Origin of the sequence: Neisseria sp. S1, assembly GCF_048060015.1 — a bacterium.
Classification (GTDB): domain Bacteria; phylum Pseudomonadota; class Gammaproteobacteria; order Burkholderiales; family Neisseriaceae; genus Neisseria; species Neisseria arctica.
Genome location: NZ_JBLUPI010000006.1, coordinates 115,344 through 171,946, shown reverse-complemented (window position 1 = coordinate 171,946; position 56,603 = coordinate 115,344). Strand labels below are relative to the sequence as shown.

The following is a 56,603-nucleotide window of genomic DNA, read 5'->3' as shown; positions in this document are numbered from 1 at the left end:
TAAAATAGATGCGAATAAACATTTTGAAATCCTTTCGGTTATTTATCCAAGATTCCGTCTTGGTGTCGGTGGTCGCTGTTTTGCGTCCATGTGTTTATAATACCAATCTGCCTAAATTTAGGCAAGCATTAAATCTGTTAAATTATGTAATAATGCCATCAATAACCGAATCTATTTTAACCTGCTTTTCTTTTAGCAAGGTTAAAATGTCTACAACAATCCCGGGCGGAATTTTTCTTGTTCCTGCTACCATTTCCCTGATTCTGCGGCTGTTTATGTTTAGCGCATCGGCTAAGTCTGTTTGCCATCTTTCTCCATATAAAACTTTTCCGATTGCTATTAGATTTTCGGCTGTGAACTCTTTGTCGGCAGCATAAAGGTAATCGTAATAGCCTTTCCAGAATGGGCCTTGATTATGGAGCTTTACTCCGCGCAAGGCTTCTGATTCTGCCGGTATTTTATCTATAATTCTGGCGATCTCTTCTTGATCTGCCATCTTCACAAGCCCCGGCTTTTTAGCCATCATGCCTATCCCTGTTACTGGGTGAGTAAGTAACTGTGCTTGAACATCTGCCGGAATTTCCCGGCCATAAACGCGTGCTGCCAACAGACCTACCGCATTCATGATTTTGTTGATATCTTCCATTTTTTTATCCTTTTAAATAGGCGGCAATAAACCGCCTGCAGGTTAGCTAATAACCAATTGCTCGGCTGCTTGCCAGCTAATGTTATTAATAATAGCCTGTTTCTTTTTCTCGATTTGCTCGGTGCGTCGGATAATAATGTTTAGCAGCCGACGATATGTTTCCCGCTCTTCTTGGGATAGTGGATCGAAGTCTATAGAATCTAAAAATCCGGCTTCAGGGTTTTCCGCTTGATATTTAGCATTCCCGGCTGTTTCTTTGACTTCAAGCGGCCTTGCTTTTTCCTCGGCCCACTTAATAATCCAGTCGTTTGCCAGTTGGTTGTTGAGTTCTTCGATTTGGTTCAGTTTATCCATTTTGAGGGCTCCTTTAGTTTATAGCCTGCGTGGTCGGCACCATTGCCTTACCGTTGATATAATCATAGCAAATTGCCTAAATTTAGGCAATAGTTATTTTATTATTTTTTTGTAAAGATTAAGGCCGTCTGAATTTCAGACGGCCTTATTTTATCCTGCAACTGTACGCTTCTAAATTATCTACAATCCAACTTGATAAAAAATCAATAGCCTTACTGTTTTTTACAACTGCTGCAAATGCTTAATGATTGTATCCTCAATGTATCTCAAATCTTCAGGCGCGAATCCTATCATCTCGCGTGATGGCAAGTTTTTTGACGGATTGCCGTAATGATGTTCGGCGGCGATTTCCGCCATCAAACCACCCATAAACCCGATTGCAGCTTCGGCGGCAGTTGTTTTACTTTTTAGCCAACGACGCCCAGGCAATCTTTTAAACATCAACCCACTTTTTCTCGGCTGGTGGATATAAATATATTTTTTTAAAAATCCGCCGGCTTTATAACCCGGGTTGCCCTCGGTTATCTCTTCACCGACAAACCTATCTCCTTTATCTATCAAGTATTTCATTTGGAGATTATGGCTTTTAAAGTATCCGAACTTCTGCCCCGGCTTCAGACTTTCTCCGGCTCTCAAACGGCGTGCTTTCCAGGCCTCACCTTGCCTCGCCGGATAAGCCATACCGCCCGGCGTTACGTTTGCCTTAATTCGTGCGGCTGTGCGGCTTCTCATTTCGTTCCCGATTTGTCTTGCCAGCTCCCGGGTTTGCTGCGGGCTTAATTTTGATATCAAGCCGTCCAAATTTGTTAAATATGTATCTAAGCTATTCATTGCGCTCCCGCTACCTCATCCGGCAATCCCGACCAGGTTAAATCATTTTTAAGCTGTGGCTCCCTGCGGTGTGTAATGTTGATTTTTCCGTCATCATCAATCAAAGCCAACACTGACTCAGTAAGCCTTAAAACAATGGCTATATCTGCCGTTTTGTCGTCCAAGATATCAGCCTCAAAAACATAACTATCCGCCGGCACACTACCCGGCCCGAGGATATCGGGCTGATTGACCTGCAGCCAAGCGATAACGGCAACATTTAACTTATCCAATCCATCCGCGTAATCGGTGATATTAATATTTAATCGATAGCTGATTTTATGACCTAAAGTATGTTTGTTCGCAATTGTTTTACCATCCACAACATACATCGCCAGCTTATCCGGATTATTTCTTAATTCCGGCAAGGCGGCAGCCAGGGCGTCCCTAAGCGAAGCGGGTTTTTCCATACTTATCTATTTCCTCTTGGCACTCCACACAGCAACGGCAACCCGGCACCGCAAGACGGCGCGCCTCGGGTATTAGCTCACCACATTCTTCGCATTCATAAGCTGACACTGCCGCTGCGCCAACGGTTTTTTCTGCCTGTCTGCGGATTGCGGCTTCGCGGTGTAACTGCTCGACTTCTGCGGCGCGATCGTAGATATCAGTCATTATTTTTCGCCTCTTGATTATTAATACACGTTTGTAATGTATCGCGGGCGACTTTACAGATATCCAATGCCACGCGCGTATCGATTAACGCGGCAGCCAAATCCGCATTGGTGCGGACTTCTGATACCGGTTGTCGGCATTCTGGTACCGGCGGGCATTTTAACGGCTGATATTCCGGCTGCTGCCTTAAAGCGCAAGCAGACAACAGAATTGCGGTAATCGCCATCAACAACGGTTTATATTTTGTCATCATGGTTTAACCGCCTTTTTAATTTCTTCGGGCAGCTCCTGATTTGCCCATTGCTGATTACTCTTTATGGCACCCGCCAAATCTTCTCTGTCTGCCGCTGCTTTAGCATTTACGGCGGCTATTCCTTCGGCAAGCTGTTCGGTTGCAGCCCGGTATCCGGCAAATCGTGATGCCTCGGCCGCATATGCCGCACGGGCAGCTTGTGCAACAAGCTCTTGCTCTGATAGCTTATTTTTCAGGCCGCCGATTGTTTTTGACATGGCGTAGATTGTGCCAAGCATGGCGATAAAAATTACTATCGCGACAATTCCGGCCGCAGCTTTTAGTTTTTCTTTAATCATTTTTTCTTTCTTTGGCTTTTCGGCCGTCTGATTTTCAGACGGCCTGATTTTCTTTTTTCTTCTGTTACGCGGCCCGCACCTGGCCGCCGAAATAGACATAGGCATTTGCCAGCTTGGTATCGTAGGCATTTGCCCGATAATCCGGGCCATTGTAGCGGCGGGCGAAATCCGCCCAATCGCGATTTTTTAATGCTTGATGCAGGTTTTTATCGGCTTTAATAAACTCGGCAAATGCTATTAAGTGGGCGTTTTCACTTGTTTTCATCGTATCGACAAACTCGCCAACGGTTTTAAATCCGGCGGCTCGGTGATTAAATCCCATAATTTGATAAGCCCCCCAACTACAAGACATCATCGCGATTTCGCCGTCAATGTAAAACGCGCGCGAAAAACGCGGATATTCAGCGGCACCACCTTTATATCCGCCGCGCGCCTTGTTACAAACGTGCGGGCTGGTAGCTGCTATTTTGTCGGCATAGGCTACGCCGTGTTTTTCTTTCAACAATTTGTAAAAAATATGCCGCTCAAAAAGTATTTTCACACGCCCGTCATTTAAAAAACCGCGACCTCGTGCTTCTACCTGGTTAACTGCCATGATTGCGGCGACATCTACATCCAGCATCGCAGCGGCGGACTCTATCGCCGTTTGGTCTAACATATTCTCTTGGCGCTGGCCTCGTAGCGCCGCCATTGTTTGCATTCCGGCCCTACCATCTACCACTAACGGCGGCAATTGCGACGCCTGAAACGCACGGACAGCCTGTTCTGTTTTTCGGCCAAACCATCCGTCTACCTCTACCTTGTGTCCGGCGGCATTAAGCAATCCTTGCAAGGCGGCTACTTCGCTGCCAACGCTACCAACTTTCAAAATTGTTGACATTTGTAATCCCTTTTACGGTTTTAAATTTTCATTTTTGCGGCATGGCCGCCTTGCCCGATTTGACCTCTTCCGCATCATCCGGCGGGCTTTTTAGGTGAGTTGCTAACTTATTGATATTGCCGCGCGCGATTAAAATCGCGCCAACATTGGCTGCAAATATAAATATTAACAACCAAATAACGAGCGACTCACGCCGCATCATAGCGGCCCCAACTAATGCCGCGATCAAAACGAACATCAACCATGCGACCAATGCGGCAACCCAACGATGTCGCTTGCCGCGCCCGTCGAACAACAAAATACTGATCCCGGCAGCAATGCCTAGTGTGCTGATTATGGTGTATTGCAAAATATCCATTTTTAAAGCTCCGGCAGTTTCGGTGCACGCAGGCTGTCTATCAGCCAAAACACTTTTTCAACGGTGATAACAATAAATGCGGCAGCTAGGGCAGACGCCATAAATTCGTTGACTTGCAATGCGCCCGCATCGGCTGGCAAGATGCGGAAAAGCCAGCGCAACACCCAATCTAAAAATTGCACCATGCTCTCACCGGCGAAAATGCCAGTAAAAAACGACACTGCAAACAACCACGCTTTATGAATCGGTTTGTAATTGTTCGGGCGTAGCACAAATAGGCTTGCGCCAACGAGCGCTCCAAAGGCAACTGACGCCGGCAGGCTGTAACCGCCCATGATAATCACCGCAGCATTTACGGCGGTTGTTTGATTGTTTTGCATTTTTAATCCCACAAATTGACGGTTGCGATTTTTTCAGCGGCCAGCTCCGGCACAGCCGGCATGGTAATCACGGTGCCAACCGGCAAAACAGCAGGCAATCTGCATAATCCCGGATTAGCCGCAAGTATTTGCTCAACCATCCCCGCCGATCGACCATAAAAACGATAAGCAATCGCGCTGATCGTGTCGCCTTGCCGACTGATTACGGTGTTTGCAGCCATTTCAAATCAACTCGCTATCTACACGGCGCCGGCCTTTTATATCGGCGATAGCGGCATGGGCTTCGCGGCGGTAATCATCGGCCGCCTCTTGTTTTGCTTCTGCCCGTTCGGCGGTTTTGCCGGTTGCGTCGTAATCAGCATATGTTTCCAGCAGTTCGGACTTGGTGTAGCTATAAACTGCGCGCAGATAATGATGCTCGACCACAGCAATCCCGTTTATTTGACCTCCGCCAATCCCTGACAGGCTGCTTATTCCCGCCGCCTCTTTTTCGGCGGCAAACTCGGCGAGTTGTGCGTTCACATAGGCGACTGCGGCGGTTGCCGCATAATACAGACGAGATGCGGTAACGGTATCCGTGATGCGCGCTTCTTGCCGCATTTTCGACAAATCAACAATCGGCCAAAAGCTACCGCTATAAATCATGTTTTTGGCCGTACCGGCGGACTTTCTTCCGGTATTCTCTGCAAAAACAACATGTTTCATTTCAATCAACCTTGTAGATAGCGCGGCTCTGTTGCTTGATATTTTTTAGGTTAATTCCTAAAAATTCCGAGCCGCAGGCCGCGCTATGGGGGGGGGGAGGTAGTTAAGCAGCAGACTCAAGCTCTTTAATCAATTGCTTGACGCCCACCTTGTCGTAATATGACAAAGCTACTTTATATAATTCGAGTGCACGGGTTTTTTCTCCTGCTTCTTGCAGCACACTTCCCGCCGCTTTCAAAAACTTCGCGCGCACCTGATCGGGCATATCTACTTTGTGGGTACCGCTTTCCGTTTTTGCTGTTGATAGCTTAATTAGACTATCTAAGTTTTCGACGTGGATCTCGCCGCCCAATTGGATTTGTTCGGCGATTTGCTCTACCAATAAAGTTGGCAAGCTACGCTGGTATTGGTCGCCGGCCTGAAAACCTTTTTCAATTGCAAATTCAACCAGCGGCGTCGCTTCATCAAGCGCGCCTGTATCAATCATCCAAACAAGGCAGGTTGTAAACACTTCGTCGTCGAGCGCCGGCTGCTCGGCTTTTAAAACACCTTGCATCCATTCTGCGTATTGCGGCAACAATTGCGCTTTTGCCAACGCTTTGTCTTTAATCGACTCAATCAGCCGCACGGCGGCCTTGTCTTTTTCTAAATTTACGCGGAGCTTTTGATACATCGGCAGACTTTCCAAATCCGCATCAGCGGCCGCCTGATTCTGTAATCGCGCCGATTCGCGCAAAAAATGTTGTTTAGCAGGTGTCATCTACATTACCTTTCCATTTTTCAGACGGCCTAAATAAAGGCCGTCTGAAATCCGATTACGCCGGCGTGTATTCGATATTTTCAATCAACGCGGCAGCGCCTAACTCTTCGATCACAAAATCGATGTTTTCGCTTTCGTAGTTTGCAACGCGGTCAAATTCCGGCTCGTCTTTAACCGATCGGCGATGTCCGGTGGCGTGAAAATAAATAGACAGGTTAGCCAGCGGGGTGATAAACAATGTATTAGCCGGGAAATATGGCACCGCAATTGCATCAATGCCGCCGATTCGGCGTTTCGACGCCAACACATCGGCTGCGTTGAGTTCGGTTGCTTTGTCTTCTGCCCCGTTAACAACGGCAAAGTATTTATCATCCAGCATTGAGCGATTGCATATCACAACCAAATCTTGGCGACTGTTAAACTCTTCGGCCAGCAGATTAGATACAGCATCCATGACTACCGCATCTAAATTTTTATATGTTTCCGCGCCCGGTCCATATTTAACTGCTTGTTTGGTTGTGCCAATCTGCCCAGACTGCCAACCCATTGTGCGAGCCTGGTTAGTTTCGCGCATTTGCTGCAACCAACCTTTACCGCAATCCTGCAACAGCGGGTTAGATTCAGGATTGCTGGTTACAGCCCATTCTTTTCCGTTAAAGCCAATCGAGATCAGGCTTTCCGCTTTTGATTTAACAATGCCTTGCTGCACCAACTGCAGATAGTTCGGTTCTGCCGCCCACTCGTCCAATTGCTCGTAAGTAAACGCGGTATCAAAATTTACTTTACGCAATCGATACTCGCGCTTATCTGCCGTACCTTGAGTTTTAGGTTGACGGCGCCCATCTGCATCGGTATAGCCTGTCGCGGATTTACCTTTGCGGCTAGCGGTCAAACCGGTAGTGATACCAATAATTTCGCCGGCGTTGTTTTGTTTTGTAACGATATTTACCAAACTCAAAAATGCACTTGATTTACGCATCGCCGCACGCATTACGCGCGATTTTTGAGGCTCTACGGCAAATGTTTTTGCAGGATTATCAACACCGTTTGCCTTTGCGGTTGCGGCAATAAATTTTTTAGCTGCTGGCATTTTTTAACCTTTTTCAAATATTTTCAGATCGATTGCTTACCAATTAATGCTCTCATTACCGCTGCCACTATGCGGCTTACGCTCACCGGACACCGGTGCGCTTTCCACTTCTGCTTTAAATTTTTCAAACTTATCTTGTAAGTCTTTAAATTTTTCAACCATTTCGGCTCCAAATTTGGCGGCCGCTTCCAATTCAGCCTTAACCTCTTCAAGATCGGACTTCTCGGCATATTCTTTTTTATCACCGACATCAGGATTTGCCACTTGGCTCGGCGCATCCTTATTTTCAGCGTCTGTATCTTTAGTTTCAGTTTCACTCGTTGCATTTAGGCTTGCGAACAATGCGGCAAACAAGCCTTGTTTTTTGGTTTTTTCTGACATTTCTGTGTACTCACTTAATTTGACTGATTTTTCCGCTTCTGAAACCGCGCTGACCGAAAAGTGGCGCGATGTGTTTAGACTCGCTGGCGTATCGGTAACAGCTAAACCCACAAGATATGCTTTACCGGTATCGGCAAACTGCTCGACGTATTCGATACTTGAATAGATTTTTTGGTCGCTATCCCACATTTTTTGCAACGCTGGATTAACCGCCAATTTTGCATATAGGGCCACTTTGTCGCCCTGTTTTTCCGCTTTCAGGGCAACTACGTCGCCTAAGCCTGCAAATTCAGGGTTTGGCAGCAAAAAATGTAGATGCTCTAAATTGATACGAGCGCCGAGTGTTTCGGGGTTGTACGACTCCGCCATCTCGCGGATGTGTTCGGCGGGAATGGTGCGGCCGTCGGCTGTTTTGCCGGACAGCGCAACCAAACGCCACTCGGTTATTTTTTTATCTGATTTGCCTTTGGACATAGCCAAGCCTTTAAATTGGTTACGCTTGGCAGTTTGGCAGCGGCTTTTAGGTTTTGCTATTGATTGGACGATTAAGGGGATTTTTTACAATTTTGAGCGGATGCGGCGGCGGTGGTTTGGGCTGATAGTGTCGCTATCGTTGATTTTTTAAATCCTTATGTCAAAGCTAAAATTTACCAAACCAACCACGCCGGAAAATAATGCCAACCTTGACCCGCGTTTGCTTGCTCGCGCGCTGTATTGGCAAGGCTGGCGGATTTCGGCAATCGGCAATCATTTGGGGATCAAACCGGCGACGGTCCACTCATGGAAACAGCGCGACAACTGGGATGGCGGCAACCCGGCGCAACGGGTAGCTGCGAGCGCCGAAGCTCGTTTAATCCAATTAATTAACTTACCTACGAAATCCGACGGCCATTACAAAGAGATAAAACAGCTTTCCGCCTTGGTGGCGGATTTTTCAGGCGGCAGCCGAACGGCAACAAGTGCGCCCGCTGCCAATGTCGGCACAGCGATGCCCGATCCGCCGACTATTGACAATCCACCCCAAGAAAAGCAAGAAAAACGGGCAAAACAAGAAAAAAAACCTCAAAACTGGTTTGAGCCTGAACAGCTCAAACGAGTCCAAGAGATTTTCTACGAACAACAGTTTGCTTATCAAAGATACTGGGGCGAAATTGGTAAAAAGGTTAGATTCCGCAATATTTTAAAAAGTCGCCAAATCGGCGCCACTTTTTATTTCGCACGCGAAGCGTTCATTGATGCGCTGATTTCCGGCCGTAATCAGATTTTTTTATCGGCCAGCCGCGCACAGGCTTTCCAGTTCAAAATTTATATCTCGGACCTCGCAGCAATGGTTGATGTTGAGTTAAAGGGCGACGTTATCACGCTACCCAACAGCGGCGCGAAGCTCTATTTTCTTGGCACCAACTCACGGACAGCCCAGGGCCGCACTGGCAATTTATATCTTGACGAGTATTTTTGGGCGCCTGATTTTAACCGATTAAGCACTTTAGCCAAACCAATGGCTGCCCAAAAGCGATTTAGGATTACCTATTTTAGTACGCCATCGAGCGAGGCGCACGAAGCGTATCCTATTTGGTCGGGCGCTAAGTTTAACGACGGGCGACCAGCATCCGAGCATATCAGCTTGGATATTTCGCACACCGCACTATCCGGCGGCCGGCTTGACCCTGACGGGCAATGGCGGCAAATCGTAACCCTTGATGATGCCGAGGCCGGCGGTTGTACCTTATTTGATAAATCGCAACTTCAGCGCGAGTATTCGCCGCTTGAGTTTAGCCAGCTTTTTAATTGCGAGTTTATGGCCGATGGCGACGCAGTATTTGAGTTTTCACAGCTCAAGCAAGCCGGCGTTGATAGTTGGGATTTATGGGCGGATTTTTATAAACCGTTTGCTCCACGGCCCGCCGGTAATTTACCAGTATGGATCGGCTACGACCCTGCCGATAGTGGCGACAAAGCGGGCTTGGTTGCGGCCATCGCACCAAGAAAAACCGGTGATAAATTTAGGGTGATCGAACACAAGCTATTATCCGGTAATGATTTTGCCGCTCAGGCAAAAATCATTAAAGAGATGCTGTCTGTTTACAACGTTCAGGAAATCGTTATCGATACTACTGGCATCGGCGAGGCAGTCTACCAACTTGTTAAAAATTTCTTTCCGCGCGCAATAGGTATTAAATATACAGCAGAAATTAAAGCCATGATGGTTAATAAAGCGCTTGATTTATTCCGCCGCCGCCGGATTGAATGGGATGCCATGCGTAGCAAAGATATGGTTGTTTCATTTACCGGTATCCGGCGGCAGATGACTGCTAGTGGCCGGGCGGTTACTTACGTTGCCGACCGAAGCGCAGCGGCCAGCCATTGCGATTTAGCGTGGGCAGCGATGATGATTTTTTACATTGAGCCGCTAGACGGTGGTACCGGCGGCAAGATTGATATGGATTGGGACTAAAATGGATGATAAAAAAGTTAACACTATCAGCACTGACGCAGATTTTTTCAGCGCGGCCGAACTTGTCGGACACTCGGCCTTAATGGATGCGATTCAATGTCATGACAACGGTAAATATTTTGAGCCGCCCGTTAATCAGCATGATTTGGTGCGGCTGCTTGGTGTTGGCGTACATCATCAGTCGGCATTGTCGGCAAAGCTAAATATTCTAACTTCAACTTTTAAACCGACCGCTTTTTTATCGAGATCGGAATTCAAAAAGTTTGCTTTTAACTACTTAGTTTTGGGCAACGGCTATCTTGAGGCACAAGTTAATCGGCTTGGCAAAGTGCTGGCCGTTAAAAACAGGCTTGCTCTTTATATGCGGCGCGCATCCAATCTGCGCGATTATGTTTATATCCGCGATAACGGTCATCTTGACGAGATAAGCGGGGTTAATATTGCCCATCTAATGCAGCCTGATTTAAGGCAAGAGGTTTATGGTCTGCCCCATTATTTATCCGCTTTAAATTCGATCGAGTTAAATAACGGAGCCACGATGTTTCGCCGCCGCTACTACGAAAACGGCAGCCATGCCGGCTTTATTTTCTATACCACAGAAGCCCAAATGAATGAATCCGATTGGGAAAACCTCAAACAACAGATGCGATCTGCCAAGGGAGCAGGCAACTTTAAAAATCTATACCTACGTTCACCCAACGGAAACCCTGACGGAATAAAACTTATTCCAATCGCAGACGTCGCCGCGAAAGACGAGTTTTTGAATATAAAATCAATCAGCGCAGATGACATGCTGGCTATTCATAGGGTCCCGCCCAAACTAATGGGGATTGTTCCTAAAAATGCCGGCAGCCTTGGCGACGGTATAACTGACGCCCGCGTGTTTGCGGCCAACGAAATCGCGCCGATACAGCGCGACATGGAATCTGTTAATGACATGTTCGGCTTGCAGGTCATATCGTTTGATGATTACACAATTGAGCGCGGAGATTCTGCCTGATACGTTTGTTCCTCGATGCTTTGAAAAATTACCGCCTGAAATTAGGCGGTAATTTTTTTATATCCCGCTTACCCCCCCAGTCGGCGCACTCCCCCTCCCGCCGGCGCATCCCGAAAAACAGGGCTTTTTTTATGCACTCACACTGACCCGCCTAGCCCTTATATTCCGCGTATCTTCCGGCCATTTCTCGTCGTAATTTTTTATGCACTTTCATGCAAAATAATGCGTCTTCATGCAGCATTACGCAGGCATAAAATAGCGCGTTTTTCTGTTCTACAACCTATTATTTTTTTCTTTAAAAACAAGCATATTTTTATTGACTTTTTCGCATATATGTAGATTTAAAATCATGTTATGTGCATGATTTTTATCAATATCGCTGCGGACTCATAATCCCTTGGTCGTGGGTTCGAACCCCACCGGACCCACCAAACAAAAACCGCATGAAACTTAGCTTTCAGGCGGTTTGTTTTTTATTTTAGTTTTATTTTTGTTCTAAAACTTTAACTGCGGCCTATAATTTCAAATTCTTTAAAATACTTATCTAAAACTCTTTCCTTCAACTCCCCACTCATATCTTAAACATTCCGGCTATTTTATTTATCACGATATATCCCTCTCTTTTAAAGCGGTCGTCTGAAAACATTCAAGCATCAAACAACAAGCGCCATTAAATAACAAATTTACATAAAAAGCTTACATTTATTTAATCAGTTTGTTACAATTTCAAACTTTTATGCCAATAGAAATAACCAAAATAAATATAAAGCCCCTCAGTTGCTTTAAAAAATTCAGGAAAAGCAAAAGCATATAGAATAAAGCAAAACTATTCTATCAAACTACTATGCTCCTCTGACAATTGAGTCTGCTTTATAAAATAACCATACTAATAACAACTTTGAATTTACCCTTTTAATTTAATTATGATGAAATCTGTTTCGTGGTCCTCAAAAATCGGCTTTATATTATCTGCGGCCGGCTCAGCAATCGGCCTAGGTGCCATTTGGAAATTCCCTTATACCGCAGGCACTAACGGTGGTGCGGTATTCTTATTATTATTCTTAATTTTTACCATCTTAATTGGTTTGCCCGTACTATTGGCCGAATTCTATATTGGACGAAAAAGTGGAAAAAATGCAATTGATGCATTCAAAATGCTTGCTCCAAACAGTATGTGGCCTTGGGTAGGAAGAATAGGAGTAACCGCTTGCTTTATCCTACTCTCTTTTTATAGCGTAGTGGGCGGTTGGGTATTAGCCTATTCTATTCATGCCTTAAGCGGCAATATTGGTGCCAATACCGATTTTGGTCAATTATTCGAACACACTATTACCCACCCAATCGCAGCTCCTGCTTATCAGGCTTTATTTATGCTCATTACCGTATGGGTGGTGCAAAACGGTATTTCAAACGGTATTGAAAAAGCCAACCGCTATCTGATACCGGCTTTATTTCTTTTGTTTCTCTTGCTGGCAGTACGCTCACTCACCCTACCCGGAGCAATGGAAGGGGTATATTTCCTATTTACCCCGGATTGGCAATACCTTAATCCGCAAACGATGCTGATTGCTCTGGGGCAAGCCTTCTTTGCATTAAGTATAGGCGTATCGGCCATGATTACCTATGCCGCTTATTTGAATGATAAACAAGATACCTTCCGTTCTGCACATAGCATTATGTGGTTGAACCTTTTGGTATCTGTTCTTGCCGGTTTGGTTATTTTTCCTGCCGTATTCGCTTTCGGCTTTAAACCTGATCAAGGTCCCGGTTTGATTTTTATTGTTTTACCTGCCGTATTTCAAAAAATTCCATTCGGAAATATAGCATTTGCCATTTTTATCCTCTTGGTGCTTTTTGCTACCCTCACATCTGCTTTTGCCATGCTAGAAACCGTTATTGCCGCTATCACCCGTAATGATGAAAGCAAAAGACGCAATACCACCCGCTGGATAGGGGCGGCAATTTACCTCATTGGGATCCCCTCGGCATTGTCGTTCGGCCTGATGAAAGATTGGCAACTTTTCGGTAAAACCATTTTTGATTTATGGGACTACCTGATTACAGCCTTGATTATGCCTTTGGGTGCGCTGCTTATTGCGGTTTTTGTCGGCTGGTTCCAACCCAAATCCGGTGTACTGGCACACATGAAACGCGGCACAACAACCCCCTCTTGGTTAGCTGATCTCTGGCTGGCAATCGTCCGTTTTTTGGCTCCGTTGGCTATTTTATTGGTCTTTGTACATACACTTGGTTGGTTGTAATCTACCAAAAATGAAAAAACAGCAAATCAATTACAAAAGCTTCATGCAAAATGCAAAAAAATTATCATTCATTTCAATAAAATATGAAATATAAAAAAATGCGTTTACAATTGATAGCTATTTGCAATTTTTAGTTATTATTTGTTTAAAAATAATTATTAGAGTAATTGAAATTGTATTGATAATATACCGCTAATCTAAAAAAAATACCGCTAATCAGAATTACTTTAGCAGAATACAATCTTCAAGAGGGACAATCTCATCATGACTATAGTTGCCATTGACATCCAACCACAATGTCGGTTTGCTTGCCAAGCAGCAAACGATATGCCAGCTATTTCACACCCGGAACAAATCGTACCCGAGCTCAACCGCCAAGCGAAATTGGCAGATAAGCGCATTTTGGTAGAAAACCGCTCAAAGTTTCCGGGCACAACTTTATGCGATACCTTGTTAGAGAACCATCGCCGCTCCCATCCCTGCCATAACAGCAAAAGCAGTTTCTTTCAGCGCATTTACGAATGCCGCGGTCAAAATTTGTTTCCTGGAATTCCGTGCTCTGCGGATTACGATCAAGTTATTGAAACTCACACTTCGACTACCCGTAGTGCCTGTTTTTATGATGCATTAAAACATCACAATACCGATCTTTTCCTATACCTTATCCGTAGTCGTGCACACACGGTCATCATTGGCGGCCTAGCTACTGAATTCGCCGTACGCAATACCGCATTGGATTTGGCAAAATCAGATCGCTGGCAAGTAATCGTTAACTTATCGGCCTGCAGAGGCTATGCTCCCGATGCAGTTATAGAAACCATTGCCACTTTACGCCGCCATGGTGTAAAAGTAGTTACAGATACCAATGAGCTGACGCGGCTTTTAGAAAAAAACCAAACTATGCAACAATGTGCTAAAGCTTCTTAAGTTTCCTTCGCAACTAACCTTACCGTTTAGTGTGTGACAAGCCGTTTGTTTCAAACGGCTTTTTTTTATCTTTTTATGATTAGTACCCAGTCACAAAACGTTTTTACCAATTGCCTCCAACTATCAATAAGGTTATGAGGCCATCTGTAAAACAGCAGGAAACTTTTACCTGATAAATAACTGTTTTACCACAGTATCATTTTTGTGCGTACTTACCCGATAGAAAACATATTGATACAATTAATTCAACTTCAAAAAGTAATAAATACTGTATAAGAGTGTTTTCATCTCAAATACACAAAATTTAAAAACATGAACTTAAAAAGCCGCCCGAAGTTTCAGACGGCATCTAAAAGAAAGGCTTGAATCATGCGTAATATCCGTTCTATATACAATGCACCTCAAACCCATTGGGTAGGCAACGGCTTTCATGTATCCCCTTTGTTTTCACATATGGGCGAAGACAAACAAACCAGTCCTTTTTTAATGTTCGACTACGCCATGCCTATGGAATTTTCGCCGAATGCCGCCTCTCCCCGCGGTGTGGGCGCTCACCCCCATAAAGGGTTTGAAACCGTTACCATTGCTTATCATGGCGAAGTGGCGCATCGGGACAGTACCGGCGGAGGCGGCGTCATAGCCCAAGGAGACGTACAATGGATGACAGCCGGCTCGGGCATCATCCATGAAGAATTTCACTCAGAGGCATTTAGCCGCCAAGGAGGCGTATTTGAAATGGCCCAACTTTGGGTGAATCTGCCCAAAGCCCATAAAAATACGCCGCCACGCTACCAACACATTCCTGCCGACTCTATCCCGGTAGTAGAACTCGATAACGGTAGCGGCCATATCCGTATCATCGCCGGTGAATATGCCGGCCGGCGGGGTCCGGCAGATACTTTCACCGAAATGAACGTATGGGATATATCACTAAATGCCAATCACGAAATCACCCTTACCCTGCCCGCACATCATAACCTGATGATTGCCGTACGGCGTGGTACAGTGGAATTTAACGACCGGTATCGCGCTGTCGACACCCAATTAGCCAGCTTTGAAACCGAATCCGGTGATATTAATATCAAGCCCCTGCAAAACAACGCCGAACTTCTGCTACTCAGCGGAGAACCTATTAATGAGCCAATTGCCGCTTACGGTCCTTTCGTGATGAATACCCGTGATGAATTGGTACAAGCAGTCGAAGATTTCAACAATGGAAAATTCGGTGAATTGAAATAAAATACTTGGGGCAAACTCAACAATAGTTTGCCCCAAATATTTTTGATTACTATTAAAACCTACCGATTTTTTCAGACGGCCTCGTTTCCATTACTATCCGTTATCTTCAGAAGCTGTCCGCTCTATCTCCACTCCTACTTCGCGCACATCGGCTAGAATTCCCGGCTTTATCACACGCACACGCACGCTCAACGCGCCAAAATCTTGTAAAACCAACTCGGCAATGTGCTCCGCCAAAGCTTCCAGCAATAAAAAACGTTGCTCTCTTAAACTCTTGCGGACAGCATTACATACATCTCCATAATGAACCGTATCATCAATATGGTCTGAATGCGCCGTTTTTTCCGGCACGCCGATTTCCAAATCAATCGATAATGTTTGCAGCTGCTCGCGTTCCCAATCGTAAACACCGATAAGGGTATCTGCCTTCATACCGTATAAGAAAATTTTATCCATTTTGTTTTTAACCGTTTCACGTTAAAATCTCCGCTTCATTCTAAAACAAAAGTCTTCACTATGCTGCTAAATTTATTTGTAATTCTGACCGCCTACCTCATCGGTTCACTCTCTTTCGCGGTAATCGTTTCCAAATTCTACGGCATGGACGACCCTCGCACCTATGGCTCCGGCAATCCCGGAGCTACCAACGTCTTGCGCAGCGGTAAGAAAAAAGCAGCCGCACTCACTTTACTGGGAGACGCACTCAAAGGCCTACTCGCCGTATTAGCTGCCCGTTGGCTGCAAGATTCGCTGGGATTAAGCGATACCACTATTGCTGCCGTTGCCGTTGCCGCATTGATCGGACATATGTGGCCGATATTTTTTGGTTTTAAAGGTGGCAAAGGTGTTGCTACCGCCTTAGGCGTTTTGCTTGCCCTTTCATGGCCGACCGCTCTGGTTTGCGCACTTATTTGGCTGGTAATGGCTTTTGGCTTTAAAGTATCCTCACTCGCAGCCTTGGTGGCCACTGTTGCAAGTCCTATTGCCGCCTACTTTCTGATGCCGGCCGGTTCGTGGGTTATCGCTACAGTTATCATTGCCTTGTTAGTGTTGTACCGCCATAAAAGCAATATCCAAAATCTGTTACAAGGCAAAGAAAGTAAAATTGGCGACAAAGCCAAAAAGGAATAAATCATCTCCCGTAAATCAATGATTTTAATAAAACTATATTCGCTAAAATCTCATCCCTATACGGAATTCTGATATAAAAAATAAATGCCGTCTGAAATTTCAGACGGCATTTATTTTAACAACACAAATAATTAACGACGCATGCGGGGCTGACGCATGCCCTTTTGCATCTCACGCATCTGCTGCATTTGTTCTTGTTTTGTCGGGCGTTTTTTAAACATTGCATGAGCCTCCGCAACCGAACATTCCCGAGAAAGACAGATAATGGTAACAGCATCTTTTTGAGCCTGCCCACCGCTATGATACATACGGCGCAGATTTGCTTCGTTCACACGACCGTTTTCAGGATCGATATCAAATTTTTTCAACCGCTCGATAAATTGGCGTTGCTGGCGTTTTGAGTACCAAAAGAAACCGGCAGTAGCCGCCCCCATTACCACAATCGCAATCGCAATCGCAATCGGCCATGAATTGGTAAACAATACCAAAATCAAACTTAATACCGCCGTAGCCAAAATAATCAATCCCGCCAAACGGATTTTGGTTTTTTGATCCATATTTTTATTTCCTTCGTTTTACTTAAAATAGGCCGTCTGAAACCTTGTCAAACAGCCAGAATTTTTGCACACAATATCAAGTGTATATTTTGCTTTAAGCTGCCAATCCACTAACCAGATTTTTAAATTCAGCCCAGGCATTTCCCTCTTCCGCACCTTTAATGATTCTGTCTATTTTGGCACAATCCTGTAATGCGGCCAGCAACCTACCGATATTGATACGCTTTACTGCCATAGGTGCCAGGGTTTGTTTGTCTCCCCACAGACGTAAGCTATTGCGTACCGACTGTACGCTTTGGCCTTGCTTGAGTGCAGCTGTCAGGCGGATAAGGGTACGGATATCTTCGGCTACAGCCCACAAAAGCAAAACCGGCTCTTCACCATCTGCTTCCAAACCCTCTAACAGGCGCGAAACCCGCGCGGTGTCACCACTCATCCATGCGCCGGCCAATTGAAATACATCAAAGCGCGCCACATTGGCCACCGCAGCTTCGGCATCTGCCATGTTGACCAAATGCCCGGAAGGGTGCAATAAAGCCAGTTTGTCTATTTCCTGCTTCGCGGCCAGCAAATTACCCTCTACCCGCTCTGCAAACAAGGCCAAAGCATCCGCTTCTATTTCTAAATTCTGCTGCTGTAAACGCCCGCGAATCCAAGGTGCCAGCGCAGCTCCGTTGACGGCTTTAGCCTCTAAAACCACTCCGTGTTGTGCTAAAGCCCCAAACCATTTGGCTTGTGTTTGTACACGCTCTAATCTTGGCAGAACCACAATCACTGTTGTATCTTCAGGAAGATTTTCGGCTAATGTCTGTAAAGCATCACCGCCGTTTTTTCCCGGCTTGCCATTGGGAATATGGATTTCCAATAATTTCAAATCGGCAAACAATCCGACACTACCTGCCGATTGAAGTAATTCGTTCCAATCAAAATTTGCAGAATCAGCAGTATATACCTCACGGTTTAAATAGCCTTGCTGCTTAGCCGCCAAGCGTAAGGTATCCAAAGCCTCTATACGCAGTAAATCCTCTTCACCGTGTATCACATACAAAGGCCTAAGCGGTAAAGAGGAATTAAGTTGGCCGATATCCATCACCGACATCAGTTAGCTTTCAAAAAAGTCAATCGGCGTATAATTTGCTCGGCGGCATCAGTACGCATCTCAGCCCAGATAGTCGCCTCTTCTTCTTGTTTACCGAGTACTTCACTATCGGCATATTCCATAGGGCGTTGGATAACCACTTCGATCGGTTCTCCCAATTTCTCACCGTTACGGCTTACTTCTGCCACAACCCGTAGAGCTAGCAAATATTCATTGATTGCAGCCGCTTGTGTGATTGTATAGATATCCTTACGCATATCTACATTCACAATTCTAATCTCTGCTTGTGCATCAGGAGCTGCAACAGGTTTGCCGTCTGCGCGATGCAACGCCGTTTCCAAAGCTTGCTGTAATGCACCGCCGTCTACATACCAAGTTTGGTAAGGTAAAGTCGAAGGCATACCAATATGGCCTTTTAGATGAAATCCGCAGGCAGAAAGCATAAAGGCTACAGCAAGCATCAGAATTTTATTCATAACCGTATCTTCAAAGATAAATTGCGCCAATTATAACGCAGCTGATAGCGGATTGTCAGTCAAAGGGTACAGGCCGTCTGAAAATTTCAGACGGCCTGTACGACTACCGTATTAAGTTTGCAGACATCTCTTTCATTACGGCATGCTTTTGTATGATTATGCCAATTTAGCTTTCATTAGCTCCTGCACTTGTGCCGGATTGGCCTTGCCTTTACTGGCTTTCATCACCTGACCTACCAACGCATTCAAAGCTTTCTCATTACCGCTCTTAAACTGCTCTACGGCTTTTTCGTTATTAGCCAACACTTCATCTATCATGGCTTCAATGGCACCGGTATCGGTAATTTGTTTCAGGCCTTTTGCTTCAATCACCTGTTCGGCACTCACCGCAGTATCCGCCCACATAGCTTCAAATACCTGCTTGGCCAATTTATTGCTCAACGTACCATCGGCGATTTTTTCAACCAACCCCGCCAAACGCTCGGCCTGAATCGGGCTATCGGCCAATTCGATACCTTCTTTATTTAAGGTAGCGGCCATCTCGCCGTTCATCCAGTTTGCCACTAACTTGCCTTGCTTACTTTTGAGCGCCGCCGTTTCGAAAAAAGCGGCCTGTTGACGGCTTGCCGTCAGCAAACGGGCATCATAATCACTTACACCGTATTCAGCCACAAAACGCGCTGCCATTTCTTTAGGCAACTCAGGCATTTCTGCTTTTGCTTGGTTTAACTGACCATCTGAAATAATTACGGGAAGCAAATCAGGATCGGGGAAATAGCGGTAATCGTGTGCATCTTCTTTCAAACGCATCACACGGGTTTCACCCTTATCAGGGTCGAACAACATGGTAGCCTGCTGCACCTTACCGCCGTCTTCGATAATTTCAATTTGGCTTTCCACCTCATAATTAATTGCCTGCTCCAAGAAGCGGAACGAATTGAGGTTTTTGATTTCACGACGCGTACCGAACTCAGCTTGGCCTTTCGGGCGCACAGACACGTTCGCATCAATACGGAACGAGCCTTCAGCCATATTACCGTCGCAAATATCCAACCAAGTCACCAAACCGTGCAAGGCTTTGGCATAAGCTACCGCTTCCGCCGCAGAACGCATTTCCGGCTCTGAAACCACTTCAAGCAAAGGCGTACCGGCACGGTTTAAATCAATACCGGTTGCACCGTTTAAACCTTCATGCACCGATTTACCCGCATCTTCCTCCATATGCGCGCGGGTAACATTGATGGTTTTCACTTCGTCGCCTACCACGATTTCCAGCTTACCGTGCTCTACAATCGGCAAGTCCAACTGGCTGATTTGATAGCCTTTAGGCAAATCGGGGTAAAAATAATTTTTGCGGTCGAACACGTTTTTTTGATTAATTTTGGCATCCAAGGCCAAGCCTAATTTAATGGCTTTCTCAACCACCTCGCGATTCATCACCGGCAATACACCCGGTAACGCGCATTCCACCACGCTGGCATGTGCATTCGGCTCCGCTCCGAAAGCGGTTGACGCACCGCTGAAAATTTTGGATTTGGTGTTTAATTGGACGTGGATTTCCAGTCCGATTACGGTTTCCCAAGTCATAAGGGTCTTTCTTCTGAACAATTAATCTAAAAATTATCTCTTAAATTGATACTTATTGTATGTAGAAACTACCTTCTAAACAATCAAAATATCCACTATGAAAACAAATGACTTAAAACTGTTTGGCACTCATGTTAAAAATCTTCGGTTAAGTAAAAACTTAAGTCAAGAAGAATTGGCAGAACGTGCTGGTATGCATAGAACTTATATTGGAATGGTTGAGCGAGGAGAAAGAAATCCTGCATTACTCAACCTTATCCGTTTATCAAAGGCTTTATGTATTCCTTTATCTCAACTGGTTAGTTTTTTAGAAAAGAAAAATCATGAATCTAATTGATGCATATCCATTTCTACAAGAAAATAAAGGTCGCCTACTGATTGATTTAAAAAAAGAATACCAATGCCGCTTTCCTAAATACCTACCCTTTGATATGAAAATTAACAAAGGCGGCGTAGGTCAATTTCTTGAAAAACTGATTGGACTAAAAAACACTTCTTCTCTAACTGATTTTTCAGATGGCGAGTTGAAAACTAATAAATCAGATACTACAGGTAAGCCTTTAGAAACAATGTTTATCTCTCAAATTTCAAACTCATTTGATGATTTAATCAATGGCAATTTAACCTTTGAAAATAGCTGGATCTATCAAAAAATTCACAATATGCTGTATGTACCCATTTGTAAGAATGGTGATAATCCTGATAATTGGTATATACACTCCGCATACCATATTTGCCTAGATGAAAATCCTATTCTTTATGAAGAACTTAAAAGCGATTTTCTAGCAATTCGTGACCAGTTAAATCAACATATACAAGAATCAAATGATGGTTTTATACATACATCTAATGGAAAATTCATCCAAATTCGCTCAAAAGATTCCAAACGCTCAAATGGCACTTACAATCCAATTTTTTCAACTACTTATAATCGCTATATTTCCAATAAAAATCATGCCTTTTATTTCAAAAAGGAATTTATGAAATCTATTCAATCAGGTACTTGGGTAGTTAATAAAATCATTTAACAAGATTAACGGCAGATTACTCCGCCGTTAATCTTTTCTTTGCCAGCTCAAAATAATCTGTTTCCCATTCACACCCACAAAAATTCCTCCCGTTTCTTAATGCTGCGAGCCCAGTTGTTCCACTACCCATAAATGGATCAAAAATTAAATCACCAACATTAGAAGCAGCCTGAATACAGCGCTCTACTAAAGCTAATGGCTTTTGCGTCGGATGCTTACCAAACTGCTTTTCTGATTTACTTGGTGGAGTGATTTTCCAAACACTTTTCATTTGTTTACCTCCATTTTGTGCTTTCATGATTTCATAATGAAATGTATGTTTAGCTTTCTTATCTTTCTTTGCCCACAATATCGTTTCAGTCGAGTGAGTAAAGAGCCGACAGGAGAGATTCGGTGGTGGATTAGGTTTCTCCCATATAATATTGTTCAAAAGGTGATAGCCGATGATATACATCAAATAGCCTGTTAAGTAAATATTATGCTGTGTACCGCATACCCAAATCGTACCGTTTGGTTTCAAAAGTGCATAACACAAACGCAACCATTCCTCATAAAACTCTAAATCTGCTGCCAAGCCTTTAGATTTATCCCATTCACCTTTGTTTACAGAAACCATTTGCCCGTTTTGACAGGTAAATCCGTCATTAGAAAGTAAATAAGGAGGGTCAGCAAATATCATATCAAAGCAACCGTTTGGATGCTTATCTAAAATACGACGCATCACGGTTAAAACATTTTCATTGTAAATTACAAGACCCTCTGAAACATATTTTTTCAGACAGGCATGATACCGTGAGGCCTCCTCCCTAAAAGTATTAAATTCATTCACCATAAATTGCCAATAATTCACCTACTTTTTGTCTACTACTCCCTCTTGCAGCAATATTCCTTTGTACATCAATAGTTTCTATCCGTGCACCTTGATATATTTTTCGAGTAAACTCAGTATCATGATTGGAAATTAACACCCCCTCCGCTAACTCTGAAGCTTGTCGCGCTATAGAGGCCAAACGGTTTTGATCATCAATACCGAAGCCTCCTTTTGCATAAGCGGTAAATGAAGTGGTTGTACTTAACGGAGCATAAGGCGGATCACAATACACAACATCACCATCACCCGCCATCTTTAATGCCGCCTTAAAATCACCGCACATCAATTCAATACGATCGGATTTGTAGATAAATCCCTGCATTTCCTCTTCAGGGAAATAAGGCGAGCTATAGCGTCCAAATGGTACATTAAACTCTCCTTTGCTGTTATATCGGCAAAGCCCATTAAACGCATGGCGATTCAAATAAACAAATAAGGCTGAACGCTCAACCAAATCTTGGCTGTTATTGAATTGTTCACGCAATGCATAAAAACAGTTTTCTCGATTGTTTTCTAAACTAAAAAAAGAACGAGCAAAATCAATAAAACCGTGTTTTTCCTGCTTCAATATCCAATAAAGATTAATTAAATCAGCATTTATATCATTTAACAGATAGGAGTCAAAGTCTAAAGCCATTGACAATGCTGCCGAGCCTGCAAATGGCTCAATCAATCGTCTAATAGGAGCTCTGTCAGGCATATTGGTTTTGATAAATGGTACAAGCTTGGATTTCCCGCCAGCCCATTTCAGAAAAGGTTTCACTTTCATTTTAGTTAACTGCATTTAAAACCTTCTTGGTAGCCTAAATTATACGCTGCTTGAGCGGGTTTATGCCGCTCCGTACCTGCTTAGTAGTATGGTAAATCTAGGCTATCAACACATTGCTTTGGAAATATAGCTCACGCATTTTATTTAAATCCTTTCAAGCTGGTGTTTTTGTATGCCAATCACTATTGAGCTGAATCTGATGCGCTACACCCAGCAATTTGGCCTCTGTAAAATAGTTACCGATCAGCTGCACGCCGACGGGCAGGCCGTCCGAAGAAAATCCGGCAGGCAGACTCATTCCCGGCAAACCGGCAAGGTTGAGCGCAATCGTATAGACATCGCTCAAATACATTTGCACGGGATCATTGATATCGCTACCCAATTTCGGAGCGGCAGTTGGCGCAACAGGGCCTAAGATAATGTCGCATTGTTGCAAGGCCGTCTGAAAATCGTTGGCGACCAAACGACGCAATTTTTGGGCTTTCAGGTAATAAGCATCGTAATAACCGTGTGAAAGTACATAAGTACCCATCATAATCCGGCGCTTCACTTCGCTTCCGAAACCTTCGGCACGGGTGTTGCTATACATTTCTTCCAAATCGCCGAACTGGGCGGCACGGTGTCCATAGCGTACGCCGTCGTAACGCGACAGATTGGTACTGGCTTCTGCCGATGCCAAAACGTAATAAGCAGGAATGGATAGCTCGGTTTGCGGCAGGCTAACCTCTACCATTTCCGCACCTTGGGCTTGAAGCAAATCGATAATGTTTTGCAAGGCCGTCTGCACGTCGGCACTGTTGTTGGCTCCGAAATACTCTTTGGGCAAACCGACTTTTAAGCCTTTCAATGGCTTGTTCAAATCACGGGCATAATCTTCTTTTTCACGCTCCAAGCTAGTGGAGTCGCGCTCGTCAAAACTGGCCATTGCGTTCAATAGCAACGCACAATCTTCGGCCGTTTGCGCCATAGGGCCGGCTTGATCGAAACTGGAAGCGTAAGCCACCATACCGAAACGGGAAACCACGCCATAGGTAGGCTTCAAACCGGTAATACCGCAATGGGACGCAGGTTGGCGGATAGAACCGCCGGTGTCGCTACCCAAAGCGGCAGGAGCCAATCGGGCCGCCACCACAGCGGCCGAACCGCCTGAAGAACCACCCGGAACATGCTCGAGATTCCAAGGATTTTTAGTAATGCCGTGAAATGATGTTTCCGTGGTCGAACCCATGGCAAATTCATCCATATTTACCCGGCCAAGCGTTACCATGCCTGCATCCAGTAGATTTTGAACTACGGTTGCAGTATAAGGGGAGACGAAGTTATCCAGCATCTTGGAAGAGCAGGCACTACGCCACCCTTGCTGACAAAAAATATCTTTATATGCAACCGGCACACCCGTCAGCACAGTGGCATCACCTGCTGCAATGCGTGCATCGGCGGCCTTGGCTTCGGCCAATGTCATCTCCGGATTCAAAGCAGTATAACCGTTAATAACGGGATTACGTGCTTCAATAGCAGTTAGATATTCCTGAGCCAATTCGGTAGCGGAAATTTTCTTGGCCGCCAGCATATCAGCGGCCTGTTTCAAAGTGTATGATGTCATAATGTTTTCCGTTGCGTTCAGACGGTATTCATTCAAATCAGATTAAATCTTTTTCAGACGGCATACTGATTATTTATTAAGAAGGCCGTCTGAAATCATGTTTCTAATTTATTCTTCAATTACTTGCGGCACGATATATAATCGGTTCCGCACCTCAGGAGCTACCTCCTGATATGCGGCTGCACAATCGGTTTCAATAACGGCATCATTACGCAGACGCAAAGCTACTTCATGCGGATGAGCCATAGGTTCAACGCCTTCTGTGTCAACGCTCTGCATTTTCTCAACCAATGCGAAAACGTCGTTTAACTCTTTCAAACTTTGTTGTTTTTCTTCGTCTGTCAAACTCAAACGCGACAGTTTGGCAATTTTTTCCACGTCGGATAAGGTCAAAGCCATAAAAAATCCTTAAATTTGATTAGCAAAACCCTCAATCTAGGGTATCATTGCACGTTACTTCCAATAAATTTGGAAGATTATAACTGAAAACCAATACCGCGGCATGGCGATTTCAGCGCTTTATCATACCGATAGCCGCCTGAAACGCCGTGCCCATATCCTTTTTTCTATTTTTATTGATTATTTTCTCATTAGGTAGGATTTTTTCATGTTTCGCTTCTTAACCCGCTATTTTTCCAACGACCTCGCCATCGACTTGGGCACAGCCAATACCCTTATTTATATCAAAGGCAAAGGTATTGTTTTGGACGAACCTTCGGTGGTGGCCATGCAAAACGATGTCGCACATGGTAAAAGCGTGATTTTGGCAGTAGGAACGGAAGCTAAAAAAATGCTGGGCAGAACGCCGGGCAGCATTCAGGCTATCCGCCCTATGAAAGACGGAGTGATTGCCGATTTCAACGTAACTGAAAAAATGCTCAAACAATTTATCAAAAAAGTAAATAACAGCCGCTTTGCCGCAACGCCCCGTATCGTTATTTGCGTACCGTGCGGTTCTACCCAAGTAGAACGTAAAGCCATTCGCGACTCTGCTTTGGCAGCCGGCGCGTCTACCGTCAACCTGATTGAAGAACCTATGGCAGCTGCAATCGGCGCGGGTTTGCCGATTGAAGAAGCTACCGGATCTATGGTGGTAGATATCGGTGGCGGCACTACCGAAGTAGGTGTAATTTCATTGTCAGGTGTGGTTTACTCCCACTCGATCCGCGTGGGCGGCGATGCATTTGACGACAGCATCATCAATTATGTACGCCGTAATTACGGCATGTTGATTGGCGAAGCAACCGCCGAAGAAATCAAAAAAACCATCGGCTCCGCCTTCCCAGGCATGGAAGTACGCGAAATCGAAGTCAAAGGCCGCAACTTGGCCGAAGGTATTCCGCGTTCCTTCACTATCAGTTCCAATGAAGTATTGGAAGCACTTACCGAGCCGCTCAACCAAATCGTACAATCTGTTAAAAACGCATTGGAACAAACCCCGCCCGAACTGGGTGCCGATATTGCCGAGCGGGGCTTGGTACTTACCGGTGGCGGTGCCTTGCTCAAAGGCTTAGACCGTCTGCTGGCCGAAGAAACAGGTCTGCCGGTAATGATTGCAGAAGATCCGCTTACCTGTGTGGCACGCGGTTCGGGTAAAGCTCTTGATATGATCGGCAAACTAAATTCCGTATTCGTTGTTAACCCGTAACCTGCTTTGCGCGTATCATGGCCGAACAGTCTTTAGATTTTGCCCGCAAAGGCATACGCCCCGCCAGCAAATTGATTCTTCTGTCGATAACCAGCATCGTTCTTATGATGCTGGATACCCGTTATGCGGCAGTTCAACAAATCAAAGGCTATGCAGCTACCCTGCTCTATCCTTTGCAATGGCTGGCTAACCAGCCTGTTCGGCTATACGACTACACCAGCAGCTTTGTTAATACGCAAACCTCACTGATTTCCGAACAGAAAAAACTGCAAGAAGAAAACAGCCGTCTGAAACTGATTGCCCATCAGACCGAAACCTTACGTTTGGAGCTCAATGAATTAAAAAAACTGGCCGCACTACAAGCCAACGGCATCCAAACCGTTACGGCTGCCGAAGTTATTTCCAACGGCAAGGATCCGCTTTCAGACAAGCTCATCATTAATAAAGGCACCCGGGCCGGCCTGCATAACGGCGATGCTGTCATTGATCAAAACGGCTTGATCGGGCAAATCACCCAAGCACAAGCGCTCAGTGCTGAGCTGACCTTGATTACCAACAGCCAAACCGTGATCCCTGTAATGGTTTCCCGTACCGGTGTGCGCAGCTTGGTATACGGTACAGGTGGCGCTATCAGTTTGCGTTATTTTCCAGTTGATGCGGATCTCCGCCCGGGCGATATTCTACTCACCTCCGGGTTAGACTCCGTCTATCCACCGGGAATCCCAGTGGCCAAAGTAGAAGACCTGACACGAGCATCCGGCACCCCCTATTACCGTGTTACCTTAGCACCGATGGCCGCCTTCCGCAGCAGTAAATATGTATTGACCCTACCGCAAAAAACCGACCGCCTGATGCCCGAAGCGCAAACAGGCACGCCCCCTTCTCAGCCTGCAGTACAATGACAAACTTCGACGATTTCCACAACCGCGTTTCTAAGCGCCTGATTTCTGCAAGCTTCGCTATTGTAATGCTGCTGGATTTCATGCCCTTTCACGCAGATACCTTTTTTTGGCTGCCAGAATTCAGCGCCATGATGCTGCTCTATTGGGTGATTAACCGCCCACAATCAGTCGGTATAGGCATAGCTTTTATCATCGGTTTACTAGTGGACATAGGCACCGCCGCACCATTAGGGCAACATGCATTGTCATATATGCTGATTACATTTTTAATCCAGCAGCAGCAAAGACAGATCATATTATATAGTTCCGGCTTTCAAGCACTCGCGGTATTGGTTGCGCTCTTAGGCAACCAGATTATTCTTATGCTGGTAAGGCTTATGTACGATCACCGCTATAACGACTGGTTGAGCTTTATTGCTCCTTTCGTCGGTGCTCTGTTATGGCCCCTGTTGAGTAAGATAATGCTCACTATTTTGAATTCGCGACGTTTACGCTAATGAAAACGCCACGCCAATATCCGCTTTCCAATCAGGATCAAAATATCAGCAAGCGTGATTACATTCTACGCTTGCTGGTAGCACTTGGCCTGATTATCGTATGTTTCGCTATCCTTACCGCACGCTTTGTTTATCTGCAAATCATCAAGCATGATGAATTTGCAGCCCGAGCTACCACTAACCGAATTTCATTAATCCCGACCCCACCTATACGCGGCGAAGTCGTTGATATCAACGGTGTGGTTTTAGCCCATAACTACCCGGCTTATTCGCTTGAGTTGGTTCCCAGCAATTTGGAAGGCAAAATCGACGATACTATCGAAGCCTTGCGCAGCTATGTAGATATTAGCGAAGCAGACTTACGCCGCTTTCGGAAATTTCGTGCGGAATTCCGCTCCTACGAAAAAATCCCTCTCAAACTTAAACTCACTCCTGATGAAGCCGGGCGTTTGGCGGCACAGCTTTATCGCTTTAAAGGGGTAGAAATCAACGCCCGAACTTTTCGTGAATATCCTTACGGCCAGCTAACGGCGCATTTTCTCGGTTATATCGGCCGCATCAGTGATAGAGATCAAAAAAAGCTGGATGAGGAGTCTCTTACCGCTTTATATCGCGGTAGCACCCACATTGGCAAATCAGGGTTGGAAAGCTATTACGAACGCCAACTGCATGGATTTCCCGGCTACCAAGAAGTAGAAAAAGATGCTTACGGTAATGTAGTGCGTATCTTAAAAACCGTGCCGGCAAAAACAGGACAGACACTGCGTTTGGCTATGGATATCCGTCTCCAACAAGAAGCGGATCGTTTAATGAATGGCCGCCGCGGTGCGATGGTGGCGATTGATCCGCAAACCGGCGGGGTACTGGCTTTTATATCCAAACCCTCGTTCGACCCCAATCTGTTTATTGACGGCATTGATACGGAAACATGGAAAAGTCTGAATGAAGATTGGCAGCGCCCTTTAATTAATCGGGTAACACAAGGCCTTTATCCTCCGGGCTCAACCTTCAAACCGTTTATGGGTATGGCTTTGCTTGAAAGTGGAAAAATTACCCAAAATACAGTTATTCCGGCTCCCGGCGCATGGAGCATACCCGGCTCACGCCACCTATTCCGTGATTCGGTACGCAGCGGACACGGCTCGGCAAATCTCAGCAAAGCCATTCAGGTATCTTCGGATACTTTTTTCTACCGCTTAGGCTATGAAATGGGGATTGATAAAACCGCCCCCTACCTGGCTGAATTTGGCCTCGGTGAACAAACCGGTATCGATTTGCCCAATGAATACCGCGGTGTCCTACCTACTCGAGAGTGGAAAGCACAACGCTTTGCCAAATCGAAAAACCCCGCAGCCCGTGAATGGAAAGCCTCCGAAATGGTGTCTATCAGTATCGGCCAAGGTTATAACACTTACACTCCTCTGCAAATGGCCCATGCGACAGCCTCCTTAGCCAATAACGGTGTGGTTTACCGCCCGCACATGGTCAAAGAGCTGCTGGATCACGAACGCCGCCAAATTACGCTGATAGACCCCAAGCCTACGCGCTCTATTCCTTTTAGCCGAAGCAATTTCGAGTATGTCAAACAAAGTATGGTCAAGGTATTACGTCCCGGCGGTACTGCATGGAGCATCGGCAGCGGACTGCAATACAGCATGGGCGGAAAAACCGGTACGGCTCAAGTCGTACAAATCAAGCAAGGGCAAACCTATAATGCCGCTGCTTTGGCCGAACAACACCGCGACCATGCTTGGTTCATTTCTTTCGCTCCGGTAGAAAACCCTAAAATCGCCGTGGCTGTTATTTTGGAAAACGGCGGTTGGGGTGCAAGTGCCGCCCCTCTTGCACGGCAGCTTTCCGACTTTTATCTGTTGAAACTAAAAGGCGGCAAAGATAACAATCTGCCCCCTGCTACGAGTGGCAAACAAACTGTCGAAAACCCTTTATTAACAGTCGATGAGCCGCCGAAAAAAAATATTTCATCGCCTTTTCAAAAGGCATTTGAAGCCGCACACGAAAATATTTCGGGAGTTTCTCAGTGACCAGTGAAACCCTTTTTCAAAAAATCAAGCACATGATCTGGCAACCGATGGATGCTTGGCTGTTTTACGCCATGTTGATCATCTACATCATGAGCTTGTTTTTATTGTATTCTGCAGACGGCCAAGAAATCGGCCAACTGGAAAATAAAACCTTGCATACCGTACTCGGTTTTGCTTTGCTCTGGACCATCGCCCGTATTCGTCCTCAGATTTTGGCAAACTTCGCTCCTCCGGCTTATATTGCAGGCGTTATCTTACTCTTGGGCGTGCACTTTTTCGGCATCACGGTAAACGGTTCCACCCGTTGGCTCAATATAGGTATTGGTCGAATCCAGCCGTCTGAAATCATGAAAATCGCCCTGCCGATGATGGTAGCTTGGTATTTGCAAAAATATGAATTATCACTGCGCTGGTATCATTATATCGGTGCGATTGCCATCGTTATCATTCCCGGGGCACTGATTTTGAAACAGCCAGACTTGGGAACGGCAACCTTGATTATGGCTTCCGGACTGTTTGTTATCTTCTTTGCCGGTTTACCTTGGAAGGTAATTTTTGCTGCCATTATCAGCTTTGCCGCAGCACTGCCTCTGATTTGGAATTATGGAATGCACCCTTATCAGAAAACCCGTGTGATGACACTCCTAGACCCGACCAAAGACCCACTCGGAGCCGGTTATCACATTATTCAATCTATGATCGCCATCGGTTCGGGGGGAATCTGGGGCAAAGGCTGGCTAAATGGCACGCAAACACATTTGGACTATATCCCGGAATCTACTACCGACTTTATTTTTGCCGTTTATGGCGAAGAGTTCGGCTTTATCGGCAATATTTTGCTGCTAATCATTTATTTGGTAATCCTCGGGCGCGGCTTATACATTGCCGGACAAGCGCCGACACTCTATAGCCGCACTCTGGCAGGCGCACTCACAATGACTTTCTTCTGCTACGCATTTGTCAATATGGGTATGGTGAGCGGCATTTTACCGGTGGTAGGTGTACCGTTGCCGTTGGTCAGCTACGGAGGCACCGCCACCTTGTCGATTATGGTGATTTTGGCTTTATTAATGGGTATATCCAACCAGCGCCGTTAAACCACAACCACACATTGTCTTTTCGAAAATCTACAAATATTCTGTATCCGACTAATACTTAAGGAGCCGCCCTAATGGGCATGGAAATTTCCAAAATCATTTTGGCATTCATGGTATTGATTAATCCTTTCGGAGCTTTATCAATTTTCCTAGACCTCACCCGTTACCACAGTACCCGCGAGCGGCGTAAAGTCGCCCAAATCGCCACTTTCAGCGTATTCGTTGTAATTTGCCTGTTTACGCTAAGCGGCAATATGTTACTGAAACTGCTTGGTATCAGCGTTGGTTCGTTCCAAGTAGGCGGAGGTATTTTGGTTTTTTTGATTGCCATTTCCATGATGAGCGGCAATGATAATCCGGCCAAACCCACACTCGATACAAATTCAGAAGAACTGGCCCATGCACGGCGCCAGAAGCCCGGCACCATCGCCGTCGTACCCCTGGCTATTCCGATGATGATCGGCCCCGGCGGGATTTCCAGTGTGATCATTTATACCTCTACGGCACGAGGCTATCAGGATACGCTTTCCATTTTAGCCGCCGGCCTGATTATCAGCCTGATATGCTATATAACGCTTATGGCAGCGGCCCGCATCAGTAAATTTCTGGGCGATACGGGATTAACTATTCTTAACCGGGTGATGGGTATGCTTTTGGCCGCCGTATCGGTAGAAATCATCGTATCAGGCCTAAAAGCACTATTCCCTGATTTGGCTGCATAACCAAAGTAATTTTCTCTTGAATGCCGTCTGAAATTTTCAGACGGCATCTTTCCATAATTATCCGTTCTACGGAAGTGTTATAATCTGCAACTTAATTTAATACTTGGAACACCAATATGTTTGCCCAAGCCGCAAAAGAACTTTCCACCGTGCGCGATATCCTGCGTTTTGCCGTCAGCCGTTTCAACGAAGCCGGATTGTTTTTCGGACACGGCAGTGACAATGCCCATGACGAAGCCGCGTATCTGATATTACACACCCTTAACCTGCCTCTTGATACGCTCGAGCCTTATTTGGATGCAAAATTGCTTGCATCTGAAAAAGCCGAGGTGCTGGATTTAATCGAACGCCGCGTAACCGAACGCCTTCCGGTCGCCTATCTGACGCATCAGGCTTGGCAAGGTGATTTTGATTTTTATGTAGATGAGCGCGTTATCGTACCTCGCTCGTTTATTTACGAATTGCTCGGCGATGCACTATCGCCTTGGATCGAATATCCCGAATTGGTACACCGCGCATTAGATTTATGCACAGGCAGCGGTTGCTTGGCCATTCAGATGGCACACCACTATCCGGCTGCCGAAATCGATGCCGTAGATTTGAGCTTGGATGCCCTTGAAGTTGCCGCTATTAATGTCGAAGAATATGGATTGAAAGAACGCATCAATCTGATTCATACCGACTTATTCGAAGGTATCGAAGAAACTTACGACTTGATCGTTTCCAATCCGCCCTATGTAGATGCCGAATCAGTAGAAGCCCTGCCTGAAGAATATTTGCATGAGCCTGAGCTTGCCCTTGGTAGCGGTGAAGACGGTTTGGATGCAACCCGCCAAATTATTTTGCAAGCTGCCAAATACCTCAATCCAAAGGGCGTATTGTTGGTAGAAATCGGCCATAACCGCGAAGTATTGGAAGCAGCATACCCGGAATTACCGTTTACTTGGCTGGAAACCAGCGGCGGCGACGGTTTTGTATTCCTGCTGACCCGTGAGCAATTACTCGGTGAAGAATAAAACTGCTTTGATATAATTGGATTAAAAATCTCAATGTTACCGTATTAATGCCGTCTGAAAAATTTTCAGACGGCATTAATCTTTATAAAAACTTTTTCTTAAATATAAAAACAGGATACCCAAAAAGATATCCTGTTGGGCAACTAATATATATAGTTTTAAAACAGCTTTACCGTACCATTATTCGTTAACCAACACTACTTTCATTGCACCGTTTTCAGCCGCATGCTTAAACACTTCATAAGCCTTATCCAGCTCGCTCAGTTTAAAACGATGCGTCAGCATTTTGGTCAGATCAACAGAGCTGGTAGAAATGGCTTTTAGCAGCATTTCAGTCGTATTGGCATTCACCAAACCTGTGGTAATGGTTAGATTCTTAATCCATAAACGCTCCAGATTAAAATCAACCGATTGTCCGTATACACCTACCACAGCGATATGCCCACCGGGTTTGACCACGTCTTGACACAAAGACCACGTCGCCGGCAAACCAACTGCCTCAATCGCACAATCCACACCGTCTTTACCCACAATTTCGGCTACCCGGGCCGCAACATTTCCGGAAACCGGATTTATCGTGTGCGTCGCACCCAGTTCTTTCGCCAGTTTCAAACGGTTTTCATCCATATCACATACGATAATCACGGAAGGACTGTAAAACTGGGCCGTCAATAAAGCCGACATACCTACGGGACCTGCACCCGCGATAAATACCGCATCACCGGGTTTTACATCACCATATTGCACACCGATTTCATGCGCTGTGGGCAGTACATCGCTCAACAACAAAGCCACTTCGTCATTCACACCTTCAGGCAGCGGAATCAGGCTGTTATCGGCATAAGGCGTACGCACATACTCGGCCTGCGTACCATCAATCATGTAGCCGAGAATCCAGCCGCCGTTACGGCATTGGGAATAAAGCTGTTTTTTACAGTTGTCGCAAGTACAGCACTTGCTGACACAAGAAATAATCACTTTATCCCCAACCTTGATATTACGCACGCCCGAGCCAACTTCTTCCACAATGCCCACGCCTTCATGCCCGAGAATACGGCCATCGGCAACTTCAGGATTTTTACCTTTCCAAATACCCAAATCGGTACCGCAAATCGTCGTTTTTACAATCCGTACAATCGCATCGGTTGCCTCTAAAATCTGAGGTTTCGGTTTGTCTTCCAAACGAATATCATTAGCTGCATGATAAACCATTGCTTTCATTGAAAACTTCCTTTCTTGATAAAAATATAACGAATAAAATCTTTATCTACATTGTAAGCATATCTCCTGAATGTGCGGCTTTTATTAAAGGAATTATTTACCCATATCAAACAACAAAATCATTACACAGCAAGCCATGCGAAAGCATGTCTAATTCGGGTAAAATATAGAATTTAATTTTTCAACCGATAACTGCCGCATGAGTCCTACCGTCGATTTTTCAACCCGCCTTATCCGCTGGCAACGCAGCCACGGTCGCAACAATCTACCTTGGCAGGTAACTGATCCGTACCGCGTATGGCTTTCCGAAATCATGCTGCAACAAACCCAAGTTAGCACCGTATTGGATTACTACCCCCGCTTTATCGAACGGTTTCCCAACATACAAACACTCGCCCATGCTCCTCAAGATGAAGTATTAAGCCTGTGGCAAGGTTTGGGCTATTACAGCCGTGCCCGCAACCTACACAAAGCCGCTCGGCAAGTTATACAAGACTTTGGCGGTACGTTCCCCCAAACAAGACTTGAATTACAGCAACTATGCGGGGTTGGCCGCAGTACTGCCGCTGCCATTTCCGCTTTCTCATTCCGACAGCGGGAAACCATCCTTGACGGCAATGTCAAACGCGTACTTTGCAGGGTGTTCGCATTAGACGGTGACCCCACAGACAAAAAATTCGAAAACAGCCTGTGGGCTTTAGCAGAAAACCTGCTACCCGAAAAAGCCGATGATATGCCTGCCTATACACAAGGCCTGATGGATTTGGGCGCAACCTGCTGCAAACGCAGCACCCCCTTATGCCACCAATGCCCGATGGCTGATATCTGCCAGGCAAAAGCACAAAACCGTACACACGAGCTACCGCGCAAAAAAAACACAACCACAGTCAAAAACCTGCCGCTTTACTGGCTGATACTCGAACAGGCAGACCGCTCTCTTTTTCTGCAAAAGCGCCCTAGCAGCGGCATTTGGGGCGGGCTTTATTGTGTGCCATGTTTTGAAGACTTACACAGCTTATACCGATTTGCCGAACAATGCGGCATATCCGCTGATGAATTGGAAGAGCAGGCCGCCATCACCCACCGCCTTACTCACCGCCTGCTGCTGATCACCCCTTTCAAAGCCCCGACAACCGATGCAGCTTTACCTTCCGAACTTTCAGACGGCATCTGGGTAAATCCTAGCCATTTACAAAACTATGGCATCCCTAAGCCTATGAATGATTATCTCAAGCAAAAACAATACAAACTTTTTTAAGTTTCCTATCTCAAAACATCCCGTTAAACACCCCGTTTTAGCTTATTCTTTTATGCTCCAAACCCTATTTTTCAAAACCAAAATATAATTACAATTTTTATAAATCATAGTTAAAAAATAAAAAGCATATAAAAAGGCCGTCTGAAAATATATTTTCAGACGGCCTTTTTATATTTGCCCTATAGTATGAAGAAACTTATAAATAGAAAATAATATAAGGCGGCAGCAACTACCGTGTACAAACAGCAAATAAGAGAGCAGACAACGATGTATTTCTTAATTTAACCGGCTACAAATCAGCAACATCTATAACGGAGTAGTTCTGTTTTTTCAACTCCTGCGCAAATAAGCCGCTGCCTGAAATCAATTTACCCGTAAATGTTCCATCGTATATTTGATTGGCACCACACGTTGGACTGCGCGACTGCAATACCACTGCTTCCACTTGTTCTTGTGCCAAAATAGCCATCGCCTTATCTACACCAGCTTGATAAACATCATGTACATCTTTACCTGATTGCTCAGTAACCCGCGCATTAACCATTTCAGCACTTGGGCGTGGCGTAGGCAAACCAGCTAATTGTTCAGGACAAATAGGTAAAACTTTTTTATCCAACAAAAACAACATCACTTTATCATTTAAATTATTTTTGCCATTGTATTTACAATTTTCTCCCAACAAACATGCACTCACCACAACACATTGCTCAATCATGTTGACCCCACATTTCAACCTTTCAGGCAACCTGAAAATCTTACTCTTGATCTTTATTCTCTTTTGGCGTAGGTACCTCAAGCCGTTCTTTCCAAAAGTATTCTTTTTAGGTTACTTGTTTATGAAAACCTCTCCAATACCAGACTACTCAGTTGTCACGATACGGTTAATCTGCCAATTCAAGAAAGGGGTATAAGATCGGGCTTTGTTAATTTGCGCCATACTCTCCGCCCCGGGCTGTACAGCTTGCGTATCGGCAGATAAAGCTCCCTGCCCATTCCACAAACGGAATTCCTGACTACCCTGATGATAGAAACCTTCGTTAGTAAGAATAACTTCCGTATTGTAACCATAACCGCACCACGGAGAAGCAGGTTCTTTAGCCGTTAAGTTGCAGCCGGTTTGATAATAATGTACTTGAGAGAGGCTCAACTCATAAAGCGTAGGCAATATATCTTTGTGCGATCCTGCACGCTCTGGGTGGTAAACCGCCTCATTTCTGTAAGCCTGAGGTACATACAGATAGAACGGCACCGCATGCCCCAAAGCGGCTTCCGCAGCTTCGGCATAACCGACGGCACGCATATTATGATCGCCCGTGGCGGCAACAATCGTATCGGGTGCTTCTTTTTTTACGACGGAAACAAACCGCCCCAATTGATCGTTACTATAGCGGAACGTATTCAATATTTCATTTAATTCACCGCTTTTTTCCAGCCCTGCCAAACGTTTGCGCTCGGTTTCATCCAACGTGAAATTCATTCTCGGCTGCCCCTCCGGCAAAAGATAAGGCGGATGGTTGGTAACGGAAAGCATCATAATAAATACCGGTTTGCCTGTTACCCGAGCCTGCTTGAGTTCGTCTGCAGCATAACGGAACATAAATTCATCCGGTACGCCCCAAGTGTCCGACTTGGCTTCAGGGTATCTTTTTTTCAAAGTATTTTCGTCTACAAATTCCGTTACGCCCAAATGGCGCAAAAACTGATCGAAATCACGCCAACCTCCGTTACCCGCCGTGATATATACGACTTTATAACCCGCATCCAAGTACGGCTTGAACATATTGGTCGGGAAGTTTTTGTTTTTGGCAGTTGATTGGCTCAAATCCAATCTCGGGCTTCGCACAAAAAAACGGTGCAAACTGTCGCTGGTGCCGTCCCCCTCCGAAACGAATTTCAAATAAACCCAATCCTCTTTCCAATGCGGCCTGAGCGAACCCAATAAATCACGGTTTTCTTTATCAAAACCAAGCAGATGCGTTCCCATGCTTTCCATAACCGCAAATACGACATTCGGTTTATGCCGCTCAACTGCGGGATTTTTAGACGTGATGCTGTCAAACTGCTTCAAATCGGCGGAAGCCGGCCGGTTGAGTAGCCGGCTGATAATTTCTATGCCTTCTTCATCCGACACTGCCTCAAAATGGCTGCTGTTGCGATATTCTTTAACCGCCCAATCCAAAGATACCAAAGCATTAGGTACTAATTTATTGATTTCGGGAGTAGCAGAAACCTGTGCGGCTGATTTGCGCAAAGGAAATTTCCCTAGTGATCCCCTCGAACCCGCTGCCAATAAGAGAATTGGCAATAAAATCAAAACCAACCATCCTGCTTTACCCAAAGGAATATCGTCATTCTTGACAAAGCGGATGCGCGTTATCAGTTTACCAAACAAATATCCCGCCGCTACTACGGCCAAACCACCCGAAATCACCGGATAATCCGACCATATCGTATGCAATACCGCTTTTGTATCTTCATCAAACAATCCGAAAACAAACACATCAAACTGATTGCCATACACGCCGAAATAAAACCAATTTCCAACTACAAACCCGAACACCAAGGCGAATAAAATGGCGAGCAAAACCGGTTGCACTTTAGAATAAAGCTGCAAAGTCTTGGTATGTATCAAACTGAACAAACCAAGTAGAAAAGGCAATATAGTTAAAATAGAAGCGATTTTGATATCAAACAAACCGCCCTTTAAAAATAACGCCGGCAAATCACCGCTATATTGTTTTCTGATGCCATCTGAAACAAACCACCATAAAAAAGCAGCTCGTTCAAGCATAAACAAAGCAAAAACCGCACACCAAAAAATCAAGCAGTTTTTAAGAATATTTTTATAATAAAGCCAACGCATCAAACGAAATCCCCCAACCGCATTAATATTTAAACGCCAAAGTTTAATACCTGCGAAAAGTGAAATCAAATAAATACTTTTTAGGCCGAATTAAATAGGCCGTCTGAAAAATATTATTTAAAAATAAAATTTTATTTTTTTAAGCAACTAAACAATCTGTCATCGGCATGGTCCAGAAGCCGAATATAAGGGTGCTATTGGCCAGGCCGCCCTTTTTGTCTCGGCAGTTTTATTCCTCAGCCTATCGTATAACGCTCCCCTCCTCCTAAAGAATTATTTTTTACTAAGCTATTCGCCTACGCCTCCCCCTCACTTTGCCCTTAGCCGCTGCGCTTTTGACGCATATGTTTATCGCACCCGCTCCTTTAATATCCTAGCCATAAAAATCCATTTCTCCTTTCAAACGTTTTTTATACCAAACAAATAAAATCCGTTTGAGAACAAAATACATAAGGAACGCACCATGAAAATCAGAGCACAAGTCGGCATGGTTCTGAACCTCGACAAATGTATCGGCTGCCATACTTGCTCAGTTACCTGCAAAAACGTATGGACATCGCGCGACGGTGTCGAATACGCGTGGTTCAACAACGTCGAAACCAAACCCGGCATCGGCTTTCCGAAAAACTGGGAAGACCAAGAAAAATGGAACGGCGGCTGGGTGCGCAAGCCCGACGGCAAACTGGTACCCAAACAAGGCGGAAAACTGAAAATCCTCGCCAACATCTTTGCCAACCCCAACATGCCGCAGATAGACGACTACTACGAGCCATTTACCTTTGATTACGAACATCTGCAAAACGCACCGGAAATGACTACACCGCCTACCGCCCGCCCGGTTTCGGTACTAACCGGTAAAAAGATGGACAAAATCGAATGGGGCCCGAACTGGGAAGATGATTTGGCGGGCGAATTTGAAAAACGCGGTCGCGACGTATTGTTCGAAGGCATACAAAAAGAAATGTATGCCGCGTTCGAACAAACCTTCATGATGTACCTTCCGCGCCTGTGCGAACACTGCCTCAACCCTACCTGTATCGCCTCTTGCCCTTCAGGCAGCATCTACAAACGCGAAGACGACGGTATCGTACTCATCGACCAAGACAAATGCCGCGGCTGGCGGATGTGCGTATCCGGCTGCCCGTATAAAAAAATCTACTACAACTGGACTTCGGGCAAAGCCGAAAAATGTACTTTCTGCTATCCGCGTATCGAAAGCGGCCAACCCACCGTGTGTTCAGAAACCTGCGTAGGCCGTATCCGCTATCTGGGCGTCCTGCTGTATGACGCCGATAAAATCGAGCAAGCCGCTTCCGTAGAAAATCCTCAAGACCTATACGAACAGCAACTGGGCGTGTTCCTAAACCCGCATGATCCGGAAGTACAACGCGAGGCCCTAAAACAAGGTATCAGCCAAAGCTGGCTGGATGCCGCTAAAAAATCACCCGTGTACAAAATGGCGATGGAATGGAAAGTCGCCTTCCCGCTGCACCCTGAATACCGCACACTCCCCATGGTTTGGTACATCCCGCCGCTCTCACCCATTCAATCTGCTATTGAAAACGGTTTAGTCGGTGAAAACGGCATCATTCCGAGCGTGGACGAAATGCGCATTCCCTTGCGCTATCTCGCCAACCTGCTGACCGCCGGCAAAGTAGAGCCGATTAAAGAAGCATTAGAACGCATGATCGCCATGCGCCGTTACAAACGTGGCCAAACCGTTCACGGCGAAACCTTGGAAGAAACCTTGTCGGGTACAGGCCTTACGCCCGCAATGGTAGAGGATATGTATCAGATTATGGCGATTGCCAATTACGAAGACCGCTTTGTCGTACCTTCTTCCCACAAAGAATTGGTTGAAAACAGTTTTGACGACAAAGCAAGCTGCGGCTTTACCTTCGGCAACGGCTGCTCGGGTGGCTCCACAGAAGAAAGCCTGTTCGGCAAACGAAAAGGTACGCCGATTGTATTCCACGACCACCGCGAGTTTCTAAAAAACAACCGCGATAAAGGAGTACGCTGATGCTCAACCGCGAATACCAATGGTTTTCGGCGCTGTTGTGCTATCCCGAAGCCGAACTCATCGACGCCTTACCCGAGTTTCAGACGGCCTTGTCGGAAACGCCTGCACTGGCAGCACAGCCCCAGCTACAAAATTTTCTGGATTACCTGCGTAACAATACGTTGATTGAACTGCAACAAAACTATGTGCGCACATTTGACCAAAACCGTAATCATGCGCTGTATATCTTCGAACATGTTTACGGAGAAGACCGCGGCCGCGGATCGGCTATGGTGGATTTACTGGAAGAATACCGCAACGGCGGTTTCACGCTCGAGAGCAACGAACTACCCGACTACCTTCCCGTTTTATTGGAATTCTTCGCTCATATCGAAGCCGATAAAGCACAAAAACTACTGGGTGACGCCGTGCACGTTATTGCCCATATCGGCAAAAAGCTCGAGGCTTCGGGTTCTCCTTACGCCGTGCTATTGCAGGCCTTAAGTGCACTCAGCCCGGTAGCGCCACAACCGCTTATCGAACCGCCCGTACGCGACATGGACGAAGCCATGGAAACCTTCGGCCCCGATATCAGCGGACAGGAACCATTACTGAAACCCGCCACCGACACCATACAGTTTTACCCCAAATCTGCGTATACCGCCGCAGTCAAAGGAGCAGTATCATGAATACGCTGAACCAATTCTTATTCGGCATCTACCCTTATATCTGTCTGGCTATTTTCTTTCTGGGCAGTCTTATCCGTTTCGACCGCGAACAATACACTTGGAAAAGCGATTCCAGCCAATTACTCTATGCAGGGCAGCTTCGCTTAGGCAATATTTTGTTCCATGTCGGTATTTTGGCAGTTTTTTTCGGCCACCTGTTCGGCCTGCTCACGCCCTTATGGTTTTGGGATTTTATCGGTGTCAGCCATGGTGCCAAACAAATTTTCGCCATGCTGATGGGCGGTATCTTCGGCCTTACCGCATTAGCAGGCTTGATTATCCTAATCAACCGCCGCTTCAAATGCGACCGTTTGGCCGCCAACTCAAACTGGCGCGACAAACTGGTATTAATCTGGATTTTAGTCACTCTTTTGCTTGGTTTGTGCACGATTTTTGTGAGCATGCAGCATACCGACGGTCATGAAATGGTCTTACTGATGAAATGGGCCCAGCATATCGTTACTTTCCGCGGAGCGGCTGCCGACTACATCGCTGATGCCAATTTCCTATTTAAAGCGCATATCTTTATGGGGATGACTTTCTTCGCCATCTTCCCTTTCACGCGTATGGTTCATGTTTGGAGCGGCTTTGCCAGCGTAACCTATCTTACCCGCGCATGGCAGCTGGTACGCCGCCGCTAAACCCGATATACCTTCCGGTATAAACAAAACGCCGTCTGAAAATATTTCAAACGGCGTTGTTTTAATAAAAACATATAATTGACAAGCATCACTTACAAATTACTCAGTATCCGAAAGACCCATATTTCAGACGGCCTTATTTTCCTACCAAGCGAAGCCAGCAATCATTTCACACTGCGGCGGTTTCGGCTTTTTTACGGGCAGGCTTTTTAAACTTCAGCACCACTTCTTCTTTTTTGGCATTCCAATCAATACTCACATAACCGCCTTCAGTCAAACGGCCGAACAGCAATTCATCTGCCAACGTTTTGCGGATTTTCTCCTGAATCAAGCGGTTCATCGGTCTTGCGCCCATTTGCGGATCAAAACCTTTTTCTGCCAGATATGCACGCAATGCCGGGGTAAACTCCGCCTCCACTTTTCGTTCCAACAACTGTTGTTCAAGCTGAAGCAGAAATTTATCCACCACTTTGGCAATCACAGGCTCGGTAAGCGGTGCAAACGGAATCACCGCATCCAAGCGGTTGCGGAATTCAGGCGTAAAGAGCTTATTGATTGCCTGCATTTCATCACCACGCTCACGCTTGCCGGTAAAACCAACGGTAGGTTTACTGAGCCCCTCTGCCCCCGCATTGGTGGTCATAATCAATACCACATTGCGGAAATCAGCACTCTTGCCGTTGTTATCGGTTAACTTTCCGTGATCCATTACCTGCAAAAGCACATTGAAAATATCAGGATGCGCTTTTTCAATTTCGTCCAACAGCAATACGCAATAGGGTTGCTTATTAACGGCTTCCGTCAACAAACCGCCCTGCTCGAATCCGACATAACCGGGAGGCGAACCGATCAAACGCGACACTGCATGGCGTTCCATATATTCCGACATATCAAAGCGTTGCAAAGGTACGCCCAACGAAAAAGCCAACTGCTTCGCCACTTCGGTTTTACCCACCCCCGTAGGACCCGAGAATAAAAAACTACCGATCGGCTTATCAGGCAATCCCAAACCGGAACGGGACATTTTAACCGCCGAAGCCAAAGCATCGATTGCGGCATCCTGCCCGAATACCATGTTTTTCAAATCACGGGCAAGAAACTGTAAAACCTGCTTGTCATCATGAGAAACAGTCTTTTCGGGAACACGTGCCACTTTGGCAATCACGGCTTCAATCTGTGTCTTACCGATTACTTTTTTCTGCTTAGATTTGGGCAAAATGCGTTGTGCCGCCCCTGCTTCGTCCATGACATCAATCGCCTTATCCGGCAAAAAACGCTCGTTGATATAGCGGGCCGACAATTCTGCGGCGGCTTCTAAGGCAGATTGGGTATAGCGCACTTGGTGAAAATCTTCAAACATCGGCTTCAACCCGCGCAAAATCTGCACCGTTTCAGGTACAGTCGGTTCGGCAATATCGATTTTTTGAAAACGGCGGCTTAGCGCATGGTCTTTGTCGAAAATAGTGCGGTATTCATCATAAGTGGTTGCTCCGATACAGCGCAATTGGCCTTTAGCCAATGCCGGCTTCAATAAATTGGAAGCATCCATCGTACCGCCCGATACGCTGCCCGCCCCGATAATAGTATGAATTTCATCAACAAACAAAACCGCATGCTCTATCGACGCCAAAGCCTTCAATACGGCTTTAATGCGCGATTCGAAATCACCCCGGTATTTTGTTCCCGCCAACAAAGCGCCCATATCCAACGCAAACACAACGGCGCCTTTAAGCGTCTCCGGCACTTGTCCGTGCACAATCTGATAGGCCAAGCCTTCGGCCAAAGCTGTTTTCCCCACACCGGCCTCACCAACCAATAAGGGATTGTTTTTACGGCGACGACACAATACCTGTACCAACCGTTCCATTTCATGCTTACGGCCGATTAAGGGATCTATTCTTCCTGCCAAGGCTTCGGCATTTAAGTTCAAGGTATAGTTTGAAAGTGCATCGGCTTGATTCTGCTCTTTGTCGTCATCCGAATGTGCGCTATCCCCGCCACGATACGCGGGACCTTCACTAGGACCATGTGCAATCGCACTCAAAATATCGTAACGGTTTACCGACTGCAGATTCAAAAAATACACAGCCGGACTATCGTTCTCACTCATCAACGCCACTAGGATATCCAGGGGATAAACCTCACGCTTATCGGCCGCTTGCGCATGCACAAGCGCACGTTGTAAAACACGTTGGAAACCGATTGTAGGCTGAGTTTCGGTCGTTTCTATCAAGCCTTCGGGCAGCACCGGTGTATTTTCAACCATACTGCTGATTAATTGCTCAGAGAGCAGCTCGCAATTTACCCCGCATTGGCGCAGCAGGCCGCCAACATCTTCGCTTTGCTCCAGCAATACCAACAGCAAATGCTCCAACCCGATCAATTCATACTTCCGGGCACGCGCATCTGCATAAACATGCTGCAAAATTCGTTCTAACTCCGCTGAAATCATTCAAACCTCCTCTACCGTGCACATTAGGGGGTATTCCTCACGACGCGCACGCTGCATTACCTGCTGTTTTTTGGTTTCCGCAATATCACGGGTGTAAACGCCGCAAAGGCCTTTGCCTTCATGATGTACCATCAACATAATGGCAACCGCCCGATTCTCGGCCAATAGAAAAACCTCTGTCAAAATTTTCACCACGAAATCCATCGGGGTGTAATCATCGTTCACTAAAAAAACCCCGTATTTCTTCGGCGGCGTGAGCTTGGCATCGGCATCTTTGACTTGGGGCGTGCCTTGACCGGACGTACGTATTTGTCCCATATATGAAATCTTTTCCAACAAATTTAAAGTGGTTTATGTTGTATTTTTTGCCATTTTAATAAAATTCGAGCTTTTTCCCAAACATTACTTGACTATCCCCATTAACAAAGGTAAAACGTGAAGTACGCAGAAACAAGGCATGCAGTACAAAGCATAATAGTTTATAGTTTGGGAGAAACTCGAAACTTTTACGTTGGTCAGCCTTGCCGCATTTTGCTGTATTTTGTTAATTTTTTTAGTATAGGGAAGTTCAATGGCAACCGGTATTGTTAAATGGTTTAACGACGCTAAAGGTTTTGGTTTTATCACTCCGGACGAAGGCGGCGAAGATTTGTTCGCTCATTTCTCTGCAATCAATATGGATGGTTTCAAAACCCTGAAAGAAGGCCAACGCGTATCTTTCGACGTAACCACCGGCCCTAAAGGCAAACAAGCTGCTAACATTCAAGCTGCTTAATATATATTGAGTCGGTTCTGCCGATTGCAAGCATCATGGCGGGTTTTCCAACCTGCCATTTTACATTTTCAGACGGCTATTTCGTTTTATTAATTAACCAATACTACAGCATTACCTCTTCCCAACTGCCTGCTCGGCAGATAGTTACCGTCCGACCTTCCTCCGTTCCAAGCAACCTATTTATCTATGAATCACAGCATCCGTCCCGGCATCTACCGCCACTACAAAGGTCAATTATATGAAGTGATCGGCACAGCCCGACATTCCGAAAACGAAGAAATCATGGTGGTTTATCGTGCGCTTTACGGCGAATACGGACTTTGGATACGCCCTTTGGCCATGTTCGCCGAAAATATCACCCACGAAGGCCTTGTTACCCCGCGTTTTGCGTGCATCAAAACTTTTTAAGGCCTATTCGGACTAACAGATTTTATCTATTCACCCCTATCCGCATTCTCTTCTGTTTCAGACGGCTATTTCTGCTAAAATAGCCGTCTGAAATATTGATAAGTCATCAAAAATGAGCATCGCTAATAACAAAAAAGCCTTCCACGATTATTTCATCGAAGAACAAATCCAAGCCGGCCTTGTGTTGGAAGGCTGGGAAGTTAAAGCCATACGCGCAGGACGGGTACAACTAAAAGAAAGTTATATCCATTGGAAACGTGGGGCATTTTATCTGGTCGGTTGCCATATTACCGCGCTGCCCACCGCCTCTACCCACGTTAAACCCGACCCGGTACGCCAACGGAAACTCCTACTTAACCAATCTGAAATCAATAAATTAATAGGTAAAACCGAGCGCGCGGGTTACACCATTGTGCCATTAAATATGCATTACCACCGCGGCAATATCAAAATGGATATTGGCTTGGCCAAAGGTAAAAAACAACATGACAAACGTCAGAGCATGAAAGAGGCTGATTGGAAACGCGAGAAACAGCGGTTAATGAAAAATGTGCGCTAATCTGCCACATTTGTCGTAAGCAAAAGTAAAAACGCGCAATACCCGGCATTTTTTCTTTTCAGGTGGCTTTTGCCTGATAATAATAAAGCCGTCTGAAATCTTGCCCTCGGATCACAATAATGCCTCAGCCATCTTTATTTTTTCCCTTGTTTCTAATCATTGCCGGCGCTCTTTGGTTTTTAAAAACTACCGGTATCCTACCTGCTACCACTACTTTGGTTGCGATGGCTTTGGCTTTAGCCGGCATTATTGTTCTCATCATGGACGGTATCAACAAACAATCTATCGTAGCAAGCCCGCTCTTGGTTTATATCGGTATTGCCGTTTATATAAAAAGTCATTATTTACTTTCATATTCTCCGCTGGTTGCCTTGGGTATGATGCTACTGGGCTGTCTGTTACTACTTTCACGAAGCAGCCTGATTCCTTATAAAATGCCGAAGCAGATTCAGTAAAATCACCCATATTTATTATCCTGATCCTTGTAAGGCTGCCTAAATTCAACATAGGCAGCCTTAAATATTTATCACTCCTACCAAATAACTTATATATTCTTGATACATTCTTTATCCTTTATCTAAATACGGATTAAGCAATAATGTTATTAAACACAAATCAAGCTCATGTTTATGATTAACCATCAAGAGAGAGGCCGTCTGAAAATTTCAGACGGCCTCTCTTGATTACTTTGGCACAATGGCGGTAATGTGCTGCTAAACCCTGCCTAGCCAATCCCGAAACAATAAAATATTCGTGATATTTCCAACCTTACCCATCAACAAATGAAAAATTTTTTCATTTTTTCAAACACTGTATTTATACCTTAACAATTCAAATCTTTTTTTATTCCGCCAAAAACACTTCTACAACCATACTATCAACAGCCAACTTCTGCATATATTGATAACCTAAGTACAGCTTTCCCACCAACTATAGCTTTTTTTATGTGGCACACACTCTCCTCATCTTTCTTAAAATTTTTAAGCATATGGTTTATTTAATTTTTTTAATAAATCATCTTACCTAATACCCTTTCCAAATGATTTATGTATCGCAATTTGCAACCTGTAATATGACACGCCAACATATTAACGTTTTTTCACAATAATACCTTAAGCAGGCCATCTGAAATTCTGATTTATGCGATATGAAAAATTATTCAAACTTTATCATCATGATTTTTAAGAATTAGATTGATACATTTTCTAGAGCAAAATTTCACTTTCAAGCTTTACATTTCATTGCAAAGTAAAAAAATTATGTTATTCTGAATTTAGTGTTCTCAATATCAAGAAAGCTGAGGATCACTGATAAAACAGGCTTATCCCTACAATTTACCGTTTTTTGCTTCATTTCGGTAAACAGAAGGCCGTCTGAAAACATAAATACTACATTACAATTACAAAGGAGATAAATCATGTCGACACACCAACATGACGCATCCGGTTACTGGAAAGCAAATCTCCGGATTATCGTCATTTGCCTGATAATCTGGGCTTTGTGCTCTTACGGATTTGGTATCGTATTACGTCCTCTTCTCTCCGGCATTCAAATCGGCGGGACAGATTTGGGATTCTGGTTTGCCCAACAAGGGTCAATTTTGGCCTTCATCGGAATCATTTTCTTCTACTCTTGGCGTATGAACAAACTAGATGAAGAATTCGGCGTTAGCGAGGAATAAACCATGAGTCAATTTGTCATCAATCTTATTTTCGTGGGGGCCTCTTTCGCACTTTACTTCGGTATCGCTATTTGGGCGCGGGCAGGTTCTACCAAAGAATTTTATGTAGCGGGCGGCGGGGTTCATCCCGTATTGAACGGTATGGCAACCGCTGCCGACTGGATGAGTGCTGCTTCATTCATTTCAATGGCGGGCCTGCTGGCTATGAACGGTTATGCGGCGTCAGCCTATCTGATGGGCTGGACAGGCGGCTACGTACTGCTGGCATTGCTGTTGGCTCCCTACCTGCGTAAATTCGGTAAATTTACCGTACCGGACTTTATCGGAGACCGTTTTTACAGCCGTACTGCGCGCTTAGTAGCTGTAGCCTGTTTGATTATGGCTTCAACCACTTATGTAATCGGTCAAATGACAGGCGCCGGCGTGGCTTTCTCACGCTTTTTAGAAGTAGACAGCACGACAGGACTGATTATCGCGGCAGTAGTGGTACTGTTTTATACGGTATTAGGCGGTATGAAAGGGATTACCTACACCCAAGTGGCCCAGTATGTCGTATTGATTATCGCGTATACCATCCCTGCCGTATTTATTTCCCTGCAACTGACCGGCAATCCGATTCCTCCTTTGGGATTATTCAGCAATGAGTCGGCTTCAGGCATGCCGCTTCTGCAAAAACTGGATGCAGTCGTCACCGACTTGGGCTTTACCTCTTACACTGCAGACATTCCAAACAAATTAAATATGTTCCTGTTTACTTTGTCGCTAATGATCGGTACTGCAGGTTTGCCGCATGTAATCATTCGTTTCTTCACCGTACCTAAAGTATCCGATGCACGCTCTTCGGCAGGTTGGGCATTGGTATTTATCGCCCTGCTCTATACTACTGCTCCGGCAGTCGGTTCTATGGCACGTATCAACTTGGTAGATACCATTTACCCGCAAGGTACGCAGTCAGCACCAATCGATTACACCGCACGCCCGGGTTGGATGGAAACTTGGGAACACACCGGCCTGCTTAAATTTGAGGATAAAAACGGCGACGGCAAAATCCAGTATTACAACGATAAATCCGAAGCTTTCTCTGCCGTGGCAAAAGAACGCGGCTGGCAAGGCAACGAGTTGACCGTAAACAACGATATCTTGGTACTGGCCAATCCCGAAATTGCCAATCTTCCGGGTTGGGTTATCGGCCTGATTGCCGCCGGTGGTTTGGCAGCTGCACTTTCTACCGCCGCCGGTTTGCTATTGGCCATCTCTTCGGCTATTTCCCACGACTTAATCAAGAAAACCCTCAAACCCGACATCAGCGAAAAAGGCGAACTATTGGCTGCCCGCGTATCAATGACGATTGCGATTGTGGTTGCCACTTGGTTGGGTATCAACCCGCCGGGCTTTGCCGCACAAGTAGTCGCACTTGCCTTCGGTATTGCAGCCGCATCAATTTTCCCTGCATTGATGATGGGTATTTTCTCAAAACGCATCAACGACAAAGGTGCAACCGCCGGTATGTTGGCAGGTTTGATTTCCACCAGCGTTTACATTTTCCTGTATCTGGGCTGGTTCTTTATTCCAGGCACCAATACCTTTGAAAATGTAGAAGCCAATTGGCTGTTCGGAATTTCACCACTGTCGTTTGGCGCAGTAGGGGCATTGATTAACTTCGCTGTGGCATTTGTGGTATCCATGATGGGTAAAGAACCGCCGCAAGAGGTTCAAGACTTGGTAGAAAGCGTACGCTATCCGCGCGGCGCTGGCCAAGCCATCGACCACTAATCCCATGTTTGGGCTTCCCAATCAAGGAAGCCCAAACTATTTACCTCGAAAAACAGTTGTTCAAGATAAAAGTGATGCACCGTAACCAAACCTTTAGAATGCCTCTTTTTTATTTTGGGTATCTGCCTTAACACGATCACAGGCGTATCGAAAAACGCCAATTAATGAAAATTTCAAACCACAAAAGGGAAACGCATGATTTGGGAATTTATTGCCACATTATCTGCCGCACTTGGCGCTGCCGGGCTGGTAATGCTGCTGAAACTGGTATTCAAACGGCTGCCTAAGTGGTCCGTCCCCGCCGCTGCCGGCTTGGGTATGCTGGCTTTTCAAGTGCACAGCGAATACACCTGGTTTGCCCATACCCGCGCTCTTCTACCGGAAACCGTACAAGTGGTCGCAGAAGTACCTGAAACTGCATTTTACAAGCCGTGGTCGTATATCCGCCCTCAAGTGCTGAAGTTCATTGCGCTGGATAGTGCTAAAACTGAAATTATTGATAAGCAAATTCCGGTAATACAAACCAATCTTTATTTTTTCGAACGCCGCATGAGTGCCCATACTTTGCCCGTATGGGTAAATTGCCGTACCAGAATGCTTACCCTGAACTTGCCTGAGAATAAATCAGGTGATATAGAATGGGGTAAAACCCCGTATAGCGAAAAAACTGCAAATGCCGTTTGCCCTGCCTGATTTGCAGTTGGGACAAAAAGCCGTCTGAAATATTTTCAGACGGCATATTTTTCGTTTCTCTCGCCCCTTACAAAATACACTTAATTTCCCCTATCTGCCGTTTAAGCAGAATAAACCGCCAAAAGCGGTAATTTCTGTTATATTTGAAGCCGTCTGAAAACAAATACAAACGGCATGCAACCTTAACCAAACACGCACTCCATACCAACATAGAAAGCGGCATTCGGTTGCAGTTCATTCCATTACCCAATATGAAAAAACATATTTTACTCGGTATTTCCGGCGGCATTGCCGCCTACAAATCCTGCGAATTGGTACGCTTGCTGAAAAAGCAAGGACACGAAGTTACCGTAGCCATGAGCCAAGCGGCAACAGAATTTGTTACGCCGCTAACCTTTCAAGCCCTAAGCGGCAATCCTGTTTTGGCCGATACCCATTCAGGAGAATCGGGCGGTAACGGTATGGCACACATCAACCTAACCCGAAATGCCGATGTATTCCTCATCGCTCCGGCCAGTGCCAACACCTTGGCTAAAATCGCCAACGGCATTGCCGACAACCTGCTTACCAATCTTGCCGCCGCACGCAAATGCCCGCTGGCTGTCGCCCCTGCAATGAATGTGGAAATGTGGTTCAACCCCGCTAACCAACGCAATATCCGCCAACTGCAAGCAGACGGTATCACCATTTTCCAACCGACTGAAGGCGAACAGGCTTGCGGCGAAACCGGTATCGGCCGGATGCCCGAAGCGGCGGATCTGGCAGATTTGATTCCCGATCTCTGGACTCCCAAAATATTGGCGGGTAAAAAAATCCTGATCACTACCGGTGCAACTTTCGAGGCGATCGATCCCGTGCGCGGCATCACCAATATTTCCAGCGGCCAAATGGGAATCGCCCTAGCACGCGCATGTCGCGCCACCGGTGCGCAAGTCAGTCTGATTCATGGCCAACTACAAACCGCCTTACCTTCCGGTATGGCCGAAACCGTAGAGGCCGTTAGTGCCCAAGCCATGTATGAAGCCGTACACAGCCGTATATCTGCTCAAGACGTTTTCATTTCTGTTTCAGCCGTTGCCGACTACAAAGTGAAAAACAGCAGTGTCCAAAAATTAAAAAAAGACGGCAGCGGCCTGCCTCCCGTTATTGAGTTGGCCGAGAACCCCGATATTTTGGCGTCGGTAGCCGCTCTTCCCAACGCTCCCTTCTGCGTAGGATTTGCAGCCGAAAGCGAAAATGTTTTGCCGTATGCCCGTGCAAAACGCCTGAAAAAAAGTATTCCGATGATCGTTGCCAACGAAGTTTCCAAAGCTATGGGAAAAGCTACCAATCAAATCACCATTATTGATGAACACGATGAAACCTCCCTGCCGGAAACTGATAAAAACGAAGCCGCAGCCGCCATTGTCGAACGATTGGCGCAAGTGTTAAAAGCCCAATAAAACCGCCATATCGTGTTGAAATATTATTTACCCGAATATTTATCAGCGCTATTTTTTCAGACGGCCTCGAATCAAAAAAGGCCGTCTGAAAATATTAATCGTAAATCCGGATTGCTCTATACGGCATACTTGATTTGCGGTATTGCCCTTACCGGCTGCCAAAGCCTGCCTTCGTTAGAAGGGCGCAGTGAAAGCCATTATCTTGATATCCCGGCCGCCCCCGCTATCGAAACCGTATTAAACCCAAAACACTCCGGCACCGAATCCGACCTCTCCGGCATTTATCTGCTCGAAGATGCCCATGATGCCTTTGTTGCGCGGGCCACCCTGATTAATTCCGCCCAATACACACTTGATCTGCAATACTATATCTGGCAGAACGATATCTCGGGCAAGCTGCTGTTCAATATGTTGCACCGTGCAGCGGAGCGCGGCGTCCGCATACGCCTGCTATTGGATGACAACAATACCGGTAAGCTAGATAACTTATTAGCAGCCTTAAACCAACATCCTAATATCGAAATCCGCCTTTTCAATCCCTTTACCACACGTCGGCTGCGGGCACTCGGCTACCTAACCGATTTCCCCCGCCTCAACCGCCGAATGCACAACAAATCCCTTACGGCAGATAATAAAGCCACCATCATCGGCGGCCGTAATATAGGGGACGAATACTTCAATATTGCCGGCGATACCGTATTTGCGGATCTAGACATTCTCGCCACCGGCAGCGTTGTCACTGATGTTTCACGCGATTTCGACCGTTATTGGGCGAGTAAATCATCCTACCCTCTCGAACGTATTATCCCTCACGCTGATATCGCTCAAGGACTAAGTGAACTCGAACAAAGTGATGAGGGTAACCAAATCATGCAGCGTTATCGGGCGGATCTGGCACACTCGCCCCTACAAACCGCTATCGAATCAAACCGCGTGCCGTGGCAATATACCAAAGCCCAATTGATCAGCGATAATCCGGGTAAAGGCTTGAACCGTGACCGCAACAAACCCTCCATCGCCGAAAAAATTTCTAATTCGCTCAAGTCTCCACAGCATGAAATTTATTTGGTTTCCCCGTATTTTGTGCCAACCAAGGCAGGCATGGAGGCTATCCGAAAATTACGCGGGAACAATGTAGCGGTAACCGTGTTAACCAATTCGCTACAAGCTACCGATGTTGCAGCAGTGCATTCCGGCTACAGCCGCTACCGTAAACCCCTGCTCGAATCAGGCGTAGCGCTCTATGAGCTTAAACCCAACCATGCCGTACCTTCCACACGCGACCGCGGCCTAACGGGTAGCTCCGCAACCAGTTTGCACGCCAAAACCTTTATCGTAGACAAACAACGCGTATTTATCGGCTCTCTCAATCTTGACCCCCGCTCCGCGCGCTTGAATACGGAAATGGGTGTCGTCTTAGAAAGCCCGCAAATCGCATCGGCCATGCAACGTACCTTGGTCGACACCACCCCTGAATATGCCTATAAAGTTACTTTAAACCAATACGGCAAACTGCAATGGCATGATCCCGAAAGTGGCCAAACCCTTAATAAAGAGCCTGAAGCCGGATTTTGGCGGCGTTTGGGTGTAAAGATTTTATCGATACTGCCTATCGAAGGACTGTTGTAAATAAAACCCTAGCTGCCGAATTCCATAATGCAGAATAATAAATCTGTTCGTTCAGACTTATCCCAATCAGATAATGACAATTTTCATAGGATTAGCATTCAATTTCTCCATCCCCAACTTTTTCAACATATGGGTTTATCTTTCTAATCTAAACTACCAAATATAGAAAAGGCCGTCTGAAAATATTTCAGACGGCCTTTTAAACCATACATCACTTAATTAAGCGTAATGGCGCGATTCACCTTTACCCTCAATATTGTCGGCACAGCGGCCACAAATAGTCGGATGAGCGGCTACAGAACCGATATCATCGGTATAGTGCCAGCAACGTTCACATTTTTCACCGCTGCTTACACGGGCGGTAACGGCCAATTCATCACCTTTTACAACCGTAGCTTTTGATACCAATAAAACAAAGCGTAATTCTTCATCCAAAGTTTTCAGGTATCCGGCTACTTCTTCCGGCGCAGTAATCTGTACTTCAGCCTGCAATGAAGAACCGATGCTCTTATCCGCACGCAGCGGTTCGATTGCAGCCGTTACAGCTTCCCGAACACTACGGACGGTTTGCCATTTTTTCAATAATTCGGCTTCGCTCTTTTCGTTCATTGAAGGGAATTCGTGCCAAGTGTGGAACAAAACGCTGTCTTCTTCGCCACCGCCGATAAAATCCCAAGCTTCTTCGCCGGTAAAGCACAAAATCGGTGAAATCAACAACACCAAACTACGGGTAATGTGATACAGCGCAGTTTGCGCACTACGGCGGGCATGGCTGTCCGCTTGGGTGGTATAGAGGCGGTCTTTCAAGATATCGAGATAGAAAGCGCCCAAATCTTCCGAGCAGAAGCTGACAATGTCTTTCACCGCATAATGGAACGCATAACGCGGATAATAATCACCGGCCAAACGCTCTTGCAACTGACGTGCCAATACCATGGCATAACGGTCAATTTCCAACATTTGGTCTTGCGGCACGGCATGTTCGATCGGTGAGAAGTCGCTCAAGTTGGCAAACAAAAAACTCAACGTATTACGGATGCGGCGGTAGCTTTCGGTAACGCGCTTGAGAATCTCTTTAGAAATCGCCAACTCGCCGCTGTAATCCGTAGAAGCCGTCCACAAACGTAAAATATCAGCACCGAATTCGTTATACACTTCTTGCGGAGCAACCACATTGCCGAGTGATTTCGACATCTTACGGCCGTTTTGATCCACCACAAAACCGTGTGTCAGCAACTGTTTGTATGGGGCGCGGCCTACGGCAGCACAGCCGATCAGCATAGATGATTGAAACCAACCACGGTGCTGGTCGCTGCCCTCCAAATACAAATCGGCAGGCCAAGCCAATTCTTCACGCTGTTTCAATACGGAAAAGTGCGTACTGCCCGAATCAAACCATACGTCAAGCGTATCGCTGAGTTTTTCATAATCTGCGGCCTCGGCACCTAGCAATTCCGCAGCATCTAAGGCAAACCAGGCTTCAATGCCTTTTTCTTCGATGCGCTTGGCAACTTCTTCCAACAGTTCCGCACTGCGCGGGTGCAGCTCGCCGGTTTCTTTGTGTACGAAGAAAGTCATCGGCGTGCCCCAATAACGTTGGCGGCTAACCACCCAGTCCGGACGGCCTTCAATCATTGCTTCCAAACGCGCACGGCCCCAAGCAGGGAAAAACTCGGTGGCATCCACCGCCTTCATAGCTTTATTGCGTAAAGTTTGGCCGTCTGTACCGTTTTTGTCCATGCCGATAAACCATTGGCCGGTAGCTCGGTAAATCAATGGTGTTTTGTGGCGCCAACAGTGTGCGTAGCTATGTTCGATTTTTGCCGAAGCCAGCAACCGGTTATTCTCGGTTAACCATTCGATAATGACAGGATTTGCCTCCCACACGCTTAAACCGGCCACTCGCGGTACGTCGCTGCGGTAGCGGCCTTCGCTGTTTACCGGATTATCCAACGCGATACCGTATTGAATACAGACAAAATAGTCTTCCAAACCGTGAGCCGGAGCCGTATGTACCAAACCAGTACCGGCATCCGTAGTAACGTGATCGCCATTGAGCATCGGAATATCACGTTCTAAAAACGGATGGCTCATATGCAGGCTTTCCAACTTGCTACCGTTGGTTTCGGCTAAAACGCTTGTATTCTCGAAGCCGTAGCGTTTCAGGGTTTCTTCGGCCAAATCTTTAGCCAACACCAGCTTGCCTTTGGGCGTATCGATAAGTTGGTACACCACTTCGGCACCCGCACTAACGGCTTGACTGGCCGGCAGAGTCCACGGCGTAGTCGTCCAGATAACGGCATAAGCTTCACCGCTGATTTCAGGCAAGCCGAATGCTTTGGCCAAAGCCGTATTGTCTTTAAACGGATAAGCTACATCGATAGCTGGCGAAATTTTGTCTTTATACTCCACTTCGGCTTCCGCTAAAGAAGAGCCGCAGTCCAAGCAAAATTGAACCGGTTTTTCGCCACGGTAGAGGTAACCGGCTTTATAGATTTCGCCCAAGGCGCGCACAGTATCGGCTTCGGTTTTGAAATCCATGGTGAGGTAAGGATTTTCCCAATCACCCATCACACCCAAGCGGATAAAGTCTTTTTTCTGGCGGGCAATCTGCTCTTTGGCGTATTCGCGGCAAAGCTCGCGAAAGCGTGCGGGCGGAATATCTTTACCGTGCAATTTCTCAACCATCAATTCTATAGGCAAGCCATGACAATCCCAACCGGGTACATAGGGAGCATCAAAACCGGCCAGGGTTTTGCTGCGTAAAATAATGTCTTTCAGGATTTTGTTGGCAGCATGACCAATATGGATATCGCCGTTGGCATAAGGAGGGCCGTCGTGCAGGATAAATTTAGGACGGCCTTTGGCGATTTCACGCAGCTTTTGGTAACGTTTGAGTTCATACCAGCTTTTCAGCCAGCCGCCTTCTCGTTTGGCAAGGTTGCCGCGCATCGGAAACGGGCTTTCAAGCAGATTTACGGTTTTGCTGTAATCGGTCATTTTCTTTTCTCGTACTTCGTTGGTATAGCTTCAGACGGCCCCAATATTCATAATGAATAAAAAGGCCGTCTGAAAATAAATTTCTCAAAGGGTATATTGTATCGGAATTATATGGTTTTTATAAGTTTTTACGCTTCATCGGCAGCAATAATTTAATTTATCTAGACTGCCCCGGCCATATGATTTTTATTCTGCCCGCCAATTTCGGGCTACATCCATATCATCCCAAATCTGTTTTTTCAGGTCTTCCAAACTGTCAAATTTCTCTTCGTCACGTAATTTATGCAAAAAACGGACATGTATCCGCTTTCCATAAAGATCCTCTGAAAAATCAAATATGTGGACTTCAAGCTTTTGCTTAAGCGTAGAAGAGACGGTGGGATTGGAACCAAAGCTGGCCACACCACGACGTTTACCAAAAAAACCTTCCACTTCTACCACAAAGACACCGCTGAGCGCGTAATGATGTTGCGCCAATTGTACGTTTGCCGTCGGACAACCAATAGTACGCCCCAACTTGGCACCGTGTTTCACATGGCCGCAAAGTGTGTAATCGTGACCGAGGATTTTCCCGGCATAAGCCAGATTACCACTCGAAAGTGCTTGCCGCACAGCCGTACTGCTTGCACGGATATTTTCCACCAACACCGAAGGTGTCCGTTCGGTTACCATACCTTCTTGCTGCTGCAGCGTTTCGAAACTGCCTTCCCGCCCGGCTCCGAAACGGAAATCATCTCCGATCAGCAGATATTTGGTATTCAATCCGCGGCGCAGTAAGCGATCAATAAATTCTTGTGCGGAAATATCGGCAAATGCTTGATTAAAACGCAATACCCATACGGCATCCAGACAGCCGGTTTCACGCAAAAGCCTCAACTTGCTCCGCAGCGGCGTTAAGCGGTAGGGCTGCTCCCGCCCGTG

At 45.9% G+C, this 56,603-nt stretch carries 60 protein-coding genes (2 of these 60 cut by a window edge); 28 read left to right on the top strand and 32 right to left on the bottom strand.

The features are described 5' to 3' along the window. The 16 genes from ACEPPX_RS06465 to ACEPPX_RS06390 all read right to left on the bottom strand — a co-directional run. Window positions 1–22: the beginning of a hypothetical protein gene (locus tag ACEPPX_RS06465; RefSeq protein ID WP_416623396.1), read on the bottom strand. The gene continues 308 nt to the left of window position 1, outside the view; the window shows 22 of its 330 coding nt (coding positions 1–22); the start codon lies at window positions 20–22; its stop codon lies beyond the left edge, outside the window. A gap of 120 nt (window positions 23–142) precedes the next feature. Next, window positions 143–646 carry a hypothetical protein gene (locus tag ACEPPX_RS06460; RefSeq protein WP_416623395.1) on the bottom strand — a complete coding sequence of 168 codons (504 nt, stop codon included), beginning with the start codon at window positions 644–646 and terminating at the stop codon, window positions 143–145. A 42-nt stretch (window positions 647–688) separates the two neighbouring features. Beyond that, on the bottom strand, window positions 689–1,000 hold the full coding sequence (locus tag ACEPPX_RS06455; RefSeq protein ID WP_416623394.1) for a hypothetical protein: 312 nt from the start codon (window positions 998–1,000) through the stop codon (window positions 689–691). A 222-nt stretch (window positions 1,001–1,222) separates the two neighbouring features. Beyond that, entirely contained in the window at window positions 1,223–1,831 is a 609-nt protein-coding gene (locus ACEPPX_RS06450) for a phage virion morphogenesis protein (RefSeq protein ID WP_416623393.1), read from the bottom strand. Further along, complete coding sequence (locus ACEPPX_RS06445; protein WP_416623392.1) at window positions 1,828–2,280, bottom strand: phage tail protein; 453 nt, start codon at window positions 2,278–2,280, stop codon at window positions 1,828–1,830. Before ACEPPX_RS06445 ends, ACEPPX_RS06450 begins: the two co-directional genes overlap by 4 nt. Then, window positions 2,258–2,485 (bottom strand): TraR/DksA C4-type zinc finger protein, encoded by a 228-nt coding sequence (locus ACEPPX_RS06440; protein WP_416623391.1) that lies wholly within the window; start codon window positions 2,483–2,485, stop codon window positions 2,258–2,260. Before ACEPPX_RS06440 ends, ACEPPX_RS06445 begins: the two co-directional genes overlap by 23 nt. Next, complete coding sequence (gene lysC / locus ACEPPX_RS06435; RefSeq protein WP_416623390.1) at window positions 2,478–2,738, bottom strand: Rz1-like lysis system protein LysC; 261 nt, start codon at window positions 2,736–2,738, stop codon at window positions 2,478–2,480. The genes ACEPPX_RS06440 and lysC overlap by 8 nt, the downstream gene beginning before the upstream one ends. Next, window positions 2,735–3,076, bottom strand: a complete 342-nt coding sequence (locus ACEPPX_RS06430; RefSeq protein WP_416623389.1) for a hypothetical protein — start codon at window positions 3,074–3,076, stop codon at window positions 2,735–2,737. Before ACEPPX_RS06430 ends, lysC begins: the two co-directional genes overlap by 4 nt. Window positions 3,077–3,140: 64 nt before the next feature. Continuing rightward, entirely contained in the window at window positions 3,141–3,956 is an 816-nt protein-coding gene (locus ACEPPX_RS06425) for an N-acetylmuramidase domain-containing protein (protein WP_416623388.1), read from the bottom strand. A gap of 28 nt (window positions 3,957–3,984) precedes the next feature. Then, a complete protein-coding gene (locus tag ACEPPX_RS06420) occupies window positions 3,985–4,314 on the bottom strand; it encodes a hypothetical protein (RefSeq protein ID WP_416623387.1) in 330 nt (109 codons plus the stop codon). A gap of 2 nt (window positions 4,315–4,316) precedes the next feature. Continuing rightward, the gene (locus ACEPPX_RS06415) at window positions 4,317–4,694 is read right to left on the bottom strand and encodes a putative holin (protein WP_416623386.1); all 378 of its coding nucleotides are present in this window, start codon (window positions 4,692–4,694) and stop codon (window positions 4,317–4,319) included. A gap of 2 nt (window positions 4,695–4,696) precedes the next feature. After that, window positions 4,697–4,915 (bottom strand): tail protein X, encoded by a 219-nt coding sequence (locus tag ACEPPX_RS06410; protein WP_416623385.1) that lies wholly within the window; start codon window positions 4,913–4,915, stop codon window positions 4,697–4,699. A 1-nt stretch (window position 4,916) separates the two neighbouring features. Continuing rightward, on the bottom strand, window positions 4,917–5,399 hold the full coding sequence (locus ACEPPX_RS06405; protein WP_416623384.1) for a head completion/stabilization protein: 483 nt from the start codon (window positions 5,397–5,399) through the stop codon (window positions 4,917–4,919). Window positions 5,400–5,502: 103 nt separating this feature from the next. After that, window positions 5,503–6,159, bottom strand: coding sequence for a phage terminase small subunit (gpM, locus tag ACEPPX_RS06400; protein ID WP_416623383.1), 657 nt, complete (start codon window positions 6,157–6,159; stop codon window positions 5,503–5,505). A 55-nt stretch (window positions 6,160–6,214) separates the two neighbouring features. Continuing rightward, window positions 6,215–7,249, bottom strand: coding sequence for a phage major capsid protein, P2 family (locus ACEPPX_RS06395; RefSeq protein ID WP_416623382.1), 1,035 nt, complete (start codon window positions 7,247–7,249; stop codon window positions 6,215–6,217). Between the two features lie 36 nt (window positions 7,250–7,285). Continuing rightward, the gene (locus ACEPPX_RS06390) at window positions 7,286–8,104 is read right to left on the bottom strand and encodes a GPO family capsid scaffolding protein (protein WP_416623381.1); all 819 of its coding nucleotides are present in this window, start codon (window positions 8,102–8,104) and stop codon (window positions 7,286–7,288) included. Between the two features lie 157 nt (window positions 8,105–8,261). On the opposite strand from ACEPPX_RS06390, the gene ACEPPX_RS06385 reads away from it, so the two are divergent. From ACEPPX_RS06385 to ACEPPX_RS06365, 5 genes are all read left to right on the top strand, one after another. Continuing rightward, the gene (locus ACEPPX_RS06385) at window positions 8,262–10,085 is read left to right on the top strand and encodes a terminase large subunit domain-containing protein (protein WP_416623380.1); all 1,824 of its coding nucleotides are present in this window, start codon (window positions 8,262–8,264) and stop codon (window positions 10,083–10,085) included. Further along, the gene (locus tag ACEPPX_RS06380) at window positions 10,048–11,085 is read left to right on the top strand and encodes a phage portal protein (RefSeq protein ID WP_416623379.1); all 1,038 of its coding nucleotides are present in this window, start codon (window positions 10,048–10,050) and stop codon (window positions 11,083–11,085) included. Before ACEPPX_RS06385 ends, ACEPPX_RS06380 begins: the two co-directional genes overlap by 38 nt. Before the next feature lie 923 nt (window positions 11,086–12,008). Next, window positions 12,009–13,346 carry a sodium-dependent transporter gene (locus ACEPPX_RS06375; protein ID WP_416623378.1) on the top strand — a complete coding sequence of 446 codons (1,338 nt, stop codon included), beginning with the start codon at window positions 12,009–12,011 and terminating at the stop codon, window positions 13,344–13,346. 264 nt (window positions 13,347–13,610) lie between these two features. After that, a complete protein-coding gene (locus ACEPPX_RS06370) occupies window positions 13,611–14,273 on the top strand; it encodes an isochorismatase family protein (protein ID WP_416623377.1) in 663 nt (220 codons plus the stop codon). Window positions 14,274–14,642: 369 nt separating this feature from the next. After that, window positions 14,643–15,512 (top strand): pirin family protein, encoded by an 870-nt coding sequence (locus tag ACEPPX_RS06365; RefSeq protein WP_416623376.1) that lies wholly within the window; start codon window positions 14,643–14,645, stop codon window positions 15,510–15,512. A gap of 93 nt (window positions 15,513–15,605) precedes the next feature. On the opposite strand, the gene folB is transcribed toward ACEPPX_RS06365, so the two are convergent. Further along, window positions 15,606–15,968 carry a dihydroneopterin aldolase gene (gene folB, locus ACEPPX_RS06360; RefSeq protein WP_047761780.1) on the bottom strand — a complete coding sequence of 121 codons (363 nt, stop codon included), beginning with the start codon at window positions 15,966–15,968 and terminating at the stop codon, window positions 15,606–15,608. Between the two features lie 60 nt (window positions 15,969–16,028). Between folB and plsY the strand changes: the two genes are divergently transcribed. Continuing rightward, entirely contained in the window at window positions 16,029–16,643 is a 615-nt protein-coding gene (plsY, locus tag ACEPPX_RS06355) for a glycerol-3-phosphate 1-O-acyltransferase PlsY (protein ID WP_416623375.1), read from the top strand. Between the two features lie 131 nt (window positions 16,644–16,774). Here the strand turns inward: plsY and ACEPPX_RS06350 are convergent, their stop codons facing one another. The 4 genes from ACEPPX_RS06350 to gatB form a co-directional block, all read right to left on the bottom strand. Beyond that, complete coding sequence (locus tag ACEPPX_RS06350) at window positions 16,775–17,200, bottom strand: membrane protein (protein WP_047761779.1); 426 nt, start codon at window positions 17,198–17,200, stop codon at window positions 16,775–16,777. A gap of 94 nt (window positions 17,201–17,294) precedes the next feature. After that, on the bottom strand, window positions 17,295–18,299 hold the full coding sequence (gene holA, locus ACEPPX_RS06345) for a DNA polymerase III subunit delta (RefSeq protein ID WP_416623374.1): 1,005 nt from the start codon (window positions 18,297–18,299) through the stop codon (window positions 17,295–17,297). After that, a complete protein-coding gene (gene lptE / locus ACEPPX_RS06340; protein WP_416623373.1) occupies window positions 18,299–18,775 on the bottom strand; it encodes an LPS assembly lipoprotein LptE in 477 nt (158 codons plus the stop codon). The genes holA and lptE overlap by 1 nt, the downstream gene beginning before the upstream one ends. Window positions 18,776–18,931: 156 nt before the next feature. After that, entirely contained in the window at window positions 18,932–20,362 is a 1,431-nt protein-coding gene (gatB, locus tag ACEPPX_RS06335) for an Asp-tRNA(Asn)/Glu-tRNA(Gln) amidotransferase subunit GatB (protein WP_416623372.1), read from the bottom strand. Between the two features lie 97 nt (window positions 20,363–20,459). Here gatB and ACEPPX_RS06330 point away from each other — a divergent pair, with 97 nt between their 5' ends. Together ACEPPX_RS06330 and ACEPPX_RS06325 are read left to right on the top strand one after the other, a co-directional pair. Then, window positions 20,460–20,699, top strand: a complete 240-nt coding sequence (locus ACEPPX_RS06330) for a helix-turn-helix domain-containing protein (protein ID WP_416623371.1) — start codon at window positions 20,460–20,462, stop codon at window positions 20,697–20,699. Then, complete coding sequence (locus ACEPPX_RS06325) at window positions 20,686–21,390, top strand: MutH/Sau3AI family endonuclease (protein WP_416623370.1); 705 nt, start codon at window positions 20,686–20,688, stop codon at window positions 21,388–21,390. The genes ACEPPX_RS06330 and ACEPPX_RS06325 overlap by 14 nt, the downstream gene beginning before the upstream one ends. Window positions 21,391–21,406: 16 nt before the next feature. Here ACEPPX_RS06325 and ACEPPX_RS06320 read toward each other — a convergent pair whose 3' ends face one another. The 4 genes from ACEPPX_RS06320 to gatC form a co-directional block, all read right to left on the bottom strand. Next, window positions 21,407–22,222, bottom strand: coding sequence for a DNA-methyltransferase (locus ACEPPX_RS06320; RefSeq protein ID WP_416623369.1), 816 nt, complete (start codon window positions 22,220–22,222; stop codon window positions 21,407–21,409). Then, complete coding sequence (locus tag ACEPPX_RS06315; RefSeq protein WP_416623408.1) at window positions 22,212–23,030, bottom strand: DNA adenine methylase; 819 nt, start codon at window positions 23,028–23,030, stop codon at window positions 22,212–22,214. The genes ACEPPX_RS06320 and ACEPPX_RS06315 overlap by 11 nt, the downstream gene beginning before the upstream one ends. A 154-nt stretch (window positions 23,031–23,184) precedes the next feature. Continuing rightward, window positions 23,185–24,633: an Asp-tRNA(Asn)/Glu-tRNA(Gln) amidotransferase subunit GatA gene (gene gatA, locus ACEPPX_RS06310; RefSeq protein WP_416623368.1), complete on the bottom strand. Its 1,449-nt coding sequence runs from the start codon at window positions 24,631–24,633 to the stop codon at window positions 23,185–23,187. A gap of 108 nt (window positions 24,634–24,741) precedes the next feature. Next, a complete protein-coding gene (gatC, locus tag ACEPPX_RS06305; protein WP_047761774.1) occupies window positions 24,742–25,032 on the bottom strand; it encodes an Asp-tRNA(Asn)/Glu-tRNA(Gln) amidotransferase subunit GatC in 291 nt (96 codons plus the stop codon). Between the two features lie 208 nt (window positions 25,033–25,240). Here gatC and ACEPPX_RS06300 point away from each other — a divergent pair, with 208 nt between their 5' ends. The 7 genes from ACEPPX_RS06300 to prmB all read left to right on the top strand — a co-directional run bounded on the left by ACEPPX_RS06300 (window position 25,241) and on the right by prmB (window position 32,557). Beyond that, window positions 25,241–26,281, top strand: coding sequence for a rod shape-determining protein (locus ACEPPX_RS06300; protein ID WP_047761773.1), 1,041 nt, complete (start codon window positions 25,241–25,243; stop codon window positions 26,279–26,281). A gap of 17 nt (window positions 26,282–26,298) precedes the next feature. Continuing rightward, complete coding sequence (mreC, locus tag ACEPPX_RS06295) at window positions 26,299–27,183, top strand: rod shape-determining protein MreC (RefSeq protein WP_416623367.1); 885 nt, start codon at window positions 26,299–26,301, stop codon at window positions 27,181–27,183. Then, window positions 27,180–27,680, top strand: coding sequence for a rod shape-determining protein MreD (mreD, locus tag ACEPPX_RS06290; protein ID WP_047761771.1), 501 nt, complete (start codon window positions 27,180–27,182; stop codon window positions 27,678–27,680). Before mreC ends, mreD begins: the two co-directional genes overlap by 4 nt. Then, a complete protein-coding gene (mrdA, locus tag ACEPPX_RS06285) occupies window positions 27,680–29,722 on the top strand; it encodes a penicillin-binding protein 2 (RefSeq protein WP_416623366.1) in 2,043 nt (680 codons plus the stop codon). Before mreD ends, mrdA begins: the two co-directional genes overlap by 1 nt. 32 nt (window positions 29,723–29,754) lie before the next feature. Beyond that, window positions 29,755–30,819: a rod shape-determining protein RodA gene (gene rodA, locus ACEPPX_RS06280; RefSeq protein WP_047761797.1), complete on the top strand. Its 1,065-nt coding sequence runs from the start codon at window positions 29,755–29,757 to the stop codon at window positions 30,817–30,819. A gap of 74 nt (window positions 30,820–30,893) precedes the next feature. Further along, window positions 30,894–31,541, top strand: coding sequence for a MarC family protein (locus ACEPPX_RS06275; protein ID WP_047761769.1), 648 nt, complete (start codon window positions 30,894–30,896; stop codon window positions 31,539–31,541). A gap of 116 nt (window positions 31,542–31,657) precedes the next feature. Continuing rightward, a complete protein-coding gene (gene prmB, locus ACEPPX_RS06270) occupies window positions 31,658–32,557 on the top strand; it encodes a 50S ribosomal protein L3 N(5)-glutamine methyltransferase (RefSeq protein WP_416623365.1) in 900 nt (299 codons plus the stop codon). Between the two features lie 180 nt (window positions 32,558–32,737). Here prmB and ACEPPX_RS06265 read toward each other — a convergent pair whose 3' ends face one another. After that, a complete protein-coding gene (locus ACEPPX_RS06265) occupies window positions 32,738–33,778 on the bottom strand; it encodes a zinc-dependent alcohol dehydrogenase family protein (RefSeq protein ID WP_047761573.1) in 1,041 nt (346 codons plus the stop codon). Between the two features lie 199 nt (window positions 33,779–33,977). Between ACEPPX_RS06265 and mutY the strand changes: the two genes are divergently transcribed. Next, a complete protein-coding gene (mutY, locus tag ACEPPX_RS06260) occupies window positions 33,978–35,036 on the top strand; it encodes an A/G-specific adenine glycosylase (protein ID WP_416623364.1) in 1,059 nt (352 codons plus the stop codon). Window positions 35,037–35,325: 289 nt separating this feature from the next. Here mutY and ACEPPX_RS06255 read toward each other — a convergent pair whose 3' ends face one another. Then, complete coding sequence (locus ACEPPX_RS06255; protein ID WP_416623363.1) at window positions 35,326–35,751, bottom strand: DUF523 domain-containing protein; 426 nt, start codon at window positions 35,749–35,751, stop codon at window positions 35,326–35,328. Window positions 35,752–35,895: 144 nt separating this feature from the next. After that, the gene (locus ACEPPX_RS06250; RefSeq protein WP_416623362.1) at window positions 35,896–37,899 is read right to left on the bottom strand and encodes an LTA synthase family protein; all 2,004 of its coding nucleotides are present in this window, start codon (window positions 37,897–37,899) and stop codon (window positions 35,896–35,898) included. A gap of 463 nt (window positions 37,900–38,362) precedes the next feature. On the opposite strand from ACEPPX_RS06250, the gene narH reads away from it, so the two are divergent. The 3 genes from narH to narI are packed head-to-tail and all read left to right on the top strand — an operon-like array spanning window position 38,363 to window position 41,270. Further along, window positions 38,363–39,922 carry a nitrate reductase subunit beta gene (gene narH, locus ACEPPX_RS06245; protein ID WP_416623361.1) on the top strand — a complete coding sequence of 520 codons (1,560 nt, stop codon included), beginning with the start codon at window positions 38,363–38,365 and terminating at the stop codon, window positions 39,920–39,922. Beyond that, a complete protein-coding gene (gene narJ, locus ACEPPX_RS06240) occupies window positions 39,922–40,590 on the top strand; it encodes a nitrate reductase molybdenum cofactor assembly chaperone (RefSeq protein WP_416623360.1) in 669 nt (222 codons plus the stop codon). The genes narH and narJ overlap by 1 nt, the downstream gene beginning before the upstream one ends. Beyond that, complete coding sequence (narI, locus tag ACEPPX_RS06235; protein WP_047761568.1) at window positions 40,587–41,270, top strand: respiratory nitrate reductase subunit gamma; 684 nt, start codon at window positions 40,587–40,589, stop codon at window positions 41,268–41,270. The genes narJ and narI overlap by 4 nt, the downstream gene beginning before the upstream one ends. A gap of 169 nt (window positions 41,271–41,439) precedes the next feature. Here the strand turns inward: narI and clpA are convergent, their stop codons facing one another. Both clpA and clpS read right to left on the bottom strand, forming a co-directional pair. Further along, on the bottom strand, window positions 41,440–43,722 hold the full coding sequence (gene clpA / locus ACEPPX_RS06230; protein ID WP_416623359.1) for an ATP-dependent Clp protease ATP-binding subunit ClpA: 2,283 nt from the start codon (window positions 43,720–43,722) through the stop codon (window positions 41,440–41,442). Continuing rightward, window positions 43,723–44,040, bottom strand: coding sequence for an ATP-dependent Clp protease adapter ClpS (gene clpS, locus ACEPPX_RS06225; RefSeq protein WP_047761566.1), 318 nt, complete (start codon window positions 44,038–44,040; stop codon window positions 43,723–43,725). A 253-nt stretch (window positions 44,041–44,293) separates the two neighbouring features. Here clpS and ACEPPX_RS06220 point away from each other — a divergent pair, with 253 nt between their 5' ends. From ACEPPX_RS06220 to ACEPPX_RS06180, 9 genes are all read left to right on the top strand, one after another. Then, window positions 44,294–44,497, top strand: a complete 204-nt coding sequence (locus ACEPPX_RS06220; protein ID WP_003682902.1) for a cold-shock protein — start codon at window positions 44,294–44,296, stop codon at window positions 44,495–44,497. Between the two features lie 186 nt (window positions 44,498–44,683). Continuing rightward, complete coding sequence (locus ACEPPX_RS06215) at window positions 44,684–44,905, top strand: DUF1653 domain-containing protein (RefSeq protein WP_416623358.1); 222 nt, start codon at window positions 44,684–44,686, stop codon at window positions 44,903–44,905. A gap of 112 nt (window positions 44,906–45,017) precedes the next feature. Continuing rightward, the gene (gene smpB / locus ACEPPX_RS06210; protein ID WP_416623357.1) at window positions 45,018–45,464 is read left to right on the top strand and encodes an SsrA-binding protein SmpB; all 447 of its coding nucleotides are present in this window, start codon (window positions 45,018–45,020) and stop codon (window positions 45,462–45,464) included. Between the two features lie 119 nt (window positions 45,465–45,583). Next, window positions 45,584–45,919 carry a hypothetical protein gene (locus ACEPPX_RS06205; RefSeq protein ID WP_416623356.1) on the top strand — a complete coding sequence of 112 codons (336 nt, stop codon included), beginning with the start codon at window positions 45,584–45,586 and terminating at the stop codon, window positions 45,917–45,919. Window positions 45,920–46,881: 962 nt separating this feature from the next. Then, the gene (locus ACEPPX_RS06200) at window positions 46,882–47,145 is read left to right on the top strand and encodes a DUF4212 domain-containing protein (RefSeq protein ID WP_047761562.1); all 264 of its coding nucleotides are present in this window, start codon (window positions 46,882–46,884) and stop codon (window positions 47,143–47,145) included. Window positions 47,146–47,148: 3 nt separating this feature from the next. After that, on the top strand, window positions 47,149–48,918 hold the full coding sequence (locus ACEPPX_RS06195) for a sodium:solute symporter family protein (RefSeq protein WP_416623355.1): 1,770 nt from the start codon (window positions 47,149–47,151) through the stop codon (window positions 48,916–48,918). 195 nt (window positions 48,919–49,113) lie between these two features. Next, window positions 49,114–49,611, top strand: coding sequence for a hypothetical protein (locus ACEPPX_RS06190; RefSeq protein WP_416623354.1), 498 nt, complete (start codon window positions 49,114–49,116; stop codon window positions 49,609–49,611). 251 nt (window positions 49,612–49,862) lie between these two features. Then, the gene (gene coaBC, locus ACEPPX_RS06185) at window positions 49,863–51,053 is read left to right on the top strand and encodes a bifunctional phosphopantothenoylcysteine decarboxylase/phosphopantothenate--cysteine ligase CoaBC (protein ID WP_416623353.1); all 1,191 of its coding nucleotides are present in this window, start codon (window positions 49,863–49,865) and stop codon (window positions 51,051–51,053) included. Between the two features lie 111 nt (window positions 51,054–51,164). Beyond that, window positions 51,165–52,682, top strand: coding sequence for a phospholipase D family protein (locus ACEPPX_RS06180; RefSeq protein WP_416623407.1), 1,518 nt, complete (start codon window positions 51,165–51,167; stop codon window positions 52,680–52,682). Window positions 52,683–52,901: 219 nt separating this feature from the next. On the opposite strand, the gene ileS is transcribed toward ACEPPX_RS06180, so the two are convergent. Continuing rightward, window positions 52,902–55,682 carry an isoleucine--tRNA ligase gene (ileS, locus tag ACEPPX_RS06175; protein ID WP_416623352.1) on the bottom strand — a complete coding sequence of 927 codons (2,781 nt, stop codon included), beginning with the start codon at window positions 55,680–55,682 and terminating at the stop codon, window positions 52,902–52,904. Window positions 55,683–55,868: 186 nt separating this feature from the next. Further along, window positions 55,869–56,603: the 3' portion of a bifunctional riboflavin kinase/FAD synthetase gene (ribF, locus tag ACEPPX_RS06170; RefSeq protein WP_416623351.1), read on the bottom strand. It continues 195 nt past the right edge of the window; only the last 735 of its 930 coding nucleotides appear in the window; its start codon lies beyond the right edge, outside the window — the gene reads right to left on this strand; the stop codon is at window positions 55,869–55,871.

Excerpts from the sequence above, each read along its gene's own strand:
- ACEPPX_RS06460 (WP_416623395.1), bottom strand. The coding sequence starts at position 646 with ATGGAAGATATCAACAAAATCATGAATGCGGTAGGTCTGTTGGCAGCA.
- ACEPPX_RS06455 (WP_416623394.1), bottom strand. The coding sequence starts at position 1,000 with ATGGATAAACTGAACCAAATCGAAGAACTCAACAACCAACTGGCAAAC.
- ACEPPX_RS06450 (WP_416623393.1), bottom strand. The coding sequence starts at position 1,831 with ATGAATAGCTTAGATACATATTTAACAAATTTGGACGGCTTGATATCA.
- ACEPPX_RS06445 (WP_416623392.1), bottom strand. The coding sequence starts at position 2,280 with ATGGAAAAACCCGCTTCGCTTAGGGACGCCCTGGCTGCCGCCTTGCCG.
- ACEPPX_RS06440 (WP_416623391.1), bottom strand. The coding sequence starts at position 2,485 with ATGACTGATATCTACGATCGCGCCGCAGAAGTCGAGCAGTTACACCGC.
- lysC (WP_416623390.1), bottom strand. The coding sequence starts at position 2,738 with ATGATGACAAAATATAAACCGTTGTTGATGGCGATTACCGCAATTCTG.
- ACEPPX_RS06430 (WP_416623389.1), bottom strand. The coding sequence starts at position 3,076 with ATGATTAAAGAAAAACTAAAAGCTGCGGCCGGAATTGTCGCGATAGTA.
- ACEPPX_RS06425 (WP_416623388.1), bottom strand. The coding sequence starts at position 3,956 with ATGTCAACAATTTTGAAAGTTGGTAGCGTTGGCAGCGAAGTAGCCGCC.
- ACEPPX_RS06420 (WP_416623387.1), bottom strand. The coding sequence starts at position 4,314 with ATGGATATTTTGCAATACACCATAATCAGCACACTAGGCATTGCTGCC.
- ACEPPX_RS06415 (WP_416623386.1), bottom strand. The coding sequence starts at position 4,694 with ATGCAAAACAATCAAACAACCGCCGTAAATGCTGCGGTGATTATCATG.
- ACEPPX_RS06410 (WP_416623385.1), bottom strand. The coding sequence starts at position 4,915 with ATGGCTGCAAACACCGTAATCAGTCGGCAAGGCGACACGATCAGCGCG.
- ACEPPX_RS06405 (WP_416623384.1), bottom strand. The coding sequence starts at position 5,399 with ATGAAACATGTTGTTTTTGCAGAGAATACCGGAAGAAAGTCCGCCGGT.
- gpM (WP_416623383.1), bottom strand. The coding sequence starts at position 6,159 with ATGACACCTGCTAAACAACATTTTTTGCGCGAATCGGCGCGATTACAG.
- ACEPPX_RS06395 (WP_416623382.1), bottom strand. The coding sequence starts at position 7,249 with ATGCCAGCAGCTAAAAAATTTATTGCCGCAACCGCAAAGGCAAACGGT.
- ACEPPX_RS06390 (WP_416623381.1), bottom strand. The coding sequence starts at position 8,104 with ATGTCCAAAGGCAAATCAGATAAAAAAATAACCGAGTGGCGTTTGGTT.
- ACEPPX_RS06385 (WP_416623380.1), top strand. The coding sequence starts at position 8,262 with ATGTCAAAGCTAAAATTTACCAAACCAACCACGCCGGAAAATAATGCC.
- ACEPPX_RS06375 (WP_416623378.1), top strand. The coding sequence starts at position 12,009 with ATGATGAAATCTGTTTCGTGGTCCTCAAAAATCGGCTTTATATTATCT.
- ACEPPX_RS06370 (WP_416623377.1), top strand. The coding sequence starts at position 13,611 with ATGACTATAGTTGCCATTGACATCCAACCACAATGTCGGTTTGCTTGC.
- ACEPPX_RS06365 (WP_416623376.1), top strand. The coding sequence starts at position 14,643 with ATGCGTAATATCCGTTCTATATACAATGCACCTCAAACCCATTGGGTA.
- folB (WP_047761780.1), bottom strand. The coding sequence starts at position 15,968 with ATGGATAAAATTTTCTTATACGGTATGAAGGCAGATACCCTTATCGGT.
- plsY (WP_416623375.1), top strand. The coding sequence starts at position 16,029 with ATGCTGCTAAATTTATTTGTAATTCTGACCGCCTACCTCATCGGTTCA.
- ACEPPX_RS06350 (WP_047761779.1), bottom strand. The coding sequence starts at position 17,200 with ATGGATCAAAAAACCAAAATCCGTTTGGCGGGATTGATTATTTTGGCT.
- holA (WP_416623374.1), bottom strand. The coding sequence starts at position 18,299 with ATGTCGGTGATGGATATCGGCCAACTTAATTCCTCTTTACCGCTTAGG.
- lptE (WP_416623373.1), bottom strand. The coding sequence starts at position 18,775 with ATGAATAAAATTCTGATGCTTGCTGTAGCCTTTATGCTTTCTGCCTGC.
- gatB (WP_416623372.1), bottom strand. The coding sequence starts at position 20,362 with ATGACTTGGGAAACCGTAATCGGACTGGAAATCCACGTCCAATTAAAC.
- ACEPPX_RS06330 (WP_416623371.1), top strand. The coding sequence starts at position 20,460 with ATGAAAACAAATGACTTAAAACTGTTTGGCACTCATGTTAAAAATCTT.
- ACEPPX_RS06325 (WP_416623370.1), top strand. The coding sequence starts at position 20,686 with ATGAATCTAATTGATGCATATCCATTTCTACAAGAAAATAAAGGTCGC.
- ACEPPX_RS06320 (WP_416623369.1), bottom strand. The coding sequence starts at position 22,222 with ATGGTGAATGAATTTAATACTTTTAGGGAGGAGGCCTCACGGTATCAT.
- ACEPPX_RS06315 (WP_416623408.1), bottom strand. The coding sequence starts at position 23,030 with ATGAAAGTGAAACCTTTTCTGAAATGGGCTGGCGGGAAATCCAAGCTT.
- gatA (WP_416623368.1), bottom strand. The coding sequence starts at position 24,633 with ATGACATCATACACTTTGAAACAGGCCGCTGATATGCTGGCGGCCAAG.
- gatC (WP_047761774.1), bottom strand. The coding sequence starts at position 25,032 with ATGGCTTTGACCTTATCCGACGTGGAAAAAATTGCCAAACTGTCGCGT.
- ACEPPX_RS06300 (WP_047761773.1), top strand. The coding sequence starts at position 25,241 with ATGTTTCGCTTCTTAACCCGCTATTTTTCCAACGACCTCGCCATCGAC.
- mreC (WP_416623367.1), top strand. The coding sequence starts at position 26,299 with ATGGCCGAACAGTCTTTAGATTTTGCCCGCAAAGGCATACGCCCCGCC.
- mreD (WP_047761771.1), top strand. The coding sequence starts at position 27,180 with ATGACAAACTTCGACGATTTCCACAACCGCGTTTCTAAGCGCCTGATT.
- mrdA (WP_416623366.1), top strand. The coding sequence starts at position 27,680 with ATGAAAACGCCACGCCAATATCCGCTTTCCAATCAGGATCAAAATATC.
- rodA (WP_047761797.1), top strand. The coding sequence starts at position 29,755 with ATGATCTGGCAACCGATGGATGCTTGGCTGTTTTACGCCATGTTGATC.
- ACEPPX_RS06275 (WP_047761769.1), top strand. The coding sequence starts at position 30,894 with ATGGGCATGGAAATTTCCAAAATCATTTTGGCATTCATGGTATTGATT.
- prmB (WP_416623365.1), top strand. The coding sequence starts at position 31,658 with ATGTTTGCCCAAGCCGCAAAAGAACTTTCCACCGTGCGCGATATCCTG.
- ACEPPX_RS06265 (WP_047761573.1), bottom strand. The coding sequence starts at position 33,778 with ATGAAAGCAATGGTTTATCATGCAGCTAATGATATTCGTTTGGAAGAC.
- mutY (WP_416623364.1), top strand. The coding sequence starts at position 33,978 with ATGAGTCCTACCGTCGATTTTTCAACCCGCCTTATCCGCTGGCAACGC.
- ACEPPX_RS06255 (WP_416623363.1), bottom strand. The coding sequence starts at position 35,751 with ATGATTGAGCAATGTGTTGTGGTGAGTGCATGTTTGTTGGGAGAAAAT.
- ACEPPX_RS06250 (WP_416623362.1), bottom strand. The coding sequence starts at position 37,899 with ATGCGTTGGCTTTATTATAAAAATATTCTTAAAAACTGCTTGATTTTT.
- narH (WP_416623361.1), top strand. The coding sequence starts at position 38,363 with ATGAAAATCAGAGCACAAGTCGGCATGGTTCTGAACCTCGACAAATGT.
- narJ (WP_416623360.1), top strand. The coding sequence starts at position 39,922 with ATGCTCAACCGCGAATACCAATGGTTTTCGGCGCTGTTGTGCTATCCC.
- narI (WP_047761568.1), top strand. The coding sequence starts at position 40,587 with ATGAATACGCTGAACCAATTCTTATTCGGCATCTACCCTTATATCTGT.
- clpA (WP_416623359.1), bottom strand. The coding sequence starts at position 43,722 with ATGATTTCAGCGGAGTTAGAACGAATTTTGCAGCATGTTTATGCAGAT.
- clpS (WP_047761566.1), bottom strand. The coding sequence starts at position 44,040 with ATGGGACAAATACGTACGTCCGGTCAAGGCACGCCCCAAGTCAAAGAT.
- ACEPPX_RS06220 (WP_003682902.1), top strand. The coding sequence starts at position 44,294 with ATGGCAACCGGTATTGTTAAATGGTTTAACGACGCTAAAGGTTTTGGT.
- ACEPPX_RS06215 (WP_416623358.1), top strand. The coding sequence starts at position 44,684 with ATGAATCACAGCATCCGTCCCGGCATCTACCGCCACTACAAAGGTCAA.
- smpB (WP_416623357.1), top strand. The coding sequence starts at position 45,018 with ATGAGCATCGCTAATAACAAAAAAGCCTTCCACGATTATTTCATCGAA.
- ACEPPX_RS06205 (WP_416623356.1), top strand. The coding sequence starts at position 45,584 with ATGCCTCAGCCATCTTTATTTTTTCCCTTGTTTCTAATCATTGCCGGC.
- ACEPPX_RS06200 (WP_047761562.1), top strand. The coding sequence starts at position 46,882 with ATGTCGACACACCAACATGACGCATCCGGTTACTGGAAAGCAAATCTC.
- ACEPPX_RS06195 (WP_416623355.1), top strand. The coding sequence starts at position 47,149 with ATGAGTCAATTTGTCATCAATCTTATTTTCGTGGGGGCCTCTTTCGCA.
- ACEPPX_RS06190 (WP_416623354.1), top strand. The coding sequence starts at position 49,114 with ATGATTTGGGAATTTATTGCCACATTATCTGCCGCACTTGGCGCTGCC.
- coaBC (WP_416623353.1), top strand. The coding sequence starts at position 49,863 with ATGAAAAAACATATTTTACTCGGTATTTCCGGCGGCATTGCCGCCTAC.
- ileS (WP_416623352.1), bottom strand. The coding sequence starts at position 55,682 with ATGACCGATTACAGCAAAACCGTAAATCTGCTTGAAAGCCCGTTTCCG.